Raw genomic sequence first — 56914 nt, forward strand, 5'->3', positions numbered from 1 at the left:
GACGCCGGGGGCCGACTCGGCGTGCGCGCCCGCGGCGTTCAGCAGCAGCCGTCGCACGACCCGCGGCAGGAACGGCGAGCCGAGCAGGGCCGTGAGCAGGACGTGCTCCCGGGCGTGCGCGACGTCCTCGCGGAGGCGTCGGGCGAACGTCGAGGTAACGGGGACGGGGACGGCTGGCGTGGCCATGCGGCCTCCTGGGCTCGAGGGAGTCGTGCGGCGACACCACACACCGGAAACGTAAGCGCTCCCCAGGAGACCGACAACGGACGCCCGGGCCGTTGCGTGATCCTTGCGGTAACGCCCCGGACCGCTACTCCCGCGCCGCCAGCGCCGTCTGCCGCGGCAGCTCCCCGAACTCCTGCCGGTAGCTCCCCGCGAACCGGCCCAGGTGCGCGAACCCCGTCGCCCGGGCGATCTCGGCGACGCTGCGGTCGTCGCCGGCCTCGAGCTGCTCCCGGGCGAGCAGGAGCCGGATCCGACGCAGGTACATCGTCGGCGTGATGCCGTGGTGCCGCTGGAACGCCGCCTGCACCCCGCGGACGCTCAGCCCCGCGGCCTCGGCGACGTCGTTGACGGTGATCTGCTCGGTCGCGTGGTCGAGCAGGAACGTCTCGGCACGGGCGAAGCGCGCGGTCGACGCCATGACCGGTTCGTGCTGCCCCACCGGCCAGTGCGGGATCGCGGTCAGCAAGCCGCCGGCGGCGAACCGGGCGAGCTCGCGCTCCCGCTCGAGCGGCACGTCGGTGGGACCCTGCAGGACCTCCTGCGCGACCGACCGGACCATGAGCCACCAGGCGGCGAGCGGCGCACCCTCTGGCACGTGTCGGGGACGGAACTCCAGCGGACCCGGCGCCCAGTCACCGCGCTCGGCGGCGACCTTCTCGACGATCGTCCGGTCGATGCGCAGCACGTCGTGCTGGAAGTCCACCCACCGGAACCGCTGCGGGTCCTGTCGGTAGAGCACGGGGCGGCCGATCTGCACCGGGTTGTCGTCGACGTGCGCCGAACCGGCCTTCACCCAGACGATCATCATCGCCCGCCCGGGCTCGACCGCGCCGCTCAGGGCACCCGTGCACCGCGTCGACTCGAGGGAGAGCAGGGCGGTGCCCCGCACGCGCTCCTCGAAGACGAAGCCCTCTCCGGTCGCCTCGACGGTGAGTCCGTGGGTCACGTGGGTCACCGACAGTGCCTCGGCCGCGACCGACGGCTCGTCTGTCCTGATCTCCCGCTGCGTGCGGTGCATCATCTCGGGCACGTGATGATCCTCGCGACATGTCGGCATCCGCGCAACGCACGACGCGCCGGGGTTCCTGGACGACGACCAGCATCCGCGCGTTTGACTGATGCGGCATGAAGTACATCCAGTACGACCGCTCCACGTTCCTGACGAGCGACGACGTCGCCGACGCCGTGATCGAGTACGCCGCGGCGCTCGCCGGCGGCAGTCGCGCGGACGCGATCGCGGTCCCGACGGTGGCGGAGGACGGCACGATGACGACCACGAAGATCCTCATCGGCCCGTCGAGCGAGATCGTCGTCGCCGACGCCGACGCGGACGAGCTCGAGGTCGAGAACGGTGAGTTCGTGGAACGCCTGCGTGCTGCAGCGCGGACGTTCGACCACCCTGAGACGATCCACGCCGACACCCGCTCGGACCTGACGGGCGACGGACCGGTCGCCTGACCGCAGCGCAGTCGGAGCGACACGCACCGCACGCACCGCGCTCACCGCGCGCACCGCGCTCACCGCCCGAGGTCGGTCGGGAACCTGCTGGCGTCGACCGCCAGGACCGCCTCGGTCCGCCGGCGCATCTCGGCCAGGAATGCCCCACCCTCGGGTTCCAGGTCGTCGTCCGGCGCCGGCTCCAGGGCGACTGCCACCGCTGGTGCGAGGAGCAGCTCCACCGTGGTGGCCGCGCCGAAGTCGTCGGTCGTCGGGACCGACACGACGTCGCTCAACCGGCTCTGGTGCAGGGCGGCCGCGTACCGGATCACCGCGTCGGCGACCGTGTCACCGGTCAGGACCCGGACGGTCCCCGCGTAGTTGACGTACTTCATCGGTGCTCCCTCGTGACGAGGGGCATCCGCCGCGGTGACGGTTCCCTGATCCTGCTGGACAGTAGGCCGTGGTCGCCGCGCGCGTCACAGACACCGAGGCCGACGCCGACGCCGACGCCGAGGGGTCTGTCCACTCCGCGCTGTCGCTCGGGATCCCGCTGGTAGCAACGAGGTGCGTGCCGCCTCCCGTGCGGCGCGGGAAGGAAGCGACTCTTGACCGAGATCACCGCCCACCACGGGCTCTTCAAGGACACGAACCTGCACGTCGACGACACCGGCGGCTCCGGCCGCACCGTCGTCCTGATCCACGGCTGGCCGCTGTCCGGCGAGTCCTGGAGCAAGCAGGTCCCGGCGTTCGTCGACGCCGGACACCGCGTCGTCACCTACGACCGTCGCGGCTTCGGTCGCAGCGACAAGCCGAAGACCGGCTACGACTACGACCACCTCACCGAGGACCTGCACACGATCCTCACCGAGCTCGACCTGCAGGACGTCACCCTCGTCGGCTTCTCGATGGGCGGCGGCGAGGTCGCCCGCTACTTCTCGAAGTACGGCACCGAGCGGCTGCACAGCGTCGTCTTCGCCTCGGCCGTGCCGCCGTACCTGCTGCAGACGTCGGACAACCCGGACGGCCCGCTGCCGAAGGAGCAGGCGGCCGAGATGACCGCGGGCCTGACGAAGGACGAGGACGCGTTCTACGACCAGTTCACGACCGACTTCTTCTCGGTGGACGGCACCCTGGTCGTCTCCGAGGAGGACCGGCAGCAGGCACTCACGCTCGCGAAGCAGGCGTCGAAGACCGCCGCGCTCGAGGCGATGGCGTCCTTCGCGAACACCGACTTCCGTGACGACCTGCCGAAGGTCACCGTGCCGACGCTCGTCATCCACGGTGACGGAGACGCGACCGTGCCGTTCGAGGGCTCGGGTGCCCGCACGCACGCCGCGATCGCCGGCTCCGAGCTGCACGTCGTGGCCGGCGGCCCGCACGGCGTCAACGTCAGCCACCCGGACGAGTGGAACCGCGTGGTGCTGGCGTTCCTCGCGAAGTAGCGCGGAACGCTCAGCGTCCGCGGCACGGAACGCGACCGACAGGCGGACGGGAGGCCCGTGGCAGACCCGCCACCCCTCCCTCGCAGGCTCGGTCGGCGCGGCCCGCGTGCCGCTGGCGCGTCACGCTGATCGGCCCGCGCCCGTCCTCCTGTGCGCAGGTCCAGGGCCCCGCTCAGGCCGCGGGAGCCACCAGACCGGCGCGCCGGCGCAGGTCGAGCGCGGCCGCGACGAGCTCGCGGGTGCGCGGGTGCGCGCCCGCGTCGAACAGCCGCTCCGCGGGGCCCACGTCGACGACACGACCGCCGTCGAAGACCGCGATGCGGTCGGCGACCCGGCGCACGACGGCGAGGTCGTGCGAGATGAACACGCAGGTCGTGCCGGTGGTGCGCTGCAGGTCGAGCACCAGGTCGAGGATCCGCGCCTGCACCGAGACGTCGAGGGCCGACGTGGGTTCGTCGCACACCACCAGCGGCACCGGTCCGGCGAACGCCCGGGCGATGGCGACGCGCTGCTTCTGCCCGCCGGACAGCTGGGCCGGCCGGCGGTCGAGGACGTCGGCGGGCAGCCCGACCCGCGCCGCGAGCTGCTCGGCGGTGCCGTCGCCGTGCAGCAGCCGGATCGCCCGTCCGAGCACCTGTCGGACCGTCCGTCGCGGGTTGAGCGAGGCGTCCGCGTTCTGGAACACGACCTGCACGGGTGGGGTGCCGGTCGGCGTCCGGTCGCCGGCGTCCAGCGTGATCGTGCCGTCGTGTCGGACCAGTCCGGCGAGTGCTCGGCCGAAGGTCGTCTTGCCGGAGCCGGACTCCCCCACGACGCCCAGCACCTCACCGCGGCGCAGCTCGAGGTCGATGCCGTCGAGGGCGACGGCGCCGTCGTACTCCTTGCGGAGGCCCCTGATCGTCGCGAGGACGTCGTGCTGCGCGGTCTCGGCGGTCGTGCCCGTCGTTCCCGCCTTGCCCGCCGTTCCCGCCTTGCCCGCCGTTCCTGCCTTGCCCGTCGTGATGTCGGGCAGGGCGTCGACGAGCTGCTTCGTGTACGGCTCCGTGGGGTGGAGCAGCACCTGGGTCGCGGTGCCCTCCTCGACGAGCACCCCGTGGCGGAGCACCCCGACCCGTCCGCAGTGCGCCGCGACCAGCGGCAGGTTGTGGCTGATGAGCAGGGTCGCGAAGCCGATCTCGGTCCGGAGCTCGTCGATGAGCGCCATGATGCCCGCCTCGACCGTGCTGTCCAGGCCGGTGGTGGGTTCGTCGAGCACGAGCAGGCGCGGACGGGCCACCAGGGCCATCGCGATCGCGACGCGCTGCTGCTGACCGCCGGACAGCTCGTGCGGGTACCGGACCCCGATCGTCGTCGGCGACGGCAGCCCGACCCGGGTGAACGCCTCGATCGTCGCGGTGTCCGCAGTCGCGCGGCCGGAGCCCGTGGCGCGCAGGACCTCGGCGACCTGGCGTCCGACCGTCATCGTCGGGTTGAGGGCGAGGCCGGGTTCCTGGTGGACGACCGCCACGACGTCGCGCCGGAACCGCCGGAGGCGCTCACCGCGCAGGGACGCGACGTCGACGCCGTCGACGACCAGCGCCGACGACCCGACGGCGGCGTCCGGGCCGAGCGACGCCGTCAGCGTGCCGGCGACGGTGCTCTTGCCGGAGCCGGACTCGCCCACGAGCCCGTACGAGCCACCGGGCTCGATCACGAACGCGACGTCGTCGACCACCCGGGTGCCGCGGTACGACACGGTGAGCCCCTCGACGCGGACCAGTGCGTCGGTCGTGCCGGTGGTCCGGGGCTGCTGGCTCGTGCCGGTCTGCTCGGTCACTCGGAGACCTCCTTGAGGTTGTCGGCGATCAGGTTCGCGGACACGACGATCGACGCCACGGCGACACCCGGGAACACGACCGTCCACCACGCGGCCTGCAGGTAGGCGCGGTTCGCGTTGATGTCGAGCCCCCAGTCGGCGGCCGGTGGTTGCGAACCGAGCCCGAGGAACGACAGCGACGCGGTGATGAAGATCGCGGCACCGAGGCTCAGGACCGCCTGGATCACGAAGACCCCGATCACGTTCGGCAGCAACTCGGTGACCATCGCCCGGACGGCGCTCTCACCCTGCAGCCGTGCGGCCTGGACGTAGGACTTGCCCATCTCGACGAGCACCGCGGCCCGGACGATCCGCGCGATGCCCGGCGCGAAAAGCACGCCGACGATGAGGACGAGCGCGGGCGTCGACACCCCGAACGCACCGACGAGCACGACCAGGAAGATCAGGCTGGGCAACGCGAGCAGCACGTCGAAGAACCGCATCAGGGCGGTGTCGACCCAGCCGCGGTGGTAGCCGGCGAGCAGGCCCAGGGTGCCGCCGACGACGGTCGCCAGCGCCGCGCCGAACGGGCCGATGACGAGCGCCGGCCGGGCCCCGGCGGCGACGCGGGCGAAGACGTCACGGCCGAGCGAGTCGGTGCCGAACCAGTGCGCAGCGCTCGGCGCCTGCAGGAGCTCGCCGGTGCGGGCGAAGGGCTGCAGGCCGAGCAGGTGCCAGCCCACGGCCAGGACGACCCACCAGAGCAGGATCGCCACGGAGACCAGGAACGTGGGACGCCGGAGGAGTCCGCGCCACCCGCGGCGGGTGACCCGTGCGGTGCCCGTGGTGATCGACGCCGACGGACGACCGGCGACCCCGTCGGTCTCGACGGCGCCGGGGACGACGGCGGTCATGCGGTGGCCACCCGTTCGAAGCGGATCCGGGGATCGACCACCACGAACAGCAGGTCGGTGAGCAGGAGCGCGCCGAGCGAGAGCGCCCCGGCGAGCATCACCCCGCTCTCGAGCAGCAGGGCGTCCTTGCGTTCGGCGGCCGACACGAGCAGCGCGCCGAGGCCCGGGTAGGAGAACAGGGTCTCGACGATGACGCTGCCGCCGAGCAGGGTGCCGAGGTAGATGCCGAGCACCGAGAACGTCGGGATGAGCGCGTTGCGGACGACGTGCCGGCGGACGACCTGGCCGGTGGTCAGGCCCTTGAGCACGGCGGTGCGGTGGAACTGCGACCGGATCGTCTCGATCGTCCCCGCACGCACCATCCGGGTCAGGACGGCGAGGTACGCCAGGGCGAGCACCACGGCGGGCAGCGTGAGCACCCGGAGCCGCTCGCCGAACCCGGCGTCGAGCGCACCGGACGCCTGCACCGGCACCACCCGCAGCCAGACCGCGAAGACGAGCAGCAGCACGATCCCGACGACGAACTCCGGCACCGCCGAGATCGTCAGCAGCCCGACCGTGACGGCCCGGTCGGAGCGGCGACCCTGCCGGTACGCCTGCACGGCACCGAGCGTGATCGCGACCGGCACCATGATGACGAACGCGTACGCGCCGAGCAGCAGGGAGTTGCCGAGACGGCCGAGCACCAGGTCGCGGACCGGCTCGGAGTAGACGAAGCTCGTGCCCCAGTCCCCCGTGACGAACCCGCCGATCCAGTGCAGGTACCGGCTGACGAGGGACCCGTCGAGCCCGTGGTCGACGTTCCACGCGCGCACCTGCGCCGCCGTCGCGTACTGCCCGAGGGCGTTCCGGCCCGGGTCCCCCGGCACGACCTGGACCAGCCAGAACGTCAGGACGGAGACCACGACCAGGACGAGCGGGATCTGGACGACCCGTTGCCCGACCAGGGTCAGCAGACGACGGCGGCGCGCGGTGCTCATGACGCGGTGACCCCGATGCCCCGGAAGTCGAACCCGCCCGGGAAGTCCTGCCCCGACCGGAAGGTGCCCGTGACGCGCTTCTGCAGCAGGATGCTGCTCGACGCGAACGCAGGGACGATCACGGGCAGGTCGGTCCACTCGATCTCGGCGATCTGGTTCGCCAGGTCCTGCCGCTCCGACTCGTCGGTCGTCGACTCGTACCGGTCGGTCAGCTGCTCGAGCTCCGGGCTCGAGTACTTCGAGGCGTTCCAGACGGCGCCGTCGCGGTAGATCAGGTCGACGTACTGCGCGGGCAGGCGCTGCGCCCAGTTGGTGATCGTCACCGGGGCGTTCAGCCACGGGGTGTCGTCGCCGTCGGCGTAGTACTGCGCGCTCGTCAGCACCTTGAGGGTGACGTCGAACCCGCCGACCGCCTCGAGCTGCTGCTGCACCACCTGGGCGAGGGCCTTCTCGGCGTCGAGCGTCGTGATCTCGAACGAGACCGTCCTGCCGCCGAGCAGGTCCGCGACCTTCGCCTTGTCCTGCTCGCGCTGCTCGAGTCCCTTCGGCTGGATCGCCGAACTCGGGAAGAACGTGGTGTCGTTGCCGACCTCGGCTGCGCCGCCGTAGACCGTCTTGACGATCTCCTCGCGGTCGAGCGCGAGGGCGAAGGCCTCACGGACCTTCGGGTCGTCGAAGGGCGCCTTGGTGACGTCGAGGAAGATGCCGTCGAACTTGTTGAAGTACGGTTCGGTCTCGGTGTAGTCCGAGGCCTGCAGTGTCGACGTCGCGGTGGGGCTGGCGGCGATCTGGTCGATCTCCCCGCTCTGGAACGCGAGCAGCTGGGCCTGCTCGTCGGCGTAGAACTTCACGTCGACCTGCTGCAGCTCCACGTCCTTCGCGTCCCAGTAGTCCGGGTTCTTCGTGAACGTGGCGCCCTGGCCGGCCGAGTACTTCGTCAGCACGAACTGTCCGGCGCCGACGGGCTGCTTGGCCCAGTTCGCGCCGGCGTCGAAGCCGGCCGGCTGGATGGTCGTGTTCGAGCCCGTGAGCAGGTAGGGGAAGTCGGCGTACGGCTTGGCGAGCGTGAAGTCGATGGTCGAGGCACCGTCGGCGGCGACCGACTGCAGGATGCCGTCGAAGCTCGACTTGCCGGGCGACTGGCTGTCCTTGCCGATGATCGAGTCGAACGTCGCGACGACGTCCTTGCTCGTGAGCGCGGCACCGTCGGAGAACTGCAGGTCGTCGCGGAGCTGCACCGTCCAGGTGCGTCCGTCGGACGACGCCTTCCACGAGTCGGCCAGACGGCCCTCGAGCTTGCCCTTCGCGTCCTGGCTGAGCAGGCCCTCGGACGCCAACCCCACGATGAACATCGCGTTGTAGTCCGAGGTGGTGAGCGGGTTGATCGTGCTGTCGGGCTCCTGGAGTCCGAGCGTGTAGGTGCCGGTGTCCGAGGACGATCCGGGCGAGGCGTCGCCGCCGGACGAGCACGCGGCGAGCGTGAGGGCGAGGGCGGACGCGGTGGCCGCGAGGGCGAGGCGCTTGAGGCGACGCCGCCGCGACGTGAGGTCGACGGTCACGGATGACTCCTAGGGGTTCGGGTTGCAGGGGTGCGGTGCTGGGAGGGGTGGTGCGGTCAGCGGTGCGCGCGGTCCGGCACCCGGGGGTGTCCGAAGCGCTCGCGCAGGGTGAGGTCGTCGTACGCCGTGGCGGTCCGGCCGCGGCGCTGCAGTTCCGGCACGACGTGGTCGACGAACCGGTCGATCCCGCCGGGCAGGTACGGGAACTGCACGATGAAGCCGTCGGCGCCACCGTCGTCGGCGAGCTCCTCGAACCGGTCGGCGATCTCCGGTCCGGTGCCCGTCAGCAGGCTGCGGCGGTACGACCACGCGTAGACGTCGCGGGGCGTCGCGGGGCCGTCGGCGAGCAGCCGGTCGACCGCGGGCTTCGGCGAGCGGGTCTCGTTCGAGGTGTCGAACTCCTCGGCGTAGTCGAACGGCACGTCGACGTCGCGGCCGGACAGGTCCTGCCCGATCTGGTGCGACACGTCCTCGAGGATGAGAGCGTCCGGCGTCAGGGCGAGGATCGCGTCCGCCTCGGCTCGGGCGTCGGCGGCGGTCTCCCCCACGACCGGCATCACCGACGGCATGATCTTCACCGCGTCGGCGGAGCGGCCGTGCCGGACGGCGCGGGCGCGCAGGTCGTCGACGAAGCGTCGGACGTCCGCGGTGGAGCCACCACGGGTGAACACCGCGTCGGCCGTGTCCGCGGCGAGTTCCAGCCCGGACTCGGACCCGCCGGCCTGGAACAGCAGCGGGTGGCCCTGCGGCGGCCGGGCGATGTTGAGCGGCCCGCGCACCCGGAAGAACTCGCCCTCGTGGTCGAGACGGTGCAGGCCGTCGCGGCGCGCGAAGACCCCGGACGACGGGTCGGCCACGATCGCGTCGTCGTCCCAGCTGTCCAGCAGCCCGTTCACGACGTCGACGAACTCGCGACCGCGCTCGTACCGCCGGGAGTGGTCGATGTGGGCGTCACCACCGAAGTTGCGAGCCTCTTCGTCGTAGCGGCTCGTGACGAGGTTCCACGCGGCTCGCCCACGGCTGAGGTGGTCGAGCGAGGCGAGGGTCCTGGCCAGGTGGTACGGCTCGTTGTACGTCGTCGACACGGTCGCGGCGAGGCCGATCCGCGACGTCACCTGGGACAGCGCGGCGAGCAGCGTGAACGGTTCGGGCCGCAGCGCACCGTAGTGGTCGACGCCCGACGGGTACCGGTCCCAGAAGTACAGGCCGTCGGCGAGGAAGAGCGTGTCGAAGACCCCGCGCTCGGCGGTCTGCGCGATGTGGCGGTGGTGCCGGATGCTCAGGTGCTCGGCCGGGCGCGAGGACGGGTGCCGCCACCCGGTGACGTGCGCGCCGCCCGGGTGGAAGGCGAAGGCGCCCAGCAGGATGCGGTCGCTCATGCGGACGCCTCCTGGTCGACAGCCGCGGGCGCCGGCGCGGCTGCCGAACCGTCGTACCGGCTCGCCGGTCGCGCCAACCCGAGGTGCTCCCGCAGGGTGTCGCCGCGGTACGCGCGGTCGTACACGCCGCGACGTTCGAGCTCCGGCACCACCTGGTCGACGAACCGGTCGACGCTCACCGGGATCGACGAGAACGCGAGCATGTAGCCGTCGGCGGCGTCCTGCTCGTAGCGCTCGGTCAGCCAGTCGGCGATCTGCTCGGGCGTGCCCGGCAGGAACCGACGGCGCAGGATCGTCCGGTAGACCTCGCGCAGCGTGGTGGCCTCGGCAGCGATGCGGCGGATTGACTCGTAGACGGACTTCGACTGGTTGATCGCCGTCTCGTCGAAGACGTGCTCGAACGGTGCGTCGAGCGGCCGGTCGGACAGGTCGGTCTGCAGGTAGTGGGACAGCAGGTCGAGCGAGACGCGGTCCGGTGTCAGCTCCTCGATCTCGTCGAGCTGCCGCAGCGCGTCGGCCTCGGTGTCGCCGATCACCGGCGACACCGCCGGCAGGATCAGCATCGACGACGCGTCACGTCCGTGCTCGACGGCGCGGCGCTTGTAGTCGGCGTACAGGGCCTGCGCGTCGGCGAGGTCGTCCTGCCAGAGGGTGAAGACGCCCTCGGCCTTCGCCCCGGCCAGCGCACGGCCGGCCTCGGACGCCCCGGCCTGGAACAGCACCGGGTGGGCCTGCGGCGGCCGGGCGATGTTGAGCGGGCCGCGCACGCGGAAGAACTCGCCCTCGTGGTCGAGCACGTGCAGTCCGTCGCGCTTCGCGAAGTACCCGGACTCCTGGTCGTACAGGAACGCGTCGTCGTCCCAGCTGTCCCAGAGGCCCTGCACGACGTCGACGAACTCGGCACCCCGGCGGTAGCGGACGGCGTGGTCGAGGTTCGCGTCGCGGCCGAAGTTCCAGGCCTCTTCGTCCGAGGCGCTCGTGACGAGGTTCCAGGCGGCCCGGCCCTCGCTCAGGTGGTCGATCGACGCCAGCTTCCGGGCCACGTGGTACGGCTCGTTGTAGGTGGTCGAGACCGTCGCGGCGAGCCCGATGTGCTCGGTCCGCTGCGACAGGGCACCGAGCAGGGTGAAGGGCTCGGTGCGGATGTTCACGGCGTGGTCGATGCCCGACGCGAAGCGGTCCCAGACGTACAGCTCGTCGGCGATGAACAGCGTCGCGAACCCACCGCGCTCGAGCGTCTGCGCGAACCGGACGTAGTACTCGACGTCCAGGTAGGCGTCCGGCTCGCTGCCCGGCAGGCGCCAGCTCATGACGTGCTCGCCGCCGGGGTAGAACACCATCCCGCCGAGCACCAGGCCGCCGTCGCGGGTCATGCCGTCACCGCCTCGTGGGCCAGGACGGCGCCGAGCTGCGGGGCCACCTGCTCGGCGAACAGCGCGAGGGCGTCCGTCCGTGCACCGACGTCGGAGTAGCCGTCGTCGACCTGCACGTTGAGCTGCGTCGCGTACCGGGAGTACGGCTTCGACGCGATCGACTCCGCGATGTCGTCGGCCGTGCCGTAGTGCAGGTTGAGCGACGCGGCCTTCTCGGCCAGGGTCGTCGCCGGCGGCAGGAACGACTCGCCCCACGCGTACTTCGCCTCGATGCCCGCACGCGCCTCGCGCAGCGCGGTCTCGCGGTCCGGGGCCGGGTAGATCGCCGTCGAGAGCGCGACGCGGGGAACAGCGCCGTCTGGCAGTGCGGCGTGGTAGGCGTCCGCGGTCACCTCGGCCGGCACGGTCTGCGTGGTGCCGATCAGCACTCCGTGCCCCCGACGGGCGGCGATGGCGGCGCTCTCGGCGCTGAGCGTGGCGTCCCAGATCCGGTCGAGCAGCCCGCTGCCGTCCGGGTTCAGGCGTGCGGTCCCCGTGCCGAGTGACGCACCACGCAGCGCGTCGAGCAGCCGTGCGAGCTGCTCGTCGAACGCGGCACGACGGGTGTCGTGGTCGGCCCCGACCAGACCGGGCGCGAAGACGTCGAGGGTCTCCGGGCCGCCACCGTTCGCGACGCCGAGTTCCACCCGGCCGTCGCTGATCGCGTCGAGGACGGCGGCGTCCTCGGCGACCCGGACCGGGTCCTCGTGCGGCAACGTGACCGCGCCGAGCCCGAGGCGCAGGGTGGACGTCCGTTCGGCGAGGGCGGCGAAGAAGACGAACGGGGACGGCAGACCGCCGCGAGCCGGTGCGTCGTCGTGCCGGAAGTGGAACTGGCGGACCCAGGCCCCGTCGTACCCGAGGCGTTCCGCCGCGGTGAAGAGCTCGAGCTCCTCGCGGTAGGCCCGGGTCGCCGGCGGCGCCTCGGTGCCGTGCGAGAACACCGCGATCCGCAACGGCACCGTGGCCGCGCGGGCGGTGCGTTCGACGTGCGTCATGCAACACTCCCTCGTCAGTGGAGCGATGCAAACACGAGCGAGCGACGCGCACGAGCGTCGACGTAACGGGGCGCAGTGATTCGTCACGGAACGTAGGAGAGCGCGCACAGCGCGGAACAGGAGCATCATCACCGCCCTTGTGCCCGGAGCAGGACCGACGTAGCTTGGCGGCAGCTGCCCCGGACCCCGGTCGCCGGAACTCCTGTGTTCCTCGAGACGATCAGGGAGTGTCACCGTGCCGCAACAATCCGTCGACGAGACGTCATCCGCGACCACCACCGAACCGAACACCGCCACCGCCGCCGCTCCGGTCCGCCTGGAGGCCTCGGCGTCCACGCCCGAGCAGGCCCTCGAGCAGTTGCCGGGCCTCGTCACGGGCACCTCCTGGCAGACCCGTCCGACCACCGGGGCGTACTCGTTCCGGTACCTGGCCGTCGGCGACGGCAACGTGACGCTCCGCCGGTCGCAGATGCGCGGCTACGTCCGCGGCACCGTGGCCCCCGACGACGCGTACATCGTCGTCCTGGTGCTCGGCGGCGTCGTCACGCTCGACCTCCTGCGCGGCGGCGGGCCGGTCGACAACGGCGTGCCGGCGCTGATGCCCACCGAACGACGCGCCGTGGTCGAGGCCAGCAACCACGACGCCGTCATGGTGCACCTCACCCGCGCGTTCGTGCGGTCCGTCGCCGAGGAGCGCCACGGCCTGCCCTCCGGCGGCCTGCACCTCGACGAGCGTGCCGTCCCCGCAGCGGACGCCGTCGTGCGCTGGCGGCAGGTCCTCGAGTCCGCTCGTCGAGTCCTCGCGGCGCAGGGCGTGGCCTCGACCGCGTGGTCGGACGCCACCCGGGCCGTCGCCGTCGCCTTCCTCGCCCTGTACCCACCGAAGGCCGCCGAACCGTCGAGCGCCCTGTGGGCACCCCGGAACGCCCGGATCCGGCGAGCGGTCGACCACGTGCACGAGCACGCGGCGGAACCCATCGCCGTGTCGGACCTCGCCGCGGTGTCCGGCTTGAGCGTCCGTGCCGTGCAGGAGTCGTTCCAGCGGCTGTTCGGGATGCCGCCGTCGGCCTACGTCCGGTCCGTCCGGCTCCAGCGCGTCCGGGGCGACCTGCTGCGACTCGACACCGCGACCACCTCGGTGAGCGAGGTCGCCCGCAGCTGGGGGTTCGCCCACCTCGGCCGGTTCTCGGCGGAGTACACGAGCCGCTACGGCGAGTACCCGAAGGCCACGCTGCACCGGTGACCGGTCGAGCGCGCGCCACGCGCCCTGGGCAGGGCCGACGGGCGGACGGGAGGCGCGGGGCGGGCCCGGACCGCGCCTCCCGTCCGTCAGGTCGTCCCGTCCACCGCCCTGGCGGACGTCACGCAGACGGCGTCGCGTCGAGCGCGATGACCGCGACCTGGACCACTGCGTCGTCCGGCATGTCCGGGTAGTAGTTGGCGCGCAGCTGCCGGGCGAAGTCGACCATGTCGGTGTCGGCCGGCTGGTGCGCTGCCCAAGGGGTGAGCTCCGCCAGGCGGTGGTCGGTCACCTCGGTGACCTGGCCGGCCAACGGTGTCGCCGAGGGGTGCTCGTCGAAGACGAACACCGCGGGGCCGGTGCGGACGTCCTCGTGCCAGCGCACCGTCGTGACCTTCTCGCCGCGCTGGACGGCGTCGTGGTGCTTCTGGTGGAAGTGGATCGTCTGGGACACGGATCAAGTCTGGTCGATGTCGACCAGGTCCGCGTGCCGCGCGGCGTAGGCCGTCGCACGGCGGATCCGGCGGAGCGTCAGCGGGACGATCCAGACGAGCACCGCCACCATGAGCGCGAGGAACACCGGCGGCAGGATCCCGAGGTCGCCGCGGATCCACGTCGACACCATCTGGAACGCGAGCGCTGTGTAGAGCAGCCCGATGTACGCGAGCTGGAACCGCAGCGCGAGTGGGACCACCGTGGCGTACCGGACGGCGCCGACCTGCTCAGCCGGGTCGAGCGGCAGGTCCGCGCCGCGGGCCACGATCTTCGCGAAGCGACGGAGTCGACCGAGGTCGTGGCCGGCGGACGCCCGCAAGAGCCCGTTCAACGGCAGCGACTGGAGCAGGGCCGCGAACGCGGTCGCAGTGAAGACCAGCTGGCCGGCGAGGAAGGCCGCCTGGGTGAGTCCAGCGGGGTCGTCCCCGGTGAGGGCGGCCAGGACCACCACGCCGATCGTCACGACGACGATGGACACGCCGAAGGTCACCGCGATCACCACGATCGTGTGGCGGAGTTCGGCCGGTCCGAACCGGTAGCCGACCGGGTACGCCGCCGGCGACGGCTCCGTGCGCCGGAACAGCGCACCGAGTGGTCGCGCGATCACCAGCAGCACCGCCGCTCCCCCGATCAGCACGACCGGCACCCAGACCGGCGCACCGGCCGAGACCGACGCGAGCACGACGACCACCGCACCCGCAACGTCCACGGCGACCACGCCCAGCAGCCACCACCGCAGGTACCGGGAACTGTCCGTGGACGACCGGTGGTCCCAGTAGCCCGCCAACGACCCGACCACCGCAGGCCCGACGACGAACATCGGGATGCTGACGCTCACCGCGATGATCAGGACGTCCGAAACGTCGCTGAGTTCGAACACCGCCAGCAGGGTGCCCCCGAGGGTGAGCGCCGTGATCAGCACGATGAGCAGGACGTAGCTCAGGACCCGCATGGGGTGACTCCTCTTCCGGCAGGACGACGCCTCCCAGTGCATCCTGGCCGAGCTCCGGCGGGCCGGCCCACTTCGTGCGGAGAACCGCATCACGTCAGGTCGTCGAGGCGGCCGTCCCTACGCTGAGGACATGGCGCAGCTGCGAGCGGTCGGGTTCGACCTCGACGGGACGCTGTTCGACCACCGTGGCGCAGCGACCACCGGTGCCGCCCGGTTCCTCGAGTCACTCGGCATCCCGGTCTCGCTGTCCGCCATCGGCCGCTGGTTCGCCGCCGAGACCGAGCAGTTCGAGCGGTGGCGAGCCGGGCAGATCAGCTTCCCCGAGCAGCGGCGCGAACGGCTGCGGGCCGTCCTGCCCGCGCTCGGCGTGCCGATCCCCGCCGACGACGGCGGGCTGGACGAGCTCTTCGACGCGTACCGGCACCAGTACGAGGCATCGTGCCGTGCGTACCCGGGGAGCCTGCCGCTGCTGCGGACGCTCCGTGTGCAGGGGTACCGCATCGGCGTGCTGACGAACGGCACCGAGACGCAGCAGGTCGACAAGCTGCGCCGCACCGGCTTGCTCGACGCAGTCGACGTCGTGTGCACCTCGGAGCGGATCGGGGTGCAGAAGCCGGACCGTCGCGCGTTCGAGACCCTGTCCGCCGAACTCGGCGTCGAGCCGAGCGGCTGCTTGTTCGTCGGGGACAGTGTCGCGCACGACGTGGAGGCGGCCTGGGCCGCCGGGATGCACGGGCTGTTGATCGACCACGAGGCCACGGACGGCCCCGACATGGAGACCCTGGTGCTCACGGCGCTCGCCGACCGCCGCGGGTGACGTGGCCGCTCGGCCGCTCGGCCGCTCGACGGCTCGACGGCTCGGCCGCTCGACGGCTCGACGGCTCGGCCGCTCGGCGGCGGCAAGCGGCCGTAGAGTGCACCATGACCCAAACACCGGCAGCATCGCCGCTGCTGCACCTCGGGGTGCTGGCCGAGTCGCGGAAACCCGACGAACGCCGCCTCCCGATCCACCCCGCCCACTTCGAGCGCATCGACCCCGACCTGCGCGCGAACATCATCCTGGAACGCGGGTACGGTCGCCGCTTCGGCGTCACGGACGACCAGCTCGAACCCCTCGTCGGCGCCATGGCGGACCGAGCCGAGCTCATCGCCGCGTCGGACGTCGTCCTGCTGCCCAAGCCCCAGGTGTCCGACCTCGAGGACCTGCGGGACGGGCAGGTCCTGTGGGGCTGGCCGCACTGCGTGCAGGACCCCGCCCTCACCCAGGTCGCGATCGACAAGCGCCTGACCCTCATCGCGTGGGAGTCGATGAACCACTGGCGGTCGGACGGCGGGTTCAGCCTGCACGTGTTCCACAAGAACAACGAGCTCGCGGGCTACTGCTCGGTCATCCACGCCCTGCAGCTCTGTGGTTCCACCGGGGACTACGGCCGCCGCCTCACCGCGGTCGTGATCGGCTTCGGGGCTACCGCCCGCGGTGCCGTCACCGCGCTGAACGCCCACGGGATCCACGACGTCCGCGTCCTGACCAATCGCGACATCGCCGCCGTGGGATCGCCGATCCCGTCCGTCGACATGCTGCAGATCAGCCAGGACGACCACGACCCCAGCGGCAACACGGTCAAGACCGAGGACGGTCCGGTGCCGCTGGCGCCGTACCTGGCCGAGAACGACATCGTCGTGAACTGCACGCTCCAGGACCCGAACGCGCCGCTCACGTACCTGCGCACCGAGGACCTGGGCGTGTTCCGTCCGGGCAGCCTCATCGTCGACGTCTCGATCGACGTGGGGATGGGGTTCGAGTGGGCGCAGGCGACGACCTTCGCCGAACCGATGACCACCGTCGGCGAGAGCACGAACTACTACGCCGTCGACCACAGCCCCTCGCTGCTCTGGAACTCGACGACGTGGGAGATCAGCGACGCGTTGATGCCGTTCCTCCGGCCGGTGATGGCGGGCGCGGCCGCGTGGGCCGACTCGGACACGATCCGACGCGCCGTCGAGATCGAGGACGGCCACGTGCGCAACCCGGCGATCCTCGCGTTCCAGGGCCGCTCGGACGAGTACCCGCACGCGGTGGCCGGCTGACCCGGGCGCTGGGCGGGCGCTGGTCGGGCGCTGGTCGGGCGCTGACCCGATGCGGAACGACGAGGTCGACGTCGTGCGACAACGGCCTCGTCGTACCGCGTCGGCGGTGCTCACCGGAGCGCCGCAGCAGCCTCCCGCAGCTCGGCGAACGCTGCGAGCGCATGACCCGCGAGTCCGTCGTCATCAGCGCGTGCCGCACCGGCCCACTGGTCGAACCCCTGCTTGAAGGCGAGCACGCCCATCTCGCTCGCGAGCCGGGCCGTCGGTTCCGCGACCCCGCGCTCGATGAGCGCATCGGTCATCGCGGCGGCCATCCCGACGCTCTTCAGGGCGTCGCGCTCCTGCAGTTCGGCGCTCGCGGCGACCGCGGCCTTGAGTCGCGGTCCCAGCTCGCGGTTCATCGGACCCATCTCGCCCGATGCACGTTCGAGCCCAGCGGCGACGGCGTCGAGCGGTGAACGTTCGGGCGCTGCGTCGGTGATCCCCTCGGACAACAAGCGGCTCAGCGTCTCCTGCCCGGCGACGAGCAGTTCGCGCTTGTCCGGGAAGTGTCGGAAGAAGGTGCTCTTCGTGACCCCCGCTCGCTCGGCGATCTGCGTCACGGTCGTCTCGTCGTACCCCTGCTCGGAGAACAGGTCGACGGCGGCCAGGACCAGCCGTTCCCGAGCTCCCGGTTCCCATCGCGCCATGGAAGCATCCTACGGGACGGGACAATTGTCTCATCACAGGTGTACGGTGACGAGACACTTGTCCCATCACTGGAGGATCTCATGCGCGTCTTCATCACCGGCGGCACCGGCACCATCGGAACGGCCGTCGTCGCCGAACTCATCGCCGCAGGCCACAGCGTCACTGCGCTCGCCCGCTCGGAACGCTCGGCCGCAGCCCTCACCGCGGCGGGCGCAGAACCGATCCGGGGCGGTCTCGGCGACCTCGACGTCCTGCGTGCCGGTGCTCGCGCCGCCGACGGCGTCGTCAGCCTCGCGTTCTCGAGCGACTTCAGCTCGCCGGACGCCCTGACCCGGGGCATCGCCGAGGAGGCGGACGCGATGGCCGCACTCGGCGAGGAACTCGTCGGCTCCGACCGCCCGTTCGTCGTCGTGTCCGGCACCCCGTGGGTCCCGGGCAGGGCGTCGACCGAGGCCGACCCTCTGCCCCTCGAGGGACCGGTCGCCGGCCGCGCTCGGTCGACGCTCGCCGCGCTCGAGCTCGCGGAGCGCGGCGTCCGGGTGTCGGCGATCCGCCTGCCGCGGACCGTGCACGCCGACGGCACGGGCGGCTTCGCGGGCATCCTCACCGAGACGGCCCGAGGCAGCGGCGTGGCCGGGTACCCCGGAGACGGCGAACAGCGCTGGCCCGCCGTGCACGCTCGGGACGCTGCCGTGCTCTTCCGACTGGCGCTGGAGGTCGCACCGGCCGGCACGGTCTGGCACGCCGTGGCCGACGAGGGCGACCGGGTGCGCGACCTCGCCGAGGTGATCGGCCGACGGCTCGGACTGCCGGTCGAGCGCGTCGCGGATGAGACGTTCGGGGCGTTCGCCCCGATCTTCGTGATGGACCAGCCGGCGTCGAGTGAGCACACGCGTCGCACGCTCGGTTGGGAGCCGGTCCACGAATCACTGCTGGCAGACCTGGAACACGTCGAGCGCTGACGTCGAGCGCTGACGTCGCGCCCTGGGCGCGACCGAGGGACGGACGGGAGGCGCGGTGCAGGCCCGCACCGTGCCTCCCGTCCGCCGTCGGCGCGCGTGACCTGCCCCGCGTCGGTCGCGCGGACCGGTGCGGTCGTCAGGCGGTGCGGTCAGTTCCCCCACACGAAGAACGCGATGACCCCGCCGACCAAGACCGCGCCGATCGGGACGAGGTACACCCAGTCGTGACGGATCGGACCCTGTCCGGGCTGGTGGTCGCGCTGGAACGGGGCGACCGGGTTCCCACTCGTTCCCGGCAAGAAGTCGACGGAGTGCTGTCGGACCGGCTCGTGTCGTCGGCTGTTCATCGGACCCCCCGTGATCGCGTCTGCGGTGGGCTCTGGCGGGCTCGAACCGCCGACCACTTCGGTGTAAACGAAGTGCTCTACCAACTGAGCTAAGAGCCCGCGACACGATCCTAGAGGTCGATTCCCCGTATCGTTGCGCTGGACATCCCGTCCGTTGGCCAGTTCAGCGCTCGGCTTCATTTCGCCGATAGTAAGCCGTACACTTAACCCATGTCCGACGACCCCGTCTACGCCGTGATCCTCGACCTCGTCGACTCACGAACGCTCGACGACCGCCCCGCCGCACAGCGCGAGGTCGAGCAGGCGTTCCGCGAGACAACCGACGTCACCCCGGTGGACCCGGTGCACGCGACCGTCGGCGACGAATTCCAGGTGATCTACGCCACGCTCACCGACGCGCTCGTCGCCAGCACCGCCGCCATGCTCGCCCTGCCACCGACGGTGCAGGTCCGGCTCGGGATGGGTCGCGGGACGGTGCGGACGGTGGGGTCCGGTACGAGCGGTCCGCTCCAGGACGGCCCGGCGTGGTGGTCCGCCCGCGACGCCATCAACGAGACGCACCGCCGTGAAGACGGCAGGACGTCCTTCCTCCGGTCGTGGTTCCACGCGTCCGACGATCGCCACGGCACCGAGGAGCGACTCGTGAACGCCTACTTCCTCAGCCGCGACCACGTCATGGCCCGCCTGACGCCCCGGGCAAGACGCATCGCGCTCGGCCTCGTCCAGGGCCGGACCCAAGCGCAGATCGCCGCGACCGAGGGGATCACCCCGTCAGCGGTGTCCCAGTCGGTGCAGAAGTCGGGTGTGGCCGCGATCGTCGAGGGCCTCCGGGTCCTCGTGGGACAGGAACGCTGATGCTCGCCGGGATCCTCCTCGCACTCATCGGTCTGGGCGACGTCGTCCGGGCCCGCACCGGTGCCGATGCACACCGGCAGCGCACGCTGACCACCATCGCGGTCGTCGTACTGTGGGCCGGGGCGTCCGCCGTGGCGTGGCTCGGTCTCGGTGTCCCCGCGTGGAGCGTCCTCGTCACGGTGGTGCTCGCGGCGGCGTGGATCGCCACGACCGCGCCGGTCCGAGCCGGTACCGGGACCGCCGACGACGACCATGACGCGCCGACGACCCGGGGGCTGCTGCGGCGGTCCGGGTCCTGGCCAGCGGTCCTGCTCGCCCTCGCCGTCGCCGTGCTGCTGCTCTGGGGGCCACTGCCCGACGGCACGGGCTTCGTGGTCGACTGGCACGACGGCTCGGGCCTGGCGTTCGTCGACGCCGTTCCGCTCGCCGCCGTCGTGGGCGGTGTCGGCTCGGCGCTGTTCCTCGTCGACTCCGCGAACGTGGTCGTCGCCCAGGCACTCCCGCCGGGACTGCAGCGCGGAGCCACCACGGGCGCCGAGGCCAATCACCTCCGCCGCCGGTTCGGGCGACGCCGACGCTCCGACGCCGACGCCGAACAGTCCGGGGACAGCACGGTGAGCCTCAAGGGTGGACGACTGATCGGCCCGATCGAACGGCTGCTCCTGGCCGGGTTCGCGGTGGCGGGGGCCTTCCCGGTGGTCGCCGCACTGATCGCGGCCAAGGGCATCGTCCGGTTCCCCGAGATCCGGCGCGAGACGACCGGCTACCAGGCGGAGTACTTCCTGATCGGCAGCCTGGTGAGCTGGGCGATGGCCTTCGCCGCCGCCGGCATGTGCTGGCTCCTGGCGCACAGCTGATCCGCGCGGAGCCCGTCGCTCGCGCCCGTCCCGGCTGCGTCCCCCGAGGTTCCGAAATCTCGGCATCTCGCGGCCCTGAGCGCGTCGCTGTGGAACCTCGGCGACGAACGGGCGGCGAGTTGTGGAACCTCGGCGCAACGAGTCCGCCCGGCATCGGGGCGCTTCGGAGCCTCGTCAGGCCGCGCGGCGGGCCCGACCCTCGACCTGGCGTTGGACGAACGCCTGTCGGAGTCGCTCGAACAGCACGGCCGGACGCCCGGTGTCGGCAGCTGTCGCGTGGATGACGATCCAGCCGTTCACCGCGAACCCGTTCGACCGGCGCTGATCGTGCTGGAACGTGCGGCGGTCACGGTGGTGGTCGCCGTCGTACTCGAGCGCGATCCGGAGCGTCGGCCAGGCGAGGTCTGCGCGGCCGAGGAACGAACCGCGGTCGTCCACGACGTCGACGTTCACCTCGGGTTCCGGGAACCCGGCGTCGACGACTCCGAGCCGGAGACGGGTCTCCATCGGTGACTCGACTCCTGTCCGCACCTTGTCCAGCGCCGCTCGTGCTCGTCGTGCCGAGCGACTCCCCGCGACGACCGCGGCCGCCAGTCCGTCGATGGTGGCGAGTCCGCTCGGGCCGACGAGGTGGTCGCCGAGGACGACGAGCTCGATCGGGGTGAGCAGCGACGCCGACTCGAACCATGCGCGTGCAGGAGGGCTGACCGGGATACCGGAGCCCTGAGGTCACGACGGGTCAGCCGCGATGGGCTCGCTCCGGCCGCCAGCGCCTCTCGCACCGGGAACGGCCTCGGCGAGTGGTCGACGCGTGCTCGGCTCCCCATGACGAGAGCATCGCGCACGAGGCGCCGGGCCCGACCCCGGTGGGACGCATCTGTGGAGAACGACGCGGGACGGGCCTCCAGTCCGAACCAAAAGGACGTGGCGAGGTTCCACGACATGCCGCGCGATGATCACCGAGGTGCCGATCCCGGGCGAACAGCGGCCCGAGGTGCCGAGATTTCGGAACCTCGGGGCGCACCGCGGAACCTCGGGCGCACCCGCACCCGAGAACCCCGGGGGTGGCGGGTACCCTCTCCCTCGTGAACGGTGCCGGTGTCCTCGACGAATCCGGGCGGCTGCGGCTCCTCGGCTCCGGGGTGACGGGTGCCGCGTTCGCGGTCGTCCTCGTCATGCTCGTGTTGTCGTCGTGGACGGAGGCGACCACCACCGTCCTGGTCTCCGTCGGCATCCCGTCCGCGGCGGCAGGTGCCGCGATCGCCGTGTACCTGCAGCTCCGGTCCTGGCGCGCCGAGGGCGGGTACGAGAACTCAGTCCTGGTCCGCGACTGGGTCGCCGAGGGCCAGATCCCGGTCGGAGTACCCGCCGACCTGTGGATCCCGCTCGTCCAGGCGCAGGCCGACCGCGAGGGAGCCGGCTGGGGCAAGGTCGTCCTCGGCACGCTGTGGATCGCGATGACGTGGTCGATGCGTGACCAGCACGACGCCCTCATCACGACGATGTTGATCCTGCTCTGGGCCGGCATGGTCCTGTGGGCGGCGGTGTGGGTCATCCCCCGTGCTCGAGCGGCCCGTGCGCTGCTCCGCCGCGGCGTCTCCACGATCGGCTGAGCGACCGCGCGGGACCATCGGCTGAGCGACCGCCGGAGCCCGCTGACTACGCTCGGCGGCATGCAGAGTCGCACCCTCGGTCGCACCGGCCGCGAAGTCTCCCCCATCGGTCTCGGTACGTGGCAGTTCGGCGGTGACTGGGGTCCGGTGAGCGAGGCGGACGCGAACGCCGTGATGGACGCCTCGGTCGAGTCCGGTGTCACGCTCTTCGACACCGCCGACGTGTACGGCGACGGTCGCAGCGAGCAGCTCATCGGTTCGTGGCGCGCATCGAACCCCGACGTGCCGGTGACGGTCACGACGAAGATGGGTCGGCGTGCCGAGCAGGTCCCGGCGAACTACGTCGCAGCGAACTTCCGCGAGTGGGTCGACCGCTCCCGCACGAACCTGCGGCAGGACACGCTCGACCTGGTGCAGCTGCACTGCCCGCCGTCCGAGGTCATCGGCGACGACGCCGTGTACGACGCCCTCGACGCGCTGGTCGCAGACGGCTCGGTCGCCGCCTACGGCGTCAGCGTCGAGACGGCCGACCAGGCACTCGCCGCGATCGCCCGGCCCGGCGTCGCGAGCGTCCAGATCATCCTCAACGCGTTCAGGCTCAAGCCGCTCGACCGCGTGCTGCCGGCGGCCCTGGAGGCAGGGGTCGGCATCCTCGCGCGCGTCCCGTTGGCCTCGGGGTTGCTGTCCGGCAAGTACACGACGGAGACGTCGTTCGCCGAGGGCGACCACCGCAACTACAACCGCCACGGCGAGGCCTTCGACCAGGGCGAGACGTTCAGCGGTGTGGACTACGACGACGGCGTGCGCGCGGCACAGACCTTCGCAGCGTCGCTGCCGGACGCCGTCTCGGTGCCGCAGGCGGCGCTCGCCTGGGTCATCGCGCAGGACGGCGTGACCGCGGCGATCCCCGGAGCCCGCAACCCGGAGCAGGCCCGGTCGAACGCGGCGGCCGGCGACCTGCCGGAGATCGACGGCCTGGACGCCACGGTGCGCGACCTCTACGACACGTGGTTCCGCGCCACGGTCCACGACCGCTGGTGAGGACCCGCGTCGTCGCGGTCGCGGTGGCCGCACTCCTGCTGCTGTCGGGCTGTGCCGCGCCGGGGGCGGGGGTGTCGCGCGACGCCCCGCCGTGGCCGCGGCCGACCGACCTGTCCGCCCGTGCCGACGCGGCGGGGCTGCGGAACGTGTGGGGCGAGCGGCTCGCCGAGCACGTCCACACCCACCTGACGATCCTCGACGGTGACACCCCGGTGACGGTCCCGGCGAACATCGGGCACTCGGACCGGGGGAAGTTCGCCGCCGAGATCCACACGCACGACACCTCGGGCATCGTGCACGTCGAGTCCCCCACCGAGCAGACGTTCACGCTCGGCCAGTTCTTCGACGAGTGGGGTGTCTCGCTCGGTCCGGAACACCTCGGTGGCCTGCGCGGTGAGCTCACGGTGTGGGTGGACGGGCGCCGGACGATCGGCAACCCACCCTCCATCGAGCTGACGAACCGGCGCGAGGTCGTCCTGATCGTCACGACGATCGGCGAGGTCCCGCGCCTGCCAGCCCCCTTCGACTGGCCGCCGCAGTACGGCTAGCTCGAACGGTGCGGGGTTCCGTACCCGGTGCGCCCCGCCGGGACTCGCACCGAAGACGGAACCTCGCACGGAACCGCACCGCCCGCTCACGCCTTCTTCGGCGCGACCCACGCCAGGTCGAGCTCCCACTGCTCCACCGAGCCGGCCGGCAACTGCCACACGTACTCGTTCTTGAGCTTCTTGCCGTCCTCGCGGAACGGCCCCGTCCGGTACGGGTAGAACGCCACCGTCGGCAGCGTGCCGGGCGGCGCCGTCCGGATCGCGTTCGAGAAGTCCTTGTTCAGCCGCCGCAGTTCGGCGATGACCGCGGGGCGCGCCGCGTCCGAGTCGAAGGACCCGGCGCCCGCCGCGAGCTGGAACGCGATGTGCAGCTGGCGGTCGCCCCGGTCGTCCTCGTAGCTGATGAGCCGGTGGTTCTCGACGGCCTCGAGCAGCTCCGGGTCGCCGTAGACCACGTCACGCACGACGTCGGGTGCGACGACCGCGCCGTTGTAGTCGACGGACAGGTCGGACCGGCCGTAGTGGAACAGCAGCGGCAGGTCGAGCTCGGCGGCGTCGGCGAGTTCGTCGAAGCCGTGTGCGCGGAGCGTCTGCCGCAGTGGACGCATCCGCACGACGTGCCCGCGGTCGTGGATGTTGTACCGGATCCGCGGGCTGATGTTCTCGGACCGGGTGATCGTGACGACGAGTTCGCCGAGTTCGTTCGTCTCGATCAGGTACCCGAACGGGTTGAACTGGAACACCATCGGCAGCACGCCGTACTCGGCCTGCTTCGTCAGCGCGGCGGACAGCTCGGGCGACGCCGCGATCGCCCGACGCAGCTGCACGCTGAACGGCGTCTCGATGCCGAGGTTGATCTCGAGGTCGCTCGCCCCGTACGACCCGAGGACGGCCTGCGCGTACTGCTCGATGTGGGCTCGCATGTTCTCGCTGATGCCCTCGCCACCGAACGCCGCGACGATCGTGTACTCGCTCCAGTCGAGCCGGTCGTCCTCGAACAGCGCCTTCAGGAACGGCGGGTAGCTGCAGATGATGTACGTGAAGTCGGTGCCGAACTCGCGCATCGTCTGCACGATCTTGTCGCGGTCGGGCCCGATCGACTTGATCATCGACGACTCGGTGAGCGACGCCGTCACGTTCATGCCGGTGGCCCACGCCCCGAGCGAGAACGCGTTGAGCACGAACGGCTGCTTCGGCAGGTCCTTCGCGGTGCGCGAGAACCCGAGCTGCAGCAGTTGCCGTGTGGCCTGGCGTTCGTCGGGACCGCGCACCCAGCTGGTCGGCGTGCCGCTCGACCCGCTCGACTCGTCGACGACGACCCCGCGCCGTGGCAGCCGTCCGTCGACGCAGCGCTCGGGGATGCTCCACCGCTTGACGTACGACTCCTTGTCCATCTCGGGCAGCCCCGAGATCGCTGCGGCGATCCCGCCACGCGTGTCGAGACGGAACGGACGGGAGGCCCGCCCCGCCTCCGCCAGGAAGGCCCCGTACGCAGGCACCCGCTTCGCAGCCCGCTCCACGGTCCGCCAGGCACGCCAGCGTCCGAGGGTCCAGCGGAGCGGTTCGATGCCCGGCGTGAGCAGGAGCTTGTGGGTGCCGACGCGCGGCATGAAGAGCGCCACGAAGGTCTCGACGACCCACACGACCGTGAAGACCGCCGCGCGCTTCACCGTGCACCCCCGACCGTCATCGCGGCCGCCGGTCTACGGTGTGCCAACGGCGGTGGCGCGCTGTGCCCGAAGCGGAACAGCATCCACGCCATCCGGCCGTCGGACTCGTCGACGCCGGCCTGTTCGACGAAGGCCGCGTGCGACCGCGGGTTCGTGATCACGGTGCCGAACGGGTGCAGGGCGATCCCCCGCGCGGTGAACTCGAGCCAGATCCGCATGAACACCCGGCCGGCCTCGACGTACTCGGCCGGCGTGCGGAACGGCCCTTCGAGCCAGCCGAGCTGCCGGACCCCGCGCATCGTCGACAGGTACACGCGCTTGAAGACCCCGCCGACGCCGGGGGCTTCCCACAGCCCGCGGTGCTCCATCGCGAACCGGAGCACCGGTCCGGGCATGAGCATCGTCTCGGCCGACAGACCGTCGCCGGTCGTCGCGGCCTGCCGCTTCGAGAACCGCAGCCAGTGCAGGATCTCGTCGTGCACGGCGTCGTGCTGCAGGTCGTCGAACAGCGTCTCCTGGTTCACCCGCACGATCTCGTCGACGGTCGCCCGGTCGGACGTGGTGCGGAAGCGCTGCCCGGCTGCCGACGCGATGGCGGACGCGGCCTCGATCGCGGAATCGTCCACCAGGGTGGCGTCGTAGGGCCTGCGTGAGGTGCGCCGCGCGAGGAAGCGGGCCAGGGCCTCCCGGTCGTCCGCCGTGACCGCCCGCGGACGCAAGGTCACGCTGCCCAAGCGGTGCAGACGGTCATCGGCCGCGCCGTCCAGCCGGCCGAAGTCCATCTCGGCGTGGTCGAGCCGCTCCTGCACGGAGAAGCCGTGCGCCCGGGCGACGACCTCGAGCCCGGCCAGGAACACCCCCGCGCAGACGTGCCCGAACGGGATGCCGAAGGACTCCGCCGGCAGCCCCCGTCGCAGGTCGTAGAACACGGTCGCGGTGCGGTCGTCCTCGACGCGCACGACGATCGGTTGCGAGTTGTGCGGCGACGGGTAGTGTCGCGCGTCCTCGATGATGCCGGTCCACGGTGATGCCATCGGTTCCCCCTCGGTGGTCTCTGGCACCGATCATACGAACCCCCTCCGACGCCCATGCCGCTGCCGGCATGCGGGGCCACCGAGACGTGCGTAGCCTGCTGCCATGGGCACGATCCGGACCGGCACCGACCTCGCCGCGGTCGAGGACGTCGTGGCGGGCATCTCCGCCCACGGTGAGCGGTACCTGGACCGGCTCTTCACCGTGCGGGAGCGCACCGACGCGGGCGACGACCCGGAGCGTCTTGCCGCACGGTTCGCGGGCAAGGAAGCGGTGGTGAAGCTCCTCCGCCCCGCGCCGGACCAGGCGATCCCGCTGCGCGACGTGGCGATCGTCCTCGACGACCACGGGGCGCCGACGGTCGAACTGACCGGGGCCGCCGCCGCGCTGGCCGAGTCGGTCGGGTGCGGCCCGATCGCGGTGTCGCTCGCGCACGAGCGGGGTCTGGCCGTGGCGACGGCGGTCGCGCTGTCCGACCGCTGACGGGGCGCACAGGCACCCTCCCCCGCGCCACCCTGTACCACCGCACAGGGGCGTCCGACGCCGTGCGGTTTCGCGCACCCGCACGGCGGTTTCCCGAGGCCCGGTCTTCCTTATCGTTGCCGTCATGGACCAGGAACCACAGCTCTCCAGCACGACCGCACCGACGGCGACCACGACCGCGACGCTCGCCGACCCGGCGATCGAGCAGGCCGTCCGCCGCGCCCTCGCCGACCACGGGCGCCTGACCGTGGACGCACAGGACGTCGCCTCGATCGCCGACCTGTACGCGCTCGGGCTGTCGTCGCACGCCACGGTGAACGTCATGCTCGCCGTCGAGTCCGAGCTCGACGTCGAGTTCCCCGACTCGGTCCTGAACCGGTCCACCTTCGCCACCGTCGAGTCGATCGTGGCCGCTGCGGAGCTCGCCTCGTGACCCTGACCATGGCGGCGACCGCGGTCGTCGACCGGTTCGCCGAGCGTGCCGCCGCCGTCGCCGCGGTCGCCGCGCAGTTCGCGGACGAGGTCGACCGCGACGCCCGTCCGCCGCGCGAGGCCATCGCTGCGATGCGCGAGTACGGTCTGCTCGCCGCTGCCGTCCCCGCCGAGCACGGTGGCGAGGGCGCTTCGGTGTCCGAGCTCTCCGCGATCGCCACCGAACTCGGTCGGGCCTGCGCCGCGACCGGCATGGTGTTCGCGATGCACCAGGGCCAGGTCATGGCGCTCTGGCGGCACGGCGGCGACGGTGCCGGCGTGCTCGAGACCATCGCCGCGGTCCGCGACGGCGCACTCGTCGCCTCGGCCACGACGGAGCGCGGGGTCGGTGGCGACGCCCGTCGTTCCACGTGCTCGATCGAGGCCACCGACGACGGCCGGATCCGCCTGCGCAAGGACGCGCCGGTGATCTCGTACGCCACCGAGGCCGACGCGGTGTTCGTCACCGCCCGCCGCGACCCGGACGCCCCGGCCTCCGACCAGCGGCTGCTCATCTGCCGGACCGACTCGATGGTGCTGTCGCAGACCTCCACCTGGGACACCATGGGGCTGCGCGGGACCTGCAGCAACGGCTGGATCCTCGACACCGAGACCACCGTCGACCGGGTGTTCCGCGACGACTACGCCGCCATCTCGGCGCAGACGGTCCTGCCGGTCTCGCACGTGCTCTGGGCCTCGGTGTGGCTCGGCATCGCGGCCGCGGCGAGCGAGCGCGCCCGGACGGCCGTCCGCAAGCAGGCGCGCGCCGCGATCGGGACGACCCCGCCCGGAGCGCTCCGGCTCGCCGAGCTCTTGGTCGACCTGCAGGGCCTCGCCGACTCCGTCCGGCACGCCGCCGAGCGGTTCGACGCCGCGGCCGACGACCCCGAGGTGCTCGCCTCGAGCGCCTACGCCCTCGCCGCGAACGCCCTGAAGATCGGGGCGTCCGAGCGCGTCACCGACATCGTCACGAAGGCGATGCGGATCGTCGGGATCGCGGGCTACGCAGCCTCCGGCCCGATGAGCATCGCCCGACACCTCCGAGACGCCCACGGTGCCGCCGTCATGGTGAGCAACGACCGTCTCCTCAAGAACGACGCCGACCTGGCCCTCATGACGGGAGTGATCTTGTGACCCTCACGGACCCCACCACCACCACCGCTCCGGACCTCGACGCCGCCCGCGCCGCACTCCGCGCCCGCCTGCTCGCCGACCGCGTGCTCATCGACCTCGGCTCCCCCGGGCTGTACGGCCGCACCGGCGTGTTCGAGCGCGTCTACACGGCCGTCGACGCCGCAGCCGTGCGCAGCCAGCAGGACCTCGACGCCGAGGTGCTGCGGTTCCCGCCGGTCGAGCCGCTCGCCGCGTTCGAGCGCACCGACTACATCGCGTCGTTCCCGGACCTCGCCGCGTCGATCTCCGGCTTCACCGGCGACGACCGCACGCACCGGGCACTGCTCGCCGCCCGCGAGCGCGGTGAGCGCTGGGAGGGCTTCCTCGAGCCCGCCGACCTCATGCTCACCCCCGCGGTCTGCCACCCGGTGTACGGCCTGGTCGGCGACACGATCCCGCAGGAGGGCCGCTTCTTCGACATCGTCGGCGACTCCTTCCGCCGCGAGCCGTCGCTCGACCCGATGCGCCTGCAGGCCTTCCACATGCACGAGTTCGTGCACATCGGCACGCCGGCGTCGGCCCAGCAGCACCGCGACGGCCGGATCCCGGTGATGCGCGAGTTGCTCGAGTCGTTCGGCCTCGAGATCGACGTCGTCCCCGCCAACGACCCGTTCTTCGGCCGCGTCGGGCAGATGCTCGCCCGCAACCAGGTCGAGCAGGCGCTCAAGTTCGAGTTCGTCACGCCGGTCTACGGCGACGACCACCCGACCACGGCGATCAGCTCGGCGAACCTGCACGAGGACCACTTCGGCACCTCGTTCGGCCTCCGCACCGCCGACGGCGAGGTCGCCCACAGCGCCTGCATCGCCTTCGGCCTGGAGCGCATCACCATCGCCCTGTTCGCCGCACACGGCACGGACGTCGACGCCTGGCCGGCGTCGGTCCGCGCGGCACTCGAGCTGTGACGACGCTGCACGGGTGGTCCGGTTCGCCGGCCGTCCGCGCCGCCGTGCAGCTGCCGCCCGCGGCGCGGGCCGGCGTCGTCATCTGTCCGCCGCTGGGACAGGAAGGCGTGATCGCGTACCGCACGCTCCGCCTGCTCGCAGACCGCCTGGAGGCCCGTGGCATCGCCTCGGTGCGCTACGACCCGTCCGGACGCGGTGACGGCGCACCCGACACCGACCCCGACGCGCAGGTCCGGTCCGCACGCCACGCGGCCGCCGTGCTCCGCACGTCGGGAGTGCAGCACGTCGCGTTCGTCGGACTCGCCTCCGCAGCCCTCGTCGCCGCGGCCGCCGCGGAGGAAACCGACGCCCTGCTCGTCTGGGACGCCCCGGCGTCCGGTCGGGGCTGGCTCCGTCGGCAACGTGCCCTCGCGACGATCACGATCGGCAGCGAGCGGATCGTGGACGGCGTCGAGAGCCTGATCGGCATCGAGGTCGAACCCGACGAGGCGACGGCGCTCTCCGCCCTCGCCTTCGCGCCGCGCACCGGTCCGACCGTGGCGCTGGTGCGGCCCGAGACCCGCGCGCCGAAGGCCCTCGGACCCGTCGAGACCGTCGAGGTGCCCGGCAGCGCCGAGTTGCTCGACGGCACGAGCATCCACGCCCGGATCCCCGGAGCCGCGGTCGACCGAGCCGTCGCCTGGCTCGACGCCTGGGCGCCGACCGCTGCGGCGCAGGTGGTGACGCCCGTGCTCGACGAGGTCCTGGACGTCGACGGCCGCGTGTCGGAGCGCATCGTCCACCTCGGCCCCGACGCGCTGTTCGCCGTCGAGACCGTGTCGTCCGCCCAGCACCACGACGCCCCGCTCGTCGTCCTGCACAACGGCGCCGCCGAACACCGGGTCGGTGCCACCGACTACCAGGTCGACCTCGCCCGTGCGCTCGCGCGAGACGGCGCCCGCGTCGTCCGGGTCGACCGCCGTGCCACCGGCGAGAGCACCAGCGTGCGCGAGGACGAACGCAGCTTCCTCTTCGCCCAGGAGTGGGTGGAGGACCAGTCCGCCGTCGTCGCCGACCTCGGTACCCCTTCGGACCGCCTGGTGCTCGTCGGCATGTGCGCCGGCGCGTGGCTCGCCGGTCGGTCGGCGGACGAGGCCCCGCGCTTGGTCGTCGAGATCAGCCCGAACGACTACCGCCGGCAGCCGGCGGCCCCCGGCAGCTACGAGGACGCCGTCCGCGCGGTCGACGCTCCCTCGGCACGTCGGCTGTGGGTCCGCCAGCGGTACAACGCCGTCGTGCCGAAGGCCCTGCGCGAGTGGATCGCTCGGCGGGACCGGGTCGGCGGCGTCGTCGAGCACGTCCGACCGCTCGTGGAGCACGGCACCGACGTCGTCGTGATCGCCGCCCCGGACGACGCCGCGCTGTTCGACCGGCTCGGCGGACAGAAGGCCCTGCGCCGCTACGGCGGTGTCGGTCGGCGCGGTTCGGTGTCGATCGTGCGGGTCGAGGACGGCGACCACTCGCTGTTCTCCCCCGTGATGCGTCGCGCCGTGCGCGCCGAGGTGCGTTCCCGCGTCGCGGCGACGTTCCCCGTCCCCGCCTGACCCGTCGACCCGCTCCGGTGCGTGTGCATCGAGCGACGTTCCACGAGCGGATCGACTCGTGGTCTGTCGCAGTGTGCGCACGCATCAGGTGCGTGTGCATGTTCCGACGATCCACCGGTCGATCGACGCGTGCTTCGTCGGAACATGCGCGCGCAACGACAGCCCGCGCGAGCGTCAGGCGAGTGCAAGCTCCCGCGCCACGGCGTCCGGGTGCTCGACGTGCGCGAAGTGCCCGCAGTCGTCGAGCAGGACCGTGCGGACCCGCGGCACGAGCTCCCGCAGGGCCTCGAGGTCCGCGACGCGCGCGAACACGTCGTCGCGCCCGGCGATCGCGGTGACCGGGCAGGTGATCCCCCGCCAGCGGCCGAGGTCGTAGCCCGCGGCGGTCCGCGCCGCGTCGGTGAACCGGGTCGGCCGGAGTTCCCGGACGAAGGCGTCGAGCACGCTGCGGTCGAGGCGTCCCACGTGCGTGAACACCGGCGCGGCGAGCAGCGGCAGCAGCCCGACGCGGGACAGCGCCCGGAGCATCGGCCGCGCGGCCTCGCCGGTGATCGACAGGCCAGCACGCAGCAGGGTGAACGACGGCAGCGTCCGGAGCCCTCGGAGCGGGTGCCGTGCGGCGTCCGCGGTCGCGACGGTCGTTCCGGACACCAGGGCCACCGACCGCACGAGCCGGGGCGCGACGACCGCCAGGTGCATCCCGACGAAGGCCCCCATCGAGTGCCCGACGACGTCCACCGTCGTGATCCCGAGTGCATCCAGCACCGTGACCAGCGACACGGCGACGTCGTCGAGGTCGAACGCACCGCTCGGCGCCGGCGACGATCCCCATCCCGGCAGATCGACGAGCACCAGGCCACGGTCACCGACGCCGTGCGCCGCGGTCAGCAGCGGGGTCCACGTCGACCAGGAGCCCGCGACGCCGTGCAGCAGCAGGAGCGGGTCGGGACCCGGGCGGTGGTGCACCACGACGGGTCCGGCGGGCGTCAGGAGCTCGGTGCGCCGGAGGTGCCACGTGGCGGGCGTGGGCGACACCGGGTAGGGGGCGTAGGCCTCGGTGGTGACCACACGGTCACGTGCGTCCGTGTCGATGGCGTGCACCGGGCCTCCTGTCCGCTGTCGACGCGGATGCGTCGCAGGAGGGATTCGGAACGCTAGCCGACCGGGACGGGTGCGGTGCAGGCGGCGAGGCGGTCGAGCGCGGCCTTGTACTCTGCGACGTCGCGCTGCAGGCCGGGCTCGGTGATGATCGAGGCCTTGATGCGGCCCTGCACGTCGATGACGAAGGTCGCGCGGGTGGCGAAGCCCTTGTGCTCGAGGAAAACGCCGTACTCCTTCGAGACCGCGCCGTGCGGCCAGAAGTCGGCGAGGAGCTCGAAGTCGTAGCCGTTGAGCTCGGCGAAGGAGCGGAGCGTCGCCTTGGAGTCGACCGAGATGCCGATCAGCTCGACGCGCTGGTCCTGGAACATCGCGACGTTGTCCTGCAGGGCGCAGAGCTCGTTCGTGCAGTTCGACGAGAACGCGAGCGGGAAGAAGACGAGTGCGACCGGGCGGTTGCCGCGGAAGTCGCTGAGTCGGACGTGCTCACCGAACTGGTTCGGGAGCTCGAAGTCCGGCGCGAGAGAGCCGATCTCGAGAGCCATCGGGACGTGTGCTTCTTCCTCGGGTGTGGGGTGTACCCGTCGGGTCCGTGCGCACGCGGGTCGCGTGTGCACGATCGGCCATGCTACGCCGACCGCACCCGAATGCAAGCACCCGCCACGTGCACCGCACCATCAGCATCACCGTCGGTGCTGGGGCCTAGAGTGGACGGGGCCCCATCCGGTCGTGACCCGACCACCGGAGCCACCATGTCCACCACCACGAGAACGAACGAGGTCAAGGGTGACGGTGAACGACCAGGACCCGTACAGCACCGGGGCGAACGACCAGGACCCGCAGGAGACCGCCGAATGGCGTGAGTCCCTCGACGGATTGGTCCAGACCCACGGACACCAGCGCGGTCGCGAGATCATGCTGAGCCTGCTCAAGCGGTCCAAGGAACTGCACCTCGGTGTGCCGATGGTCCCGACGACGGACTACGTGAACACCATCGCGCCGGAGAACGAACCCGAGTTCCCCGGCGACGAGGAACTGGAGCGCCGGTACCGCCGGTGGATCCGCTGGAACGCGGCCATCACGGTGCACCGCGCGCAGCGTCCGGGCATCAGCGTCGGCGGCCACATCTCGACGTACGCGTCGAGCGCCGCGCTGTACGAGGTCGGCTACAACCACTTCTTCCGCGCGCAGGACCACGCGTCCGGCGGCGACCAGGTGTTCTTCCAGGGCCACGCCTCCCCCGGCATGTACGCCCGCGCCTACATGGAAGGGCGTCTCGGCGAGGACCAGCTCGACGGGTTCCGGCAGGAGAAGTCCCACGCCGGCGGCGGCCTGTCGTCGTACCCGCACCCCCGGCTCATGCCGCACTTCTGGCAGTTCCCGACCGTGTCGATGGGCATCGGCCCGATCAACGCGATCTACCAGGCGCAGCAGGCCAAGTACCTCACCAACCGCGGCATCAAGGACGCCTCCGACCAGCAGGTCTGGGCGTTCCTCGGCGACGGCGAGATGGACGAGGTCGAGTCGCGCGGACAGCTCCAGGTCGCCGCGAACGACGGCCTCGACAACCTGAACTTCGTGATCAACTGCAACCTGCAGCGGCTCGACGGTCCGGTGCGCGGCAACGGCAAGATCATCCAGGAGCTCGAGGCGTTCTTCCGCGGTGCGGGCTGGAACGTCATCAAGGTCGTCTGGGGGCGTGAGTGGGACGACCTGCTCGCCCGCGACACCGAGGGCGCGCTGCTCAACCTGATGAACCAGACGCCGGACGGCGACTACCAGACGTACAAGGCCGAGAACGGCGCGTACGTCCGCGAGAACTTCTTCGGGCGCGACCCGAAGGCGCTCGAGCTCATCGAGGGCTACAGCGACGACCAGGTCTGGAACCTCAAGCGCGGTGGCCACGACTACCGCAAGGTCTACGCCGCGTTCAAGGCCGCGACCGAGCACAAGGGCCAGCCGACGGTCATCCTGGCGAAGACGGTCAAGGGCTACGGCCTCGGCCCGAGCTTCGAGGGCCGCAACGCGACCCACCAGATGAAGAAGCTCACGCTCGACAATCTCAAGCAGTTCCGCGACGAGATGCGCATCCCGATCTCCGACGCGCAGCTGGAGGAGAACCCCTACACGCCGCCGTACTACCACCCGGGCAACGACGACGAGGCGATCCAGTACATGCACGAGCGTCGTCAGGCGCTCGGCGGCTACGTGCCGGAGCGTCGCACGAAGTACACCTCGATCACCCTCCCCGAGGACGCGAAGTACCAGGTCGTCAAGAAGGGCTCCGGCAAGCAGGAGATCGCCACCACCATGGCGTTCGCCCGGCTGCTGAAGGACCTTCTGCGCTCCCCGGACTTCGGCAACCGCGTGGTGCCGATCATCCCGGACGAAGCCCGCACGTTCGGCATGGACGCGTACTTCCCGACGGCGAAGATCTACAACCCGAACGGCCAGCACTACACCTCGGTCGACCGCGAACTGCTCCTGGCGTACAAGGAGAGCCCGCAGGGCCAGATCATCCACGTCGGCATCAACGAGGCCGGGGCCATGGCGGCGTTCACCGCGGTGGGCACCTCGTACTCGACGCAGGGCGAGCCGCTCATCCCGGTCTACGTCTTCTACTCGATGTTCGGGTTCCAGCGCACGGGTGACGCCATCTGGGCCGCCGGCGACCAGATGACCCGTGGCTTCATGATCGGCGCCACCGCCGGTCGCACGACGCTGACGGGCGAGGGACTGCAGCACGCCGACGGCCACTCGCTGCTCCTCGCGACGACGAACCCGGCCGTGGTGTCCTACGACCCCGCGTACGGGTACGAGATCGGGCACATCGTGCAGGCCGGCCTCGACCGGATGTACGGCACGAACGAGGACGGCTCGCCCAAGCACAGCGACCCGAACGTCATGTACTACCTGACGGTCTACAACGAGCCGATCGTCCAGCCGGCCGAGCCCGAGGGCATCGACGTCGACGGCATCGTCAAGGGCATGTACCTGCTCAAGCCGAGCGAGCACGACGGCCCGAAGGCCCAGCTGCTCGCTTCCGGTGTGGCCGTGCCGTGGATCCTCGAGGCGCAGCAGCTCCTCGCCGAGGACTGGGGCGTCTCCGCCGACGTCTGGAGCGTCACGAGCTGGGGTGAGCTGTACCGCGACGGTCTCGACGCGGAGCAGCACGCGTTCCTCAACCCGAACGAGTCGCCGCGCACGCCGTACGTCACCGAGCGCCTGCTCGCCACCGAGGGGCCGGTCGTCGCCGTCAGCGACTTCATGCACCAGGTGCAGGAGCAGATCCGCCCGTTCGTGCCGACCGACTACGCCACGCTCGGCGCCGACGGCTTCGGCTTCTCGGACACCCGTCCGGCCGCTCGCCGCTTCTTCCACATCGACGGCCCCTCGGTCGTCGTGCGGACGCTGCAGCAGCTCGCCCGCCAGGGCAAGGTCGACGGCGCACTCGTCCAGCAGGCGATCGACAAGTACCGCCTGCACGACGTGACCGCCGGCACCACGGGCAGCGCGGGCGGCGAGAGCTGATCAGCAGGTGACGCCCGTCCAGCCGGACACCGAGGGCCTGTCGAAGGCCCAGAGCCAGGAGAGCGCGCGCGAGCGGGCGCTCTCCTGGCTCCGTCAGGTGTCCGGAGAACTCTCCACCGCCACGATCAAGCGGCTCGAGGACACCCTTCCCTGGTACAGCGAGATGCCGCCGGGGCGCCGCTCCGCCGTGGGCCTCGTCGCCCAGGCAGGGATCACCTCGTTCATCAGCTGGCTCGAGGGCACCGCGTCGACGCCGTGGATCGCCGCGGCCGACGTCTTCGGTTCGGCCCCGCGTGAACTGCTGCGCTCGGTGAGCCTGCAGCAGACCCTGCAGCTCATCCGCGTGGTCGTCACGGTGGTCGAGGAACGCGCCGCCGACGACGAGATGCTGCAGGAAGCGATCCTGAAGTACTCGCGGGACATCGCCTTCGCGGCAGCGGACGTCTACGCCCGGGCGGCCGAGGCCCGCGGGCTGTGGGACGCCCGACTCGAAGCGCTCGTGGTCGACTCCATCCTGTCGGGCGAGTACGACGACGAGCTGCCGTCCCGCATCGCCGCCCTCGGGTGGCACGGGCACGGCGAGGTCGCGGTACTCGTCGGCACGGCACCGAAGCAACTCGAGGTCGACCAGGTCCGCCGCACCGCCCGCCACATGGACGCCGACGTGCTCGTCGGCGTGCAGGGCTCACGGCTCGTCGTGGTGATCGGGCGCTCGACCCCGCGGGACGACGTGCCCGAGGGCGAGGACCCGGTCTCGTTCACGGCCATCGCGCAGGCGCTCGAGCCGCTGTTCGGCGAGGGCCACCTGGTGCTCGGCAACGAGGTCCCCGGGGTCGTCGACGCCTCGACCAGCGCGAAGGCAGCCCTCGCCGGGTTCGCCGTCGCGCGGGCGTGGCGCGGGGTCCCCCGTCCGGCGCTGGCCGACGACCTGCTGCCCGAACGCGCCCTGGCCGGCGACCCGCTCGCCCGGTCCGCCCTGGTGCAGCGGATCTACGTGCCGCTGAAGGACCAGTCCACCGAGCTCCTGCAGACCCTGTGGTGCTACCTGGACACCGGTCGGTCGCTCGAGGCGACGGCGCGCGAGCTCTTCGTGCACCCGAACACCGTCCGCTACCGCCTGCGCCGCGTCGCGGACATCATCGGGTGGGATGCCACGCACGCTCGGGACGCCCTGATCGTGCAGTCGGCCCTGATCCTCGGCGCGATGTCCGAATCGGCCACGGGTCGTCGCCGGATCACCCCACGCCGGTAGGGAACCGACAATGTCACGCGGGGTTTCGTGTGGGAAGCCCACACGGGCCCCGCGGTGCATGAGCGACAGGATTGTCCGGTGATCGTCGTCGTCGCGCCCGGACAGGGCTCCCAGACCCCCGGCTTCCTCGCCCCCTGGCTCGAGGATGCCGCCGTTCGTGAACGTGTCGGGCAGTGGTCCGAGTCGATCGGGGTGGACCTCGCCGCACACGGCACCACGTCGGACGCGGACACCATCAAGGACACCGCACTCGCGCAGCCCCTCATCGTCGCCGCCGGTCTCGTGACCGCCGACGCGCTGCTGGCCGACGGCCGCCGTGCGCTCGTCGGCGGGGTCGCCGGGCACTCGGTCGGCGAGTTCACCGCCGCCGCGGTCGCCGGGGTCCTCGAGCCGACCGACGCCGTGTCGCTCGTCGCCGAGCGAGGCCGGGCCATGGCGGACGCCGCTGCCCTCGAAGCGACCTCGATGGCCGCCGTGCTCGGTGGCGACGCGGACGCGGTCGCCGCAGCACTGGAGTCCCACGGGCTCGTCCCCGCGAACCACAACGGCGGCGGCCAGACCGTCGTCGCCGGCACGGCCGCCGGCATCGCCGCGCTCGTGGCGGACCCGCCCGCCAAGGCCCGCGTGATCCCGCTCGCCGTCGCCGGTGCGTTCCACACCCACTTCATGGCCCCCGCGGTCGAGCGCGTGGCCCCGGTCGCCGCGGCCGCCACGGTGCACGACCCGACCCTGCCGATCTGGACCAACGCCGACGGCTCACGGGTCGACGACGGTCGCCGGTTCGTCGACCTGATGGTCCAGCAGATCGCGAGCCCCGTGCACTGGGACGCCGTGATGGAGTCGTTCGCGGCCGCCGGCGTCACCGGCATCATCGAGCTCGCGCCGGCCGGCGCCCTGGTCGGGCTCGCCAAGCGCGGCCTGCGCGGCACGCCGTCCGTCGCCATCAAGACCCCCGAGGACCTGCCCGCAGCGATCGACCTGCTGCAGCGCGCAGACCAGGAAGCAGACGCCACCGCATGACCGAACGTCCCGCACTCTCCCAGCGCCGCGGCCACGAGTTCACCCGCATCCTCGCCTTCGGCGCAGCCCGCGGCGAGAACGTCGTGCCGAACGACGACCTGGTCGGCCCGATCGACTCGTCCGACGAGTGGATCCGCCAGCGCACCGGGATCATCACGCGCAAGCGTGCCGGCAAGGACGTCGAGGCCGTCGACCTCGCCGAGGCCGCCGCGCGCGAGGCGATCGAGAGGGCCGGCCTGTCCCCCGACCAGATCGGTGTCGTGCTGGTCAGCACCGTGACGCACACCGTCGCGACCCCGTCGATGGCGTCGCTGCTCGCCGAGCGGATCGGCGCGACGCCCGCCGCCGCGTACGACATCAGCGCCGCGTGCGCCGGGTACGCCTACGGCATCGCCCAGGCCGACTCGTTCATCAAGTCCGGCCTCGCCGACCACGTCCTGGTCGTCGGTGCCGAGAAGCTCAGCGACGTCGTCGACCCGACCGACCGCTCGATCTCGTTCCTGCTCGGTGACGGTGCCGGCGCGGCCGTCGTCGGCCCGAGCGACTTCCCCGGAATCGCCCCGACCATCTGGGGCTCGGACGGCTCGAAGTGGGACGCCATCGGCATGACGGCGACCTACAACGAGTGGGAGGCCGGCGCGCCCCGCCCGACCATGCGCCAGGCGGGCCAGACGGTCTTCCGCTGGGCCGTGTGGGAGATGGTGAAGGTCGCCCGCGAAGCGCTCGAGACCGCCGGTGTCCGACCGGAGGACCTCGCGGCGTTCGTGCCGCACCAGGCGAACATCCGCATCATCGACGAGTTCGCGAAGCAGCTCGGCCTGCCCGAGTCGGTCACGATCGCCCGTGACATCACCACCACCGGCAACACCTCCGCCGCGAGCATCCCGCTCGCCACCCACCGCCTGCTCGAGGAACACCCCGAGCTGTCCGGCGGGCTCGCCCTGCAGATCGGCTTCGGTGCCGGGCTCGTGTTCGGCGCCCAGGTCGTCGTCCTGCCCTGATCCCACCCGGCCGCGCATCCCGCGCGGCCAGCGACCACCCCGACGAGTCTCCGGGCGCGAGCACGCTGCGTGCCCTAGGCTGGTCCACGGTCAAACGACACCCCCCTCAAGGAGAAACTCATGGCCCTGTCCAACGAAGAAGTCCTCGCCGGCCTGGCCGAGCTGATCAACGACGAGACCGGTATCGCCACCGACACCGTCGCCGCCGACAAGTCCTTCACGGACGACCTCGACATCGACTCCATCTCGATGATGACCATCGTGGTCAACGCCGAGGAGAAGTTCGACGTGAAGATCCCGGACGAAGAGGTCAAGAACCTCAAGACCGTGGGCAACGCGGTCGACTACATCGTCAAGGCCCAGGCCTGACACGAGCTTCCTGAGCGCCGCGGCCAGCGGTCACCGTCGGCCGCGGCGCTCATCTTGTTCCCCAACGAAAGAACCGTCGTTCCATGACCAAGAAGACCGTCGTCGTCACCGGGATCGGTGCGATCTCACCCCTCGCCGCGACTGCCGCGGAAACGTGGGACGCGCTGCTCGCCGGCAAGTCCGGCATCACCCGCATCGAGGACCCGCGCTACGCCGAGCTCGAACTCCCCGTGGAGTTCGCCGGCCAGGCACGTCGGTTCCTCACCGACCAGCTCACCCGCCCCGAGTCGAAGCGCCTGGACCCCTCGTCGCAGCTGTCGCTCGTCGCGGCGCGTGAGGCGTGGGCCGACGCCGGCATCGACGCCGAGTCCGTCGTCCCCGAGCGCCTGATCGTCGACTGGGCGACCGGCATCGGCGGAGTGAACACCCTGCTCGACGCCTGGGACACCCTGCGCGAGAAGGGCCCGCGTCGGGTCCTGCCGATGACGGTCCCGATGCTCATGGCGAACGGTCCGGCCGCTGCCATCGAGATGGAGTTCGGCGCCCGTGGCGGCGCCCGCACCTACCTGTCGGCCTGCGCCTCGTCGACCGAGTCGCTGGCCGAGGCGTACCGCCACGTCGCCGATGGGGACGCCGACATCGTCATCACCGGTGGCGCCGAGGCCGCACTGCACCCGCTGCCCCTGGCGGCGTTCGCGGCGATGCAGGCCCTGTCGCGCCGCAACGACTCCCCCGAGACCGCGTCGCGTCCGTACGACGTCACCCGTGACGGCTTCGTCCTCGGTGACGGCGCCGCGGCGCTCATCCTCGAGTCGAAGGAGCACGCCGAGGCCCGCGGTGCGACCATCTACGCCGAGGTCGCCGGCGCCGGCATCACCTCGGACGCGTTCCACATCACGGCACCGGACCCCGAGGGCAGCGCTGCCGCCCGTGCGGTCCTGCAGGCCCTCGACCACGCCGGAGCCAGCCGCGAGGACGTCGTGCACGTCAACGCGCACGCCACCTCGACCCCGGTGGGCGACGTCGCCGAGTACCACGCCATGCGTCGCGTCTTCGGGGACCACCTCGACGACATCGTCGTGTCGGCGACCAAGGCGTCCACTGGGCACCTGCTCGGTGGCGCCGGTGCGATCGAGGCCGCGTTCACGGTCCTCGCGCTGCACAACCGTGTCGCGCCGCCGACGATCAACCTCAACGACCAGGACCCGGAGATCGTCATGGACGTCGCGCGCGAGCCGCGCGCGCTGCCCGACGGCGACCTCCTCGCGGTGAGCAACTCGTTCGGCTTCGGCGGCCACAACGCCGTGGTCGCGTTCCGCAGCGTCTGATCCGTCGCACCCTGCCAGGAGGCCCGTCCCGCGTCGTCGGGGCGGGCTTCCGTCGTGTGTGTTGCCGGCTTCAGTGCCGCGAAGGCGACAGTTCGCGGCCACACGTTCACGACCGCACCGCCAAAGCGACAGTCTGCGGCCGAATGTTGGCGGCACAGTGTCGCTTTCGCGAAACGGCGGAGACGCCGGCGTCTGGCGCACCCGAGACGCCGGCGTGTGCTGCGAGCTCCGGTCAGCCGACGCGGTGCAGCCAGACGACGGGGTTGCCCTCGGCCGCGTGACGGAAGGGCTCGAGCTCGTCGTCCCAGGCCTGTCCGAGCGCGAGCCGGAGCTCACGGTGGAGTTCGAGCGCGTTGCTGCCCGCGACCTCCATCGCGTAGCGGACGCGGTCCTCGGGGATGACCATGTTCCCCGTCACGTCGGTCTGCGCGTAGAAGACCCCGAGGTCAGGCGTGTGCATCCAGCGGCCACCGTCGGACTCGGTCGTCGGTTCCTCGGTCACCTCGTAGCGCAGGTGCTCCCAGCCGCGCAGCGCGGAGGCGATCGCGGCACCGGCACCGACCGCACCGGTCCAGGTGAACTCGGTCCGCCGGGCACCGTCCTGTGCCGGCTGGTCGAGCCACGAGAAGTTCACGGCGCGGTTCATCGCGCGACCTGCTGCCCATTCGACGTGCGGGCAGAGCGCGCGGGGTGAGGAGTGCACGTAGAGCACTCCTGTCGTCGTTCCGTTCACGGTTCCTCCGATACGTCAGGTGCGACTTCCCCATCGACCTGGTGCGGAGGATCCGAGCGGCTGCGAGCCACGGAACCATTCGGTATGCGATTGTGATGTCCCGACAGGACACGCCCATTATGCAGCGTTCCGGCTGGGAACGGCAAGGACCCCGCCGAGCGCGGTCCGGTTCAGTGCAGGACCGTGCCCGCAGCGTCGACGGGGTGCCGCTCCCCCGCCGTGATCGGCACGGGCACGCGGTTCTCGACCGGCGGGATCGGGCAGGCGAACTGGTACGAGAACGCGCAGGGCGGTAGGACGAGCAGGTTCCAGTCGAGCTCGACCGGGCCCGCGGCGCCGGGGTCGTCGAGGTACAGGAAGCGGCCCATCGAGTAGGTGCTGCCGGGGTCGTCCTCGGCGAGGACGCTCGTGGCGTCCTGCACGATGAGCTGCAGCCGCGGCGCACCCCGGAACGCCGCGGACCGGACCGCGACGAACCGCATGGTCGTGCTGCCGACGGCCGTCTCGATGTGCCCGGCGACCGGCAGGGCGTCGCCGGCGGCGTCGAGGACGCTGCCACGGGCCTCCTGGTCGTCGCCCGCACCGGCGTCCAGCGGGACGTACGTGCCGGAAGCCACCCAATCGTCGGACCGGTCGAACCGGGCGATGCGCGCGAAGCGGTGGATCGGCTCCGCTGCGGGGTCCCAGACGCGCAGCGTCGAACCGGACACCGTGCCCGCGAAGCCGTCGGGGAACGCGACGGCGGACGGGACCACGGCGGCGTCACCGGCGACGAGCACCGTGCCGTCCACCGGGACGCCGTCCACGACGACACCGTCGGTGGCGGCGGCCGTCACCGTGAGGCCGCCGACCGCGGGTGCCCAGGTGCCGGGGACCGGCCACACCGGCTGCGGGGAGTCGACGTGCTGGGCGTTCACCAGGGCCAAGGGGCCACGAGGCCCGCGTGCCCAGCGATCGCGTTCCGCGACATGGTCGGCGAAGCCGGAGGCGGCGTCCGTCACGCCAGCTCCTGCCGCGGGTAGATGACCTTCTGCACGATGATGATGATCGACGCGGCGACGGGCAGGGCGACCAGGGCGCCGAGCACGCCGCCGATCGTGCCACCGGCCACCGCGGCGATGACCACGAGGGCCCCGGGCACCTGCACGGCACGCGACATGATGCGCGGCGAGATGAGGTACGCCTCGACCTGCATGTAGACGAGGTAGTAGATCGCCGCGGCGAGTGCTGTGGCGGGCGACGCGAAGAGGCAGAGCAACGAGATGACGATCGCGGCGCCGAGGGTGCCGACGAGCGGGATGAGCGAGCCGAGGAACGCGAACGAGGCCAACAGCACGGGCAGCGGCGCACCGATGATGAGCAGGAACACCAGGCTCAGGATGCCGTTGATGAGCGCCTGCGACACCTGGCCGACGACGTACCGACCGACCGCCTGGGTGATCTGCTCACTGACGTCGATGAAGTTCTCGCGGCGGGACGCCGGCACGAACCGGTACGCCGCACGCTTCATGCCTCGCATCGACGCGAGGAAGTAGAGCATCAGGATGAGGACGATGAGCACGCCGGTGAGCCCCGACAGGATGCCGCTGCCGACCGCCAGGATGCCGCCGCCGACGCTGAGCAGGTTGCCCGGGTTCTCGACGAACGACTGCACCGACTCGAGCGCGTGGTCGATGTCGAACGACCCGGCGAACTGCTTCGACAGGTCCTGCACCCACTGCTGCTTCGAGATGTCGTCGACGACCTCGGGGAAGTTCTGGATCAGGTTCGTCGCCTGCTCGACCAGGATCGGGACGACCGCGAAGACGACCCCGGCGAACGCCGCAAGGACCCCGACGACGACGACGGTGATCGCCGCCCACCGCGGGATGAGCCGCTCGAGGAACGAGACGAGCGGGTCGATGCCGAGCGCGAGGAAGAGCGCGACCCCGATGTAGACGAGGACGGTGCTGAGCTCGCCGATGATGGTGCCGGCGAGCAGCGCGACGAGCACACCGATGGCACCCATGAACCCGATGCGGAAGGCGTTGACGCGCACGCCGGTGCCACCACGGTTCACCTGGAACGTGACGTTCGGCGTCGGACCAGCTGCGTCGTGGTCGTCCTCGCGCTTGCGTTTCATCTGCACGTAGGGCGGGCGGGACTTGAACCCGCGAATCGTTCGGTTATGAGCCGACTGCCTTGACCAGCTTGGCTACCGCCCCTCGACGACCGTCAGGCCACCGGTTCCCCACGATACAGCGCCTCGAACGTCGTGAGCGTGCGGTTGATGTCGTGTGCCTCGATCATGGCCGAACTGCGCTCCCGCATGGCCGTGTACTCCGCTTCCGACGCCGTCAACACCGCCTCGAGCTTGGCGGCGAGGTCGTGTTCGTCGCCGGGGGCGAACAGGTACCCGTTGCCGTCGATGAGGTGGGGCAGCGCCATCGAGTCGGCCGCGACGACCGGCAGCCCGGACGCCATGGCCTCGAGCGAGGAGATGCTCTGCAGCTCGGCGGTGGAGGGCATCGCGAACACGGTGCCGTTCGTCAGGGCGGTGCGCTTGACCTCGTCCGAGACGAACCCGAGGAACCGGACGCGGTCCTCGAGCCCGAGCTCCTTCGCCAGGGCGGTCAGCTTCGGGATCATCTCGCCGTCGCCGACGATCGTCAGGGTCGCCGCGAGCGAACCGGGCAGCAGCGCCACGGCCCGGACCAGCACGTCGAGGTTCTTCTCCGGCGCCACGCGGCCGACGAACACGATGTCGTTGTTGACCGGACGGCCCTCGCGCGCCACGTACCGCGACGCGTCGATCCCGCACGAGATCGCGAGCACCCGCTGTCCGGCGATGGCCTTGCGCAGGTAGTCGGCAGCCAGGTTCGTCGGCGTCGTGATGGTGTCGGCGAGCCGGTAGGTCTTCGCGGCGTCGCTCCACGCGATCTTCAGCGCGATGGGCAGCGTCCACTTGCCGAACGGCGTGTACTCGAGCAGGTTCTCGGGCATGAAGTGGTTCGTCGCGATGACCCGGATGCCGCGCGCGTTCGCCTCGGGGACGATCCCGCGACCGATGACGACGTGTGACTGGATGTGCAGGACGTCGGGCTTCACGGCGTCGAGGATCGGGCCGGTCCACTTCTTGACGCTCCACGGCCACACGAACCGGAGCCAGGCGTGCAGCGGCCACTTGTACGACTTCAGGCGGTGCACGACGAGAGTCACGCCCTGGTGCTCCTCGTCGAAGGTGCCGTAGTTGCGGCTCGAGGCCGGGGCGACGACGTGGACCTCGTGCCCGCGCTCGGCCAGGCCGACGGCGAGCTGTTCGGCGAAGGTGGCGGCGCCGTTGACGTCCGGCGGGAAGGTGTCCGCGGCGATCAGGATGCGCAAGGGTCGGTGTCCGCCCGTCGCGCCCGTCGGTTCGGCGGTGGCGGTGGTGACGTCTCCTGACACGGCTGGCGTCGTCCTCTCGTGGGCGATTGCTGGTCGGACTGCCGACGGTACCGCACCCGCATCCGCGGCCGCGTCAGCCGCGCGGAGGACCCCGTGGTACCTCGGGGTGACGGGCGACGGCGCTGCGCCGCCCGCGGCCCCGCGGTCAGGCGCGCGTCTGCGGGTGGTGCTTGGCGAGCAGGAACACCCCGGTGATGGCGATGCCGGCCGCGACCACGAACCCGGCGACCGCACCCCAGGGTGCCCCGGACGCCTCGTCGAGCACCACCACGCCGATCCCGACGGCGACGATCGGGTCGATCACGGTCAGCCCCGCGATGACGAGGTCCGCCGAACCGGCCGAGTACGCGTTCTGCACGAAGTACCCGCCGAGCGACGCCGCGACGACCACCCCGATGATCGCGAGGACCGTCAACCAGTCGAACGTGCCGTTCACGAACCGGTTCAGCACGACCTTGGCGAGCGTCGCGACGAACCCGTAGAGGATGCCCGCGCCGACGATGTAGTAGAGCGCGCTCTTGTGCTTGGCCACGAGTCGGAACGACACCAGCACCAGCACGAGCACCACGGCCAGGATGATCAGGACGGTCACCAGCTGCTGCCGGGTGATCGCGCTCTCGTGCCCGACGAACGCCGCGATGCCGACGAAGATCGCGACACCGATGATGCAGGTCCACACCGCACGCTTCGCCCGACGGCCCAGCGGCACGCCCGACGACCGGGAGGAGAACCACGTGGTGATCACGAGCGCGACCGCCCCGAGCGGCTGCACGACGATGAGCGGCGCGTACGTGATGCTGATGAGCTGCAGCACGACGGCGATGCCGAGCATCAGCGTGCCGAGCACCCAGTAGCCGCTCGAGACCAGGCCCACGACGTGCCGGACGCTCAGTCCCTTCGACTGCCGCCCCAGCCGCGCCTCGACCCGCTGCACGCCCCGGCTCTGGAACTGCGCTCCCAGCGACAGGAACACCGCACCGATGAGCGCGACGGGGATCATGAGGGCCTGGAACGGCGTCAGGTTCACTGCGTCCGGCAGCTGGAGGTCCGTCGTCACGCGTCGAGGCTACCGTCCACCGCCGGATAACCTGGGTGAATGGCCGTTCTCCCGATCCGCATCACCGGCGAACCTGTCCTGCACGAGCGTGCAGCCGAGGTCACCGAGTTCGATGACGACCTCCGTTCCCTCGTCGCCGACATGTTCGAGACCATGGACCTCGCCCCCGGCGTCGGTCTGGCCGGACCCCAGGTCGGCGTCGGCAAGCGCCTGTTCGTGTACTCGTACACCGACGACGATGAAGTGCTGCACCGCGCCGCGGCCGTGAACCCGGTGCTCTGGATCAGCCCGCCGGTCCCCGAGTCGGTCGACGAGCTCGACGAGGACGACGAGTCCGAGGGCTGCCTGTCCGTGCCGGGCGAGCGCTTCCCGCTCCGACGCTCCGGCAGCGCGCTGCTCCGGGCGTTCGACGAGCACGGCGAACCGTTCGAGGTCCGGGCCGACGGTTGGCTCGCGCGCATCTTCCAGCACGAGTACGACCACCTGGACGGCTGGCTCTACGCCGACCGCCTGGTGCACCCCTACGGCAAGCAGGTCGCCAAGGCCATCCGCAAGAACAGCTGGGGCGGCCCCGGCCAGTCGTGGCTACCGGGTCGCGACCACCCCGAGGGCTGACGGGCCGGTCCGGCCCGCGCGTCGCCTGCCGTGGACAGCTGACGACCGGGAGGCCCGGCTCAGCTCCGGTACGTCGACAGCGCGTCGCGCAGGTGGTCGGTCTCCGGGTGGCCCGGGCAGTACACCAGGAGACCGGCGGCGACGTGCGCTGCGCCGTCGTCGGCCACGGCCGACGTCCACGGGTCCGTGCCGGTCATGGCGCACGTGCTCGCGAGCTCGACGAGGGTGGCGTCACCCCGGGTCGCGTCGACCGCGGCCTGCTGCTGGGTCGACGGCACCGAGCCCGTGAGCCGCTTCGCGGTGCACGAGGTCCGCTCGTCCTCCCACACCGCCGAGTACGTCGTGTAGGTCTCGCGGTCGCCGTCGTCGCACACGAAGGCGAACACGACCGGCGAGGCACCCGACCCGAGCCCGGTCTCCGAGCTCGTGGGCTCCTCTGACGCATCGGTGTCCGGTCCGGCACCGCTGCACCCGACCAGCACGGGCGCGATGACCGCCGCGAGCAGCACGCCGAGGAACACGGCGCGGGGCGGACGGTATCGGTGCACCTGTGAACGCTAACAGCTAGCAGCGGGCAGCAACGAAACGCAGAAGACCCCCACCCGAGCGGGTGGGGGTCTGTTGCTCCCCGAGTTGGACTCGAACCAACAACCTGCCGGTTAACAGCCGGCTGCTCTGCCAATTGAGCTATCGAGGATCACTGTCCGCTGGCGAATGTCGTGCGAACAACGGGTAACAGCATAGCAGCACCGCAGGGCCCCTCACCGCATCGGACACGCCGCCCGGGCGCGCCGCGATGTGGCCCCCGGTGCAGCGCTGCTCCTCAGTACCCGGCGACCGGGTCGACGACGCCGACGAAGCCCTCGCCGCTGCCGTCGAGGAACGCCGTGGTGTTGAGTCGCACCCGCTCGGCGAGCAGCGGCGCGACCATCTCCGGGGTGTCGGCCTGGTGCGGCGTGATGACCGCGCCGGGCTCGGACCACAGCGGGTGGCCGTCGGGCAACGGCTCGGGGTCGGTGACGTCGAGCCCGGCGGCGGCGATCGCACCGGTGCGCAGGGCCTCGACCAGGGCGTCGGTGTCGACGAGTCCCCCGCGGGCGATGTTGACGAGCCGGGCGGACGGCTTCATGATCGCGAACTGCTGCGCGCCGAAGAGCTTCGCGGTGCCCGAGGTCATGGCGGCGGCGATCATCACGACGTCGGCGTCGGGCAGGACCTCGTCGAGCTGGTCGGTGGTGACGGTGCGCGATGCGCCGGCCACCGGGTCGGCCGAGCGACGCACCACGGTGACGTCGACGTCGAACGGGGCGAGCAGGCGGATGTACTCGAGCGCGATCCCGCCGGCGCCGATGACGACGACGTTCCGGCCGTACAGCGACACACCCTCGGGCTCGGTGGCCCACGAGTGTGCACGAGCGCGCTTCTGCAGGACCCGCAGCGTCCCGAGCGTCAGTGCCAGGGCGTGCTCGGCGACGGGCTCCGCGTACGCGCCCTTCGCCGAGGTGAAGAGCACACGGTCCCCGTGCTCCTGGATGAGGTGTGCGAAGGCGTCGACCCCGGCGAACGGCAGCTGCACCCAGCCGATCCCCGGCGCGGCGTCGAGCGCGTCCGCCAGGCCGGACGGGTCGCGGGGGTCCAGCCAGACGAGCCCGCGGGTGTCCGCGTCGAGCGGCGCGACGGTCCCGCCGGCCTCGGTCACCGCGGTGACATGCAGGTCGGTCGGCTCCGGCAGCACGGCGACGGGGCCGGACTGCGGTGCGTCGATCGGCAGCGGGGCACCGGAGGTGGGGACGACGGCGCGGTGGCCTCGGGTGGCGGTGCTCACGGGTTCTCCTGTCGGTCCGTGCGGGGGCCGGTGCCGGCGGCGACCGGTCGGCGTGGCGCCGTCGAGCGGCGCGGGGCGGTGGGTGCCGGGCGACGCTTCACGCCGCGGGCCGCGGTCGCGGCCAGGGTCTTGACGTAGGGGTCGACGGGGTTGTCGAGGACCTCGTCGAAGGTGCCGAGGCCGACCAACCGGGCATCGGCCATCACGGCGACGCGGTCGGCCAGGGCGCCGGCTTCGCGCAGGTCGCTGGACACCACGACGGCGGAGAACTGCCGGTTGCGCTGCAGGGTCGCCAGGGCCTCGAGCACCGACTGGCGCACGAGCACGTCGACGCCGCGGGCGGGTTCGTCGGCGACCAGGAGCTGGGGTTCGAGCACGAGGGCCCGCGCCAGGGCGACACGCTGCCGCTGCCCGCTGGAGAGCTCCCAGGTGTTCAGCCGCATCACGCCGAGCGGCAGGTGCACGGCGTCGACCAGGCGCGCGACGATCAGGCCCGCTTCCTTGCGGTCGAAGCGGCGGTCGCGCTGGTAGATCGGTTCGGCGATGGCCTCGCCGACGGTGAGGTCCGGACTGAGCCGATCGGCGCCGTCCTGCGGCAGGTAGCCGATCCGGCCGCTCAGCCGCTCGAGCTTGCGGGACGAACCGCGCAGCCCGCGGGTCTTCTGGCCGAGGACGGTCAGTTCGCCCCCGACGATGTGCCGGCGCAGCGCACCGTCACCCTCACCGTGCGACCCGAGCTGCCCCGCGATCGCGGCGGCGAAGGTCGACTTGCCCGACCCCGACTCACCGAGCAGTGCGAGGATCTCGCCCTGCCGCACCGTCAGGCTGACCCCGTCGACCGCTCGGATCGACTCGGACCCCCGTCCGCCCCGGTACTCGATCGACACGTCGTCCGCGACGACCGCCGGTCCGTTGACCGCGATCATGGGTCCCCTTCCACGCCGCCCCCTGGCGGCGGTTCGCGACGGACCGCGCTGGCAGTACCGTCGTGCGTACAGCTGTGGAGGCGACCGTCCAGGAGGCCCGGCGTGCGTCGACGACGCTGGACGGGCCTCCTGGACGGGTCGCGCCGGGTCGAGACCAGACGCGGGTCGCATCGGGTCAGGACCCGACGTTCTCCAGTTGCTCCAGCGTACGCCGTCGCTCGGCCTGCTCCGCAGGGTCCGGCACCGGGAGCGACGCCAGCAGGCGCTGCGTGTACGGGTGCTGCGGGGCGCCGAGGACCTGCGCCGTCGTGCCCACCTCGACCAGGTCGCCGCGGTACAGCACCGCGATCCGGTCGGACAGCGCGCCCACGACCGCCAGGTCGTGGCTGATGAACAGCGACGCGAAGCCCAGGTCCTGCTGGAGCTCGAGGAAGAGCTCGAGCACGCGGGCCTGCACCGACACGTCGAGCGCACTCGTCGGCTCGTCGGCGATGAGCAGCTTCGGCCGGAGCGCGAGCGACCGGGCGAGCGAGGCGCGCTGGCGCTGCCCACCGGAGAGCTCGTGCGGGTAGCGGTCCCCGTACGCCTTCGGCAGCTGGACCGCCTCGAGGAGTTCGTCAACGCGCTTACGGGCCGCACGCGGGCTCGACACCTCCTTGTGGACGACCAGCGGCTCGGCGACGCACTCGGCGATCGTGAGCAGCGGGTTGAACGACGTCGCCGGGTCCTGGAACACGAACCCGATGTCCTTGCGCAGGTGCTTGAAGTCGCGCTCCCGGTAGCCGAGCATCTCGGCGCCGAGGACCTTCAGCGAGCCGCCGGTGACCTTCGTCAGCCCGGCCATGGCGCGACCGATCGTGGTCTTGCCGGAGCCGGACTCCCCCACCAAGCCGAGGACCTCGCCGGGACGGATCGCCAGGTCGACGCCCTTCACGGCGCGGAACGCGGGCGAACCGAGGCGGCCGGGGTACTCGATCTCGAGCCCCTTCGCCTCGACCAGCGGGGTGACGTCCTCGGTGATCGCGGCACGGCGGGCGGTGCCCGTCGACGCCTCGAGCCGGGGCACGGCGGCGAGCAGCCGCTTCGTGTAGTCGGCCTGCGGACGCGCGAACAGGTCCGTCGCCGAGGCCTCTTCGACGATCTCGCCCTGGTACATCACGGCGACGCGGTCGGCCAGGTCGGCCACCACACCCATGTTGTGCGTGATGATCACGATCGCCGTGCCGAACTCGTCGCGGCAGCGGCGGAGCAGGTCGAGGATCTCGGCCTGCACCGTGACGTCGAGCGCCGTGGTCGGCTCGTCGGCGATGATCACCGACGGCTCGAGGGCCAGGGCACTCGCGATGACGACACGCTGCTTCTGGCCGCCGGAGAACTGGTGCGGGTAGTGGTCGACGCGGGTCTCGGGGTCGGGGATGCCGACGCGGCCGAGGTAGTCGATGGCCTTCGCCCGCGCCTCCTTCTTGGACATGCCGCCGTGGGCGCGGAGCCCCTCGGCGATCTGCCACCCGACCGTGAAGACCGGGTTGAGGGCGGTCGACGGCTCCTGGAAGACCATCGCACCGGCGGTCCCCCGCAGGCTGCGGAGCTTCTGCGCGCCGACGGTGACGACGTCGGTGCCGTCGAGCAGCACCGCGCCGCCGAGCGTCGCCGTCTCGGGCATGAGCCGGAGCATCGCCCGAGCCGTGACGGACTTGCCGGAGCCGGACTCGCCGACCAGGGCGAGGACCTCGCCGGGGCGGACGTCGAGGCTGACGCCCTTGACCGCGTCGACCGCGCCGCCGTCGGTGGCGAAGGTGACCGTGAGGTCGTCGACGACGACCACGGGTGCGTTCTCGGTGTCGGTCGTCATGCGCCCGGTCCTTCCGCGGTGGCCGTGTTGCGCGCGTCGCGCGTGGACACCAGCTGCTTCAGCCGTCGGCGCGCACGCAGACGGGGGTCGGAGATGTCGTTGAGGCTCTCGCCGATGAACGTCACACCGAGCACCAGCACCACGATCGCGACACCCGGGTAGACACCGGTCCACCAGACGCCGCTCGCGACGTCGGACAGCGCACGGCTGAGGTCGTAGCCCCACTCGGCGCCGGACGTCGGACCGATGCCGAACCCGAGGAAGCCGAGGCCGGCCAGGGTCAGGATCGCGTCGCTGGCGTTGAGCGTCAGGATGAGCGGCAGGGACCTGGTCGAGTTCCGCAGCACGTGCCGGGTCATGATGCGCCACGGGTTCGTGCCCATCACGCGCGCCGACTCGACGAACGCGTCGTTCTTCAGGCGCACGGCCTCGGCACGGACCACCCGGAAGTACTGCGGCACGTAGACGACGGTGATCGAGATCGCCGCCGCGATGATGCCGCCTGAGTAGCTCGAGTTGCCACCGGAGATCACGATCGACACGACGATCGCGAGCAGCAGCGAGGGGAACGCGTAGATCGCGTCGGCGACCACGACCAGGACCCGGTCGAGCCAGCCGCCCAGGTAGCCGGAGACCAGGCCGAGCAGGACGCCCACGATGATCGACACGACGACCGCGACGATCACGACGAGGACCGCGGTCCGGGCGCCGTAGACCACCCGGCTGAACACGTCGAACCCGCCGACGGTGGTGCCCCAGATGTGCTCGGCGCTCGGTGCGCCCGTGCGCGGGAAGCTCTCGCCGTCCGCGCCCTGCAGCTGGCCGAAGCCGTACGGGGCCAACAGCGGCGCGAAGACCGCGACGAGCAGGTACAGGGCGCAGATGACCACGCCGACGATGAGCATGGCGCGCTGCCAGCCGGTGCTCTTGCGGAGCTGGACCACCACGGGCAGCCGCTTCCAGAGCGGCTCGTGGCGGTCGACGAGGGTGGTGTCGGCCATCGTCAGAACCTCACTCTCGGGTCGATCAGGGCGGCGACGACGTCGACGATGAAGTTGGTCACCGCGACGATCACCGCCAGCATCGCGACGATGCCCTGGACCGCGACGAAGTCACGGGCCGACAGGTACTGGTTGAGCTCGAAGCCCAGGCCGCGCCACCCGAAGGTGGTCTCGGTCAGGACCGAACCGCCCAGCAGCATCGCGATCTGCAGGCCCATGACCGTGATGATCGGCACGAGAGCGGGGCGGAACGCGTGCGTCCGCACCAACCGCGACTCGCGGACACCGCGGGAGCGGGCCGCGTCGACGTACTCGGAGCCGAGCGACCCGATCATGTTCGCGCGCACCAGGCGCAGGAAGATGCCGGCGGTCAGCAGTCCGAGGGTCAGCGCCGGCAGGACGGCGTGCTGCAGCACGTCGCCGATGACCGCCGCGTTGCCGGTCCGCAGTGCATCGATGATGTAGATGCCGCTCGCGCCGGGGATGCCGTCGAGGATGAGCTCCACCCTGGTCGACGCGCGGTCGCCGAGCGGCAGCCAACCGAGCCACACCGAGAAGACGAGCTTGAGCAGCAGGCCGCCGAAGAACACCGGGGTCGCGTACGTCAGGATCGCGAGGGCACGGAGCAGCACGTCGGGCCACTTGTCGCGCGTGTACGCGGCCAGCATGCCGAGCGGGATGCCGAGCACGAGCGCGACGACGAGGGCGTAGAAGACGAGCTCGGCGGTCGCGCCGCCGTACTGCAGGATGATCTCGGTGATCGGCCGGTTGTCGGTCGACGCGTTGCCGAAGTCACCGCGCAGGATGCCGCCGAGGTACTCGAAGTACTGCACGAGCACGGGACGGTCGTACCCGGCGGCGTGCAGGCGTTCCTGCAGCTGCGTCGGGGTGAGTCGGCCGCCGACCGACGCGGTGATCGGGTTCCCGATGACGCGCATCAGGAAGAACACGAGCGTCACCAGGATGAAGACGGTCGGGATGATGAGGAGGAACCTGACGAGGACGTACCGGCCGAGTCCGCCGCCACTGCTCTTGGCACGACGTTGTGCCTGTGGCTTGGTCGGATCGGTGCCGTTCACGTCCTGGGTCGCCTCTGGGGTGCTCAGGGTCACGGGGAGGGGTGCCTTTCATGCCGGTGCGCAGGCACGCGGGCGTTCCTCGTGGGAACGCCCGCGGCCTGCGCGAGGGGCGTGGTGCTACTTGCTGAGGGTGGCGTACCGGAACTTGAACGAGGCGTCGAGGGTCAGGCCCTTGACGTCCTTGCCGGCGACGGCGACGGACTTGCCCTGCAGCAGGGGCAGCGTCGAGATCTGCGAAGCCTCGCGCTCCTGGGCCTGCTCGATCAGGTCGGCACGCTTGTCCGGGTCGGACTCCGCCTGCTCCTTCGCGATGAGGTCCTGGATGACCGAGTCGTCGTAGTGGTTCTGGACGAAGTTCTCCTTGGTGAAGAACGGCGACAGGTAGTTGTCGGCGTCGGAGAAGTCCGGGAACCAACCGAGCTGGTACTCCGGGTACGCGTCCTTCGTGCGCTCCTGGGCGTAGGTCGTGTAGACCGTCGACTGGATGTTGACGGTGAACAGCCCCGAGTCCTCGAGCTGCGTCTTCAGCAGCGCGTACTCGTCGTCCGACGCCGAACCGTAGTGGTCGGGCGCGTACTGGATGTCGAGCTGCACCTTGCCGGAGACACCGGCGTCGGCGAGGGTCTTCTTCGCCTTGTCGACGTCGGGGCCACCGTCGCCGTCGCCGTACATGTCCTTGAACGGCTGGACCGCACCGGTGAGGCCGTCCGGCACCATCGAGTACAGCGGCGTGAAGGTGTCGTTGTAGACCTCCTTCGCCAGGGCGGCGCGGTCGACCACGTCGGCGGCGGCCTGTCGCACGGCGAGGGCCTTCGCCTCGTCGGCGTCGTCCTGACCGGTGCCGAACGGCTGCGTCTTGAAGTTGAAGACCACGTAGCGGATCTCGCCGCCGGGGCCGTCGGTGACCTTGAGCTTGTCGTCCTTGCGCAGGTCCGAGATGTCGGTCGGCGTCAGGGAGCGGTACGCAACGTCGACGTCGCCCTGCTGCACGGCGAGCTTGAGGTCGGTCTCCTTGGTGTAGTAGTTGGCCGTCACCTCGGAGGTCTTCGCCTTGCCGAGCAGGCCGTCGTACTTCGGGTTCGTCTTGTACTGGATCAGCTGGTTCTCCTTGTAGGAGCTGATCTGGTACTGCCCGGCGAACGCCTTGCCCTTGACGATGTCGTCGGCGCTGGTGAGCTTCGTCGCGCTGAAGACGTCCTCGTCGACGATCGGGCCGGCGGGGCTCGAGAGCACCTGCGGCCAGGTCTGGTCGGCGTGGTCGAGGTTGAACACCACGGTCGTGTCGTCCGGGGTGTCGATGCTCTTGAGGTTGGCGAGCAGCGACTGCGGGCCGTTCTCGTTGTTGATCTTGAGCTCGCGGTCGAACGAGAACTTCACGTCGCTCGAGGTGAGCTTGTTGCCGTTCGCGAACTCGAGGCCGTCCTTGAGGGTGACCTCGTACGTGGTCGGGCTCGTGAACTCCGCCTTCGTGGCGATGTCCGGCTCGACGTCCGGGCTGCCCACGGGCGTGTTCATCAGGAACGGGAAGACCTGGTTCTGCACGGCGAACGAGCCGTTGTCGTAGGAGCCGGCCGGGTCGAGGGACGTGATCTTGTCCGTCGTCCCGATGCTCAGGCCGTTCAACTCGGTGTCGCTCACGCTGCTGCTCGCGCAGCCGGTCAGCACCAGCGCCGTCGCTGCTGCTCCGGCGCCGAGCGCGATGCCGCGCCTGCCCCACGTGGCTGTGTGCTTCTTGAACACGGATGCCATGTTCGATGCCTCTCTTGAAGTTGGGTGCAAGTGTCCGGACCGGCGGGTGGTACGTCTGTGTGCCCGGCCAGGAACGCTCATTGGTATCACCCTGTCACGGAACAGATCGAACCGGGAGCGATTTGTTTACACCGCTGTAATGCAAGCACCCGTCGCGTGATGCATCATTCGTGCGCATCGACCCGGCGCGCCGCACACGAAAGTTGCGCGCTGCAACCTGGGTGGTCGCCCCCGCCGACCGGTCACGACACACCGCCCGTCCCACCCCGAGCGGTCACGTCCCGTCGGCCGAACCCCGGTCAGCCGACGCCTTGCGACCACTCGACGCCCGACACTCGGCACGTCGTGCGGCCACACCGTCGGCCTGGAGGCTCGCCCCACGTCGGCCCCGTCCCTCGCCCCCGCCGACCGGTCACGACACACCGCCCGTCCCACCCCGAGCGGTCACGTCCCGTCGGCCGGACCCCGGCCAGCCGACGCCTTGCGACCACTCGACGCCCGACACGGCCGCGCGGCAGGCGCCCCGACACTCGGGCGGCGAGAGCGAGGGGCTAGGACGCCTCGGCGTCGGCGCGGAGCCGCATGCGCTGCGCGTCGATGTCCACGAGCTGCCGCTGGATCTCGGCGCGCCGCTCGGCCTGCTCGTGCGGGTCCGCACGCTGCAGTTGTCCGAGCAACGAGGCCTTGCGGGCGAGCAGGTCCCGCTCGACCAGGGCGACGACGATGCTCCGGCAGTACGCGGCGAGGTCCTCGGCGTTGCGCGCGGGGATCGGCGCGAGGGCCAGCTCGTGCGTCAGGGTGCGCAAGGGGGTCGGCACGTCGGCGAGCAACCGGTCGAGCCAGTCCCCCGCCCCGATGACGTCGACGTTGGCGACCACGGCGTCCCGCACGACGGCGAGCATCGGCGCCGAGAACGTGGCCGATGCGGCGAGCCCGAGCAGCGGCGCTCCGACCGAGGTCGGCTGCTGCACCATCGCCATGACGGCGTCGCGCTCCATGCGGCTGATCGGGTCGTTCGGCAGCGAGCGGATCCCGGCGACGGGCTCCTCGACCACACCGGCCCCGTCGGTGGCGTGACCGGCGCGACCGTCGCGCCCCGGGCCTCCTGACCGATCGTCCGTCGACCCCGCACGCCGACGCGCGGTCTCGACCGATCGACGGACCTCGGGCATGTCCATGCCGAGCCAGCCGGCGAGCTCGCGGACGTAGCCCTGCGTGAGCGAGCGGTCGCGGATGCCGGCGAGCACGGGCGCGGCGGCGCGGAGGGCACTGACGCGGCCCTCGACCGTCTCGAGGTCGTGGCCCTCCAACGTGCGGCGGATCATGAACTCGAACATCGGGCGCTTGTTCGTGATCAGGCGGCGGATGGCGTCGTCGCCGCGGGCGAGCCGGAGGTCGCACGGGTCGAGACCACCGGGCGCCACGGCGACGAACGTCTGCGCGGCGAACCGCTGTTCCTCGGCGAAGGCGCGGGATGCGGCACGCTGTCCGGCCTCGTCCGGGTCGAAGGTGAAGACCACCTCGCCGTTGGCGTTCGGGTCGGCGCCGGCCAGGTCGCCGAGCATCGGTCGGAGCACCTTGATGTGGTCGACGCCGAACGAGGTGCCGCACGTGGCGACCGCGGTGGTGATGCCGGCGACGTGGCAGGCCATGACGTCGGTGTAGCCCTCGACGATCACGACCTGCTTCTGCTTCGAGATGTCGCGGCGAGCCAGGTCGAGCCCGTAGAGCACCTGGCTCTTGTGGTAGATCGGGGTCTCGGGCGTGTTGAGGTACTTCGGGCCCTTGTCGTCGTCGAGCAGGCGACGGGCGCCGAACCCGATCGTCGCTCCGGTGACGTCGCGGATCGGCCACATCAGGCGACCACGGAACCGATCGTACGGCGACCGGTCGCCCTGGCTGA

55 protein-coding genes, 3 tRNA genes and 1 pseudogene (2 of these 59 cut by a window edge) are annotated in these 56914 nt (G+C 71.4%); 23 read left to right on the top strand and 36 right to left on the bottom strand.

All coding sequences use genetic code 11. The features are described 5' to 3' along the window. Together ITJ69_RS07410 and ITJ69_RS07415 are read right to left on the bottom strand one after the other, a co-directional pair. Positions 1 to 186 carry the 5' portion of an acyltransferase gene (locus ITJ69_RS07410; RefSeq protein WP_194672456.1) on the bottom strand. It extends 402 nt beyond the left edge of the window, so the window shows 186 of its 588 coding nt (coding positions 1–186); it begins with the start codon at positions 184 to 186; its stop codon lies beyond the left edge, outside the window. Positions 187 to 310: 124 nt separating this feature from the next. Beyond that, entirely contained in the window at positions 311 to 1246 is a 936-nt protein-coding gene (locus ITJ69_RS07415) for an AraC family transcriptional regulator (protein ID WP_228505158.1), read from the bottom strand. 104 nt (positions 1247 to 1350) lie between these two features. On the opposite strand from ITJ69_RS07415, the gene ITJ69_RS07420 reads away from it, so the two are divergent. After that, the gene (locus tag ITJ69_RS07420; RefSeq protein WP_194672458.1) at positions 1351 to 1683 is read left to right on the top strand and encodes a hypothetical protein; all 333 of its coding nucleotides are present in this window, start codon (positions 1351 to 1353) and stop codon (positions 1681 to 1683) included. Between the two features lie 59 nt (positions 1684 to 1742). On the opposite strand, the gene ITJ69_RS07425 is transcribed toward ITJ69_RS07420, so the two are convergent. Further along, positions 1743 to 2057: a hypothetical protein gene (locus ITJ69_RS07425; RefSeq protein ID WP_131920421.1), complete on the bottom strand. Its 315-nt coding sequence runs from the start codon at positions 2055 to 2057 to the stop codon at positions 1743 to 1745. A 213-nt stretch (positions 2058 to 2270) separates the two neighbouring features. On the opposite strand from ITJ69_RS07425, the gene ITJ69_RS07430 reads away from it, so the two are divergent. Further along, the gene (locus tag ITJ69_RS07430) at positions 2271 to 3107 is read left to right on the top strand and encodes an alpha/beta fold hydrolase (protein ID WP_194672459.1); all 837 of its coding nucleotides are present in this window, start codon (positions 2271 to 2273) and stop codon (positions 3105 to 3107) included. Positions 3108 to 3279: 172 nt separating this feature from the next. Here ITJ69_RS07430 and ITJ69_RS07435 read toward each other — a convergent pair whose 3' ends face one another. The 7 genes from ITJ69_RS07435 to ITJ69_RS07465 are packed head-to-tail and all read right to left on the bottom strand — an operon-like array spanning position 3280 to position 12144. Then, entirely contained in the window at positions 3280 to 4923 is a 1644-nt protein-coding gene (locus ITJ69_RS07435; RefSeq protein WP_194672460.1) for an ATP-binding cassette domain-containing protein, read from the bottom strand. After that, a complete protein-coding gene (locus ITJ69_RS07440) occupies positions 4920 to 5816 on the bottom strand; it encodes an ABC transporter permease (protein ID WP_159573003.1) in 897 nt (298 codons plus the stop codon). Before ITJ69_RS07440 ends, ITJ69_RS07435 begins: the two co-directional genes overlap by 4 nt. Then, positions 5813 to 6796, bottom strand: coding sequence for an ABC transporter permease (locus ITJ69_RS07445; RefSeq protein WP_131878869.1), 984 nt, complete (start codon positions 6794 to 6796; stop codon positions 5813 to 5815). Before ITJ69_RS07445 ends, ITJ69_RS07440 begins: the two co-directional genes overlap by 4 nt. Next, positions 6793 to 8355: an ABC transporter substrate-binding protein gene (locus tag ITJ69_RS07450; protein ID WP_194672461.1), complete on the bottom strand. Its 1563-nt coding sequence runs from the start codon at positions 8353 to 8355 to the stop codon at positions 6793 to 6795. Before ITJ69_RS07450 ends, ITJ69_RS07445 begins: the two co-directional genes overlap by 4 nt. 56 nt (positions 8356 to 8411) lie before the next feature. Beyond that, positions 8412 to 9734 (bottom strand): NtaA/DmoA family FMN-dependent monooxygenase, encoded by a 1323-nt coding sequence (locus ITJ69_RS07455; protein WP_194672462.1) that lies wholly within the window; start codon positions 9732 to 9734, stop codon positions 8412 to 8414. Next, positions 9731 to 11107, bottom strand: coding sequence for an LLM class flavin-dependent oxidoreductase (locus ITJ69_RS07460; protein ID WP_194672463.1), 1377 nt, complete (start codon positions 11105 to 11107; stop codon positions 9731 to 9733). The genes ITJ69_RS07455 and ITJ69_RS07460 overlap by 4 nt, the downstream gene beginning before the upstream one ends. Then, positions 11104 to 12144 carry an LLM class flavin-dependent oxidoreductase gene (locus ITJ69_RS07465; RefSeq protein WP_159573002.1) on the bottom strand — a complete coding sequence of 347 codons (1041 nt, stop codon included), beginning with the start codon at positions 12142 to 12144 and terminating at the stop codon, positions 11104 to 11106. The genes ITJ69_RS07460 and ITJ69_RS07465 overlap by 4 nt, the downstream gene beginning before the upstream one ends. Before the next feature lie 235 nt (positions 12145 to 12379). On the opposite strand from ITJ69_RS07465, the gene ITJ69_RS20920 reads away from it, so the two are divergent. After that, positions 12380 to 13387, top strand: a complete 1008-nt coding sequence (locus ITJ69_RS20920) for a helix-turn-helix transcriptional regulator (RefSeq protein ID WP_194672464.1) — start codon at positions 12380 to 12382, stop codon at positions 13385 to 13387. Between the two features lie 118 nt (positions 13388 to 13505). On the opposite strand, the gene ITJ69_RS07475 is transcribed toward ITJ69_RS20920, so the two are convergent. Both ITJ69_RS07475 and ITJ69_RS07480 read right to left on the bottom strand, forming a co-directional pair. Then, positions 13506 to 13838: an ASCH domain-containing protein gene (locus ITJ69_RS07475; protein ID WP_194672465.1), complete on the bottom strand. Its 333-nt coding sequence runs from the start codon at positions 13836 to 13838 to the stop codon at positions 13506 to 13508. 3 nt (positions 13839 to 13841) lie between these two features. Next, positions 13842 to 14831, bottom strand: a complete 990-nt coding sequence (locus ITJ69_RS07480; protein WP_194672466.1) for a hypothetical protein — start codon at positions 14829 to 14831, stop codon at positions 13842 to 13844. Positions 14832 to 14961: 130 nt separating this feature from the next. Between ITJ69_RS07480 and ITJ69_RS07485 the strand changes: the two genes are divergently transcribed. Then, on the top strand, positions 14962 to 15648 hold the full coding sequence (locus ITJ69_RS07485) for an HAD family hydrolase (RefSeq protein WP_194672467.1): 687 nt from the start codon (positions 14962 to 14964) through the stop codon (positions 15646 to 15648). Positions 15649 to 15752: 104 nt separating this feature from the next. Next, entirely contained in the window at positions 15753 to 16919 is a 1167-nt protein-coding gene (locus ITJ69_RS07490; RefSeq protein WP_159572998.1) for a N(5)-(carboxyethyl)ornithine synthase, read from the top strand. Between the two features lie 110 nt (positions 16920 to 17029). On the opposite strand, the gene ITJ69_RS07495 is transcribed toward ITJ69_RS07490, so the two are convergent. Continuing rightward, complete coding sequence (locus ITJ69_RS07495; RefSeq protein WP_194672468.1) at positions 17030 to 17608, bottom strand: TetR/AcrR family transcriptional regulator; 579 nt, start codon at positions 17606 to 17608, stop codon at positions 17030 to 17032. 81 nt (positions 17609 to 17689) lie between these two features. Between ITJ69_RS07495 and ITJ69_RS07500 the strand changes: the two genes are divergently transcribed. Beyond that, a complete protein-coding gene (locus tag ITJ69_RS07500) occupies positions 17690 to 18571 on the top strand; it encodes an NAD-dependent epimerase/dehydratase family protein (protein ID WP_131846194.1) in 882 nt (293 codons plus the stop codon). Positions 18572 to 18720: 149 nt separating this feature from the next. On the opposite strand, the gene ITJ69_RS07505 is transcribed toward ITJ69_RS07500, so the two are convergent. Together ITJ69_RS07505 and ITJ69_RS07510 are read right to left on the bottom strand one after the other, a co-directional pair. After that, positions 18721 to 18918, bottom strand: coding sequence for a hypothetical protein (locus tag ITJ69_RS07505; RefSeq protein ID WP_123938243.1), 198 nt, complete (start codon positions 18916 to 18918; stop codon positions 18721 to 18723). Positions 18919 to 18944: 26 nt separating this feature from the next. Next, positions 18945 to 19017 (bottom strand) — tRNA-Val (locus ITJ69_RS07510). Positions 19018 to 19128: 111 nt separating this feature from the next. Between ITJ69_RS07510 and ITJ69_RS07515 the strand changes: the two genes are divergently transcribed. Together ITJ69_RS07515 and ITJ69_RS07520 are read left to right on the top strand one after the other, a co-directional pair. Beyond that, the gene (locus ITJ69_RS07515; protein ID WP_123292593.1) at positions 19129 to 19773 is read left to right on the top strand and encodes a SatD family protein; all 645 of its coding nucleotides are present in this window, start codon (positions 19129 to 19131) and stop codon (positions 19771 to 19773) included. Beyond that, positions 19773 to 20630 (top strand): hypothetical protein, encoded by an 858-nt coding sequence (locus ITJ69_RS07520; RefSeq protein WP_194672469.1) that lies wholly within the window; start codon positions 19773 to 19775, stop codon positions 20628 to 20630. The genes ITJ69_RS07515 and ITJ69_RS07520 overlap by 1 nt, the downstream gene beginning before the upstream one ends. A 174-nt stretch (positions 20631 to 20804) precedes the next feature. On the opposite strand, the gene ITJ69_RS07525 is transcribed toward ITJ69_RS07520, so the two are convergent. Then, positions 20805 to 21137 carry a hypothetical protein gene (locus ITJ69_RS07525; protein ID WP_194672470.1) on the bottom strand — a complete coding sequence of 111 codons (333 nt, stop codon included), beginning with the start codon at positions 21135 to 21137 and terminating at the stop codon, positions 20805 to 20807. A 578-nt stretch (positions 21138 to 21715) separates the two neighbouring features. Between ITJ69_RS07525 and ITJ69_RS07530 the strand changes: the two genes are divergently transcribed. From ITJ69_RS07530 to ITJ69_RS07540, 3 genes are read left to right on the top strand one after another with little or no spacing between them, the layout of a single operon-like run. After that, positions 21716 to 22243 (top strand): hypothetical protein, encoded by a 528-nt coding sequence (locus ITJ69_RS07530; RefSeq protein ID WP_159572994.1) that lies wholly within the window; start codon positions 21716 to 21718, stop codon positions 22241 to 22243. Positions 22244 to 22303: 60 nt separating this feature from the next. Continuing rightward, complete coding sequence (locus ITJ69_RS07535) at positions 22304 to 23284, top strand: aldo/keto reductase (RefSeq protein WP_159572993.1); 981 nt, start codon at positions 22304 to 22306, stop codon at positions 23282 to 23284. Then, complete coding sequence (locus tag ITJ69_RS07540; protein ID WP_194672471.1) at positions 23281 to 23832, top strand: hypothetical protein; 552 nt, start codon at positions 23281 to 23283, stop codon at positions 23830 to 23832. The genes ITJ69_RS07535 and ITJ69_RS07540 overlap by 4 nt, the downstream gene beginning before the upstream one ends. Positions 23833 to 23918: 86 nt before the next feature. On the opposite strand, the gene ITJ69_RS07545 is transcribed toward ITJ69_RS07540, so the two are convergent. Both ITJ69_RS07545 and ITJ69_RS07550 read right to left on the bottom strand, forming a co-directional pair. Beyond that, on the bottom strand, positions 23919 to 25502 hold the full coding sequence (locus tag ITJ69_RS07545) for a CoF synthetase (protein ID WP_323743055.1): 1584 nt from the start codon (positions 25500 to 25502) through the stop codon (positions 23919 to 23921). Beyond that, positions 25499 to 26536 (bottom strand): hypothetical protein, encoded by a 1038-nt coding sequence (locus tag ITJ69_RS07550; RefSeq protein ID WP_194672472.1) that lies wholly within the window; start codon positions 26534 to 26536, stop codon positions 25499 to 25501. Before ITJ69_RS07550 ends, ITJ69_RS07545 begins: the two co-directional genes overlap by 4 nt. 103 nt (positions 26537 to 26639) lie before the next feature. On the opposite strand from ITJ69_RS07550, the gene ITJ69_RS07555 reads away from it, so the two are divergent. From ITJ69_RS07555 to ITJ69_RS07575, 5 genes are all read left to right on the top strand, one after another. Continuing rightward, entirely contained in the window at positions 26640 to 27017 is a 378-nt protein-coding gene (locus ITJ69_RS07555) for a holo-ACP synthase (RefSeq protein ID WP_123340429.1), read from the top strand. 124 nt (positions 27018 to 27141) lie between these two features. Then, complete coding sequence (locus ITJ69_RS07560) at positions 27142 to 27450, top strand: acyl carrier protein (RefSeq protein WP_123292585.1); 309 nt, start codon at positions 27142 to 27144, stop codon at positions 27448 to 27450. Continuing rightward, positions 27447 to 28622: an acyl-CoA dehydrogenase family protein gene (locus ITJ69_RS07565; protein WP_323743056.1), complete on the top strand. Its 1176-nt coding sequence runs from the start codon at positions 27447 to 27449 to the stop codon at positions 28620 to 28622. Before ITJ69_RS07560 ends, ITJ69_RS07565 begins: the two co-directional genes overlap by 4 nt. After that, positions 28619 to 29566, top strand: a complete 948-nt coding sequence (locus tag ITJ69_RS07570; RefSeq protein WP_194672473.1) for an amino acid--[acyl-carrier-protein] ligase — start codon at positions 28619 to 28621, stop codon at positions 29564 to 29566. Before ITJ69_RS07565 ends, ITJ69_RS07570 begins: the two co-directional genes overlap by 4 nt. After that, the gene (locus ITJ69_RS07575; protein WP_194672474.1) at positions 29563 to 31149 is read left to right on the top strand and encodes an alpha/beta fold hydrolase; all 1587 of its coding nucleotides are present in this window, start codon (positions 29563 to 29565) and stop codon (positions 31147 to 31149) included. The genes ITJ69_RS07570 and ITJ69_RS07575 overlap by 4 nt, the downstream gene beginning before the upstream one ends. A gap of 174 nt (positions 31150 to 31323) precedes the next feature. On the opposite strand, the gene ITJ69_RS07580 is transcribed toward ITJ69_RS07575, so the two are convergent. Further along, positions 31324 to 32250, bottom strand: coding sequence for an alpha/beta fold hydrolase (locus ITJ69_RS07580; protein WP_194672475.1), 927 nt, complete (start codon positions 32248 to 32250; stop codon positions 31324 to 31326). Positions 32251 to 32303: 53 nt separating this feature from the next. After that, positions 32304 to 32792: a peroxiredoxin gene (locus ITJ69_RS07585; protein ID WP_111085695.1), complete on the bottom strand. Its 489-nt coding sequence runs from the start codon at positions 32790 to 32792 to the stop codon at positions 32304 to 32306. A 241-nt stretch (positions 32793 to 33033) separates the two neighbouring features. On the opposite strand from ITJ69_RS07585, the gene aceE reads away from it, so the two are divergent. From aceE to ITJ69_RS07615, 6 genes are all read left to right on the top strand, one after another. Then, positions 33034 to 35778, top strand: coding sequence for a pyruvate dehydrogenase (acetyl-transferring), homodimeric type (gene aceE / locus ITJ69_RS07590; RefSeq protein WP_123292581.1), 2745 nt, complete (start codon positions 33034 to 33036; stop codon positions 35776 to 35778). 37 nt (positions 35779 to 35815) lie between these two features. Beyond that, a complete protein-coding gene (locus ITJ69_RS07595) occupies positions 35816 to 37030 on the top strand; it encodes a PucR family transcriptional regulator (protein ID WP_111085717.1) in 1215 nt (404 codons plus the stop codon). Positions 37031 to 37108: 78 nt separating this feature from the next. Beyond that, positions 37109 to 38050, top strand: coding sequence for an ACP S-malonyltransferase (locus ITJ69_RS07600; protein WP_123292580.1), 942 nt, complete (start codon positions 37109 to 37111; stop codon positions 38048 to 38050). Continuing rightward, positions 38047 to 39051 carry a beta-ketoacyl-ACP synthase III gene (locus ITJ69_RS07605; protein WP_194672476.1) on the top strand — a complete coding sequence of 335 codons (1005 nt, stop codon included), beginning with the start codon at positions 38047 to 38049 and terminating at the stop codon, positions 39049 to 39051. Before ITJ69_RS07600 ends, ITJ69_RS07605 begins: the two co-directional genes overlap by 4 nt. Before the next feature lie 120 nt (positions 39052 to 39171). Next, entirely contained in the window at positions 39172 to 39420 is a 249-nt protein-coding gene (locus ITJ69_RS07610) for an acyl carrier protein (protein WP_017886710.1), read from the top strand. Positions 39421 to 39503: 83 nt separating this feature from the next. Then, positions 39504 to 40748, top strand: a complete 1245-nt coding sequence (locus ITJ69_RS07615; protein WP_194672477.1) for a beta-ketoacyl-[acyl-carrier-protein] synthase family protein — start codon at positions 39504 to 39506, stop codon at positions 40746 to 40748. Between the two features lie 232 nt (positions 40749 to 40980). Here the strand turns inward: ITJ69_RS07615 and ITJ69_RS07620 are convergent, their stop codons facing one another. The 6 genes from ITJ69_RS07620 to ITJ69_RS07645 form a co-directional block, all read right to left on the bottom strand. Further along, the gene (locus ITJ69_RS07620; protein ID WP_235035923.1) at positions 40981 to 41481 is read right to left on the bottom strand and encodes a DUF3145 domain-containing protein; all 501 of its coding nucleotides are present in this window, start codon (positions 41479 to 41481) and stop codon (positions 40981 to 40983) included. A gap of 170 nt (positions 41482 to 41651) precedes the next feature. Further along, positions 41652 to 42482: a DUF1684 domain-containing protein gene (locus ITJ69_RS07625; protein WP_194672478.1), complete on the bottom strand. Its 831-nt coding sequence runs from the start codon at positions 42480 to 42482 to the stop codon at positions 41652 to 41654. After that, entirely contained in the window at positions 42479 to 43603 is a 1125-nt protein-coding gene (locus ITJ69_RS07630; protein ID WP_185094211.1) for an AI-2E family transporter, read from the bottom strand. The genes ITJ69_RS07625 and ITJ69_RS07630 overlap by 4 nt, the downstream gene beginning before the upstream one ends. Before the next feature lie 7 nt (positions 43604 to 43610). Next, a tRNA-Ile gene (locus ITJ69_RS07635) sits at positions 43611 to 43685 on the bottom strand. Positions 43686 to 43695: 10 nt separating this feature from the next. Next, positions 43696 to 44907 (bottom strand): glycosyltransferase, encoded by a 1212-nt coding sequence (locus tag ITJ69_RS07640; protein ID WP_131846208.1) that lies wholly within the window; start codon positions 44905 to 44907, stop codon positions 43696 to 43698. 145 nt (positions 44908 to 45052) lie between these two features. After that, positions 45053 to 45964 carry a DMT family transporter gene (locus ITJ69_RS07645; RefSeq protein ID WP_181437562.1) on the bottom strand — a complete coding sequence of 304 codons (912 nt, stop codon included), beginning with the start codon at positions 45962 to 45964 and terminating at the stop codon, positions 45053 to 45055. 39 nt (positions 45965 to 46003) lie between these two features. On the opposite strand from ITJ69_RS07645, the gene def reads away from it, so the two are divergent. Beyond that, positions 46004 to 46579 (top strand): peptide deformylase, encoded by a 576-nt coding sequence (def, locus tag ITJ69_RS07650; protein ID WP_131920455.1) that lies wholly within the window; start codon positions 46004 to 46006, stop codon positions 46577 to 46579. A gap of 59 nt (positions 46580 to 46638) precedes the next feature. Here the strand turns inward: def and ITJ69_RS07655 are convergent, their stop codons facing one another. From ITJ69_RS07655 to dnaG, 10 genes and pseudogenes are all read right to left on the bottom strand, one after another. Then, a complete protein-coding gene (locus ITJ69_RS07655) occupies positions 46639 to 47127 on the bottom strand; it encodes a hypothetical protein (protein ID WP_194672479.1) in 489 nt (162 codons plus the stop codon). Between the two features lie 76 nt (positions 47128 to 47203). Continuing rightward, positions 47204 to 47276 (bottom strand) — tRNA-Asn (locus ITJ69_RS07660). A gap of 126 nt (positions 47277 to 47402) precedes the next feature. Further along, a complete protein-coding gene (locus ITJ69_RS07665; RefSeq protein WP_323743061.1) occupies positions 47403 to 48404 on the bottom strand; it encodes a D-isomer specific 2-hydroxyacid dehydrogenase family protein in 1002 nt (333 codons plus the stop codon). After that, on the bottom strand, positions 48401 to 49330 hold the full coding sequence (locus ITJ69_RS07670) for an ATP-binding cassette domain-containing protein (RefSeq protein ID WP_123292572.1): 930 nt from the start codon (positions 49328 to 49330) through the stop codon (positions 48401 to 48403). Before ITJ69_RS07670 ends, ITJ69_RS07665 begins: the two co-directional genes overlap by 4 nt. Before the next feature lie 175 nt (positions 49331 to 49505). Next, entirely contained in the window at positions 49506 to 51182 is a 1677-nt protein-coding gene (locus ITJ69_RS07675) for an ABC transporter ATP-binding protein (RefSeq protein ID WP_123292571.1), read from the bottom strand. Beyond that, entirely contained in the window at positions 51179 to 52183 is a 1005-nt protein-coding gene (locus ITJ69_RS07680; protein ID WP_131920462.1) for an ABC transporter permease, read from the bottom strand. Before ITJ69_RS07680 ends, ITJ69_RS07675 begins: the two co-directional genes overlap by 4 nt. A gap of 2 nt (positions 52184 to 52185) precedes the next feature. Continuing rightward, entirely contained in the window at positions 52186 to 52851 is a 666-nt protein-coding gene (locus ITJ69_RS21070; RefSeq protein WP_395875174.1) for an ABC transporter permease, read from the bottom strand. A gap of 135 nt (positions 52852 to 52986) precedes the next feature. Then, a pseudogene (locus ITJ69_RS21075) lies at positions 52987 to 53295 on the bottom strand (ABC transporter permease); the annotation flags it as partial. A gap of 84 nt (positions 53296 to 53379) precedes the next feature. Further along, positions 53380 to 55011: an ABC transporter substrate-binding protein gene (locus ITJ69_RS07690; RefSeq protein ID WP_123292569.1), complete on the bottom strand. Its 1632-nt coding sequence runs from the start codon at positions 55009 to 55011 to the stop codon at positions 53380 to 53382. Positions 55012 to 55562: 551 nt separating this feature from the next. Next, positions 55563 to 56914, bottom strand: partial view of a DNA primase gene (dnaG, locus tag ITJ69_RS07695; protein WP_123340415.1) — the 3' portion only. 562 nt of this gene lie beyond the right edge of the window; 1352 of the gene's 1914 nt are visible here — the last part of the coding sequence; its start codon lies off the right edge, out of view; the stop codon is at positions 55563 to 55565.

This window comes from Curtobacterium sp. VKM Ac-2887 (assembly GCF_015350935.1).
Lineage (GTDB): Bacteria > Actinomycetota > Actinomycetes > Actinomycetales > Microbacteriaceae > Curtobacterium.

Bases quoted from the DNA above. Each gene is read 5' to 3' on its own strand.
- ITJ69_RS07415 (WP_228505158.1), bottom strand. From the start codon at position 1,246: ATGATGCACCGCACGCAGCGGGAGATCAGGACAGACGAGCCGTCGGTC.
- ITJ69_RS07420 (WP_194672458.1), top strand. From the start codon at position 1,351: ATGAAGTACATCCAGTACGACCGCTCCACGTTCCTGACGAGCGACGAC.
- ITJ69_RS07425 (WP_131920421.1), bottom strand. From the start codon at position 2,057: ATGAAGTACGTCAACTACGCGGGGACCGTCCGGGTCCTGACCGGTGAC.
- ITJ69_RS07440 (WP_159573003.1), bottom strand. From the start codon at position 5,816: ATGACCGCCGTCGTCCCCGGCGCCGTCGAGACCGACGGGGTCGCCGGT.
- ITJ69_RS07445 (WP_131878869.1), bottom strand. From the start codon at position 6,796: ATGAGCACCGCGCGCCGCCGTCGTCTGCTGACCCTGGTCGGGCAACGG.
- ITJ69_RS07455 (WP_194672462.1), bottom strand. From the start codon at position 9,734: ATGAGCGACCGCATCCTGCTGGGCGCCTTCGCCTTCCACCCGGGCGGC.
- ITJ69_RS07460 (WP_194672463.1), bottom strand. From the start codon at position 11,107: ATGACCCGCGACGGCGGCCTGGTGCTCGGCGGGATGGTGTTCTACCCC.
- ITJ69_RS07465 (WP_159573002.1), bottom strand. From the start codon at position 12,144: ATGACGCACGTCGAACGCACCGCCCGCGCGGCCACGGTGCCGTTGCGG.
- ITJ69_RS07480 (WP_194672466.1), bottom strand. From the start codon at position 14,831: ATGCGGGTCCTGAGCTACGTCCTGCTCATCGTGCTGATCACGGCGCTC.
- ITJ69_RS07485 (WP_194672467.1), top strand. From the start codon at position 14,962: ATGGCGCAGCTGCGAGCGGTCGGGTTCGACCTCGACGGGACGCTGTTC.
- ITJ69_RS07490 (WP_159572998.1), top strand. From the start codon at position 15,753: ATGACCCAAACACCGGCAGCATCGCCGCTGCTGCACCTCGGGGTGCTG.
- ITJ69_RS07495 (WP_194672468.1), bottom strand. From the start codon at position 17,608: ATGGCGCGATGGGAACCGGGAGCTCGGGAACGGCTGGTCCTGGCCGCC.
- ITJ69_RS07500 (WP_131846194.1), top strand. From the start codon at position 17,690: ATGCGCGTCTTCATCACCGGCGGCACCGGCACCATCGGAACGGCCGTC.
- ITJ69_RS07505 (WP_123938243.1), bottom strand. From the start codon at position 18,918: ATGAACAGCCGACGACACGAGCCGGTCCGACAGCACTCCGTCGACTTC.
- ITJ69_RS07515 (WP_123292593.1), top strand. From the start codon at position 19,129: ATGTCCGACGACCCCGTCTACGCCGTGATCCTCGACCTCGTCGACTCA.
- ITJ69_RS07520 (WP_194672469.1), top strand. From the start codon at position 19,773: ATGCTCGCCGGGATCCTCCTCGCACTCATCGGTCTGGGCGACGTCGTC.
- ITJ69_RS07525 (WP_194672470.1), bottom strand. From the start codon at position 21,137: ATGGAGACCCGTCTCCGGCTCGGAGTCGTCGACGCCGGGTTCCCGGAA.
- ITJ69_RS07535 (WP_159572993.1), top strand. From the start codon at position 22,304: ATGCAGAGTCGCACCCTCGGTCGCACCGGCCGCGAAGTCTCCCCCATC.
- ITJ69_RS07550 (WP_194672472.1), bottom strand. From the start codon at position 26,536: ATGGCATCACCGTGGACCGGCATCATCGAGGACGCGCGACACTACCCG.
- ITJ69_RS07555 (WP_123340429.1), top strand. From the start codon at position 26,640: ATGGGCACGATCCGGACCGGCACCGACCTCGCCGCGGTCGAGGACGTC.
- ITJ69_RS07560 (WP_123292585.1), top strand. From the start codon at position 27,142: ATGGACCAGGAACCACAGCTCTCCAGCACGACCGCACCGACGGCGACC.
- ITJ69_RS07585 (WP_111085695.1), bottom strand. From the start codon at position 32,792: ATGGCTCTCGAGATCGGCTCTCTCGCGCCGGACTTCGAGCTCCCGAAC.
- ITJ69_RS07605 (WP_194672476.1), top strand. From the start codon at position 38,047: ATGACCGAACGTCCCGCACTCTCCCAGCGCCGCGGCCACGAGTTCACC.
- ITJ69_RS07610 (WP_017886710.1), top strand. From the start codon at position 39,172: ATGGCCCTGTCCAACGAAGAAGTCCTCGCCGGCCTGGCCGAGCTGATC.
- ITJ69_RS07615 (WP_194672477.1), top strand. From the start codon at position 39,504: ATGACCAAGAAGACCGTCGTCGTCACCGGGATCGGTGCGATCTCACCC.
- ITJ69_RS07630 (WP_185094211.1), bottom strand. From the start codon at position 43,603: ATGAAACGCAAGCGCGAGGACGACCACGACGCAGCTGGTCCGACGCCG.
- def (WP_131920455.1), top strand. From the start codon at position 46,004: ATGGCCGTTCTCCCGATCCGCATCACCGGCGAACCTGTCCTGCACGAG.
- ITJ69_RS07670 (WP_123292572.1), bottom strand. From the start codon at position 49,330: ATGATCGCGGTCAACGGACCGGCGGTCGTCGCGGACGACGTGTCGATC.
- ITJ69_RS07675 (WP_123292571.1), bottom strand. From the start codon at position 51,182: ATGACGACCGACACCGAGAACGCACCCGTGGTCGTCGTCGACGACCTC.
- ITJ69_RS07680 (WP_131920462.1), bottom strand. From the start codon at position 52,183: ATGGCCGACACCACCCTCGTCGACCGCCACGAGCCGCTCTGGAAGCGG.
- ITJ69_RS21070 (WP_395875174.1), bottom strand. From the start codon at position 52,851: ATGCTGGCCGCGTACACGCGCGACAAGTGGCCCGACGTGCTGCTCCGT.
- ITJ69_RS07690 (WP_123292569.1), bottom strand. From the start codon at position 55,011: ATGGCATCCGTGTTCAAGAAGCACACAGCCACGTGGGGCAGGCGCGGC.